Source organism: Pseudomonas sp. NBRC 111131 (assembly GCF_001320525.1).
GTDB lineage: Bacteria > Pseudomonadota > Gammaproteobacteria > Pseudomonadales > Pseudomonadaceae > Aquipseudomonas > Aquipseudomonas ceruminis.
In genome coordinates this window covers 112,167-168,777 of the sequence record NZ_BCBH01000007.1, presented here as the reverse complement: position 1 = coordinate 168,777, position 56,611 = coordinate 112,167, and the positions used below count along the sequence as shown (strand labels likewise).

54 protein-coding genes and 1 pseudogene (2 of these 55 only partly in view) are annotated in these 56,611 nt (G+C 60.3%); 19 read left to right on the top strand and 36 right to left on the bottom strand.

What is annotated here, in order from left to right; all coding sequences use genetic code 11:
* The 3 genes in view from APH34_RS09570 to APH34_RS09560 are tightly spaced (each overlapping or abutting the next) and all read right to left on the bottom strand, a layout consistent with a single transcriptional unit that may run on beyond the window.
* Nucleotides 1–2,346 carry the 5' portion of a type I restriction endonuclease subunit R gene (locus APH34_RS09570; protein WP_054900932.1) on the bottom strand. Its footprint begins 840 nt before the window's first position, so the window shows 2,346 of its 3,186 coding nt (coding positions 1–2,346); the start codon lies at nt 2,344–2,346; the stop codon falls past the left edge of the window.
* Nucleotides 2,347–3,759 carry a restriction endonuclease subunit S gene (locus tag APH34_RS09565; protein ID WP_054900931.1) on the bottom strand — a complete coding sequence of 471 codons (1,413 nt, stop codon included), beginning with the start codon at nt 3,757–3,759 and terminating at the stop codon, nt 2,347–2,349.
* A complete protein-coding gene (locus tag APH34_RS09560) occupies nt 3,756–5,738 on the bottom strand; it encodes a class I SAM-dependent DNA methyltransferase (RefSeq protein ID WP_054900930.1) in 1,983 nt (660 codons plus the stop codon). Before APH34_RS09560 ends, APH34_RS09565 begins: the two co-directional genes overlap by 4 nt.
* Nucleotides 5,739–6,584: 846 nt before the next feature.
* On the opposite strand from APH34_RS09560, the gene APH34_RS09555 reads away from it, so the two are divergent.
* The 4 genes from APH34_RS09555 to APH34_RS09550 all read left to right on the top strand — a co-directional run bounded on the left by APH34_RS09555 (nt 6,585) and on the right by APH34_RS09550 (nt 7,688).
* Entirely contained in the window at nt 6,585–6,836 is a 252-nt protein-coding gene (locus APH34_RS09555) for a hypothetical protein (protein WP_054900929.1), read from the top strand.
* A gap of 30 nt (nt 6,837–6,866) precedes the next feature.
* Nucleotides 6,867–7,037: a hypothetical protein gene (locus APH34_RS29215; RefSeq protein ID WP_156358075.1), complete on the top strand. Its 171-nt coding sequence runs from the start codon at nt 6,867–6,869 to the stop codon at nt 7,035–7,037.
* A gap of 90 nt (nt 7,038–7,127) precedes the next feature.
* Complete coding sequence (locus APH34_RS29525) at nt 7,128–7,283, top strand: hypothetical protein (RefSeq protein ID WP_177337019.1); 156 nt, start codon at nt 7,128–7,130, stop codon at nt 7,281–7,283.
* Nucleotides 7,284–7,343: 60 nt separating this feature from the next.
* Nucleotides 7,344–7,688 carry a hypothetical protein gene (locus APH34_RS09550; protein WP_082422758.1) on the top strand — a complete coding sequence of 115 codons (345 nt, stop codon included), beginning with the start codon at nt 7,344–7,346 and terminating at the stop codon, nt 7,686–7,688.
* A gap of 15 nt (nt 7,689–7,703) precedes the next feature.
* Here the strand turns inward: APH34_RS09550 and APH34_RS09545 are convergent, their stop codons facing one another.
* Together APH34_RS09545 and APH34_RS09540 are read right to left on the bottom strand one after the other, a co-directional pair.
* Complete coding sequence (locus APH34_RS09545; protein ID WP_054900927.1) at nt 7,704–8,333, bottom strand: recombinase family protein; 630 nt, start codon at nt 8,331–8,333, stop codon at nt 7,704–7,706.
* 169 nt (nt 8,334–8,502) lie between these two features.
* Nucleotides 8,503–9,195: a hypothetical protein gene (locus APH34_RS09540; protein WP_177337018.1), complete on the bottom strand. Its 693-nt coding sequence runs from the start codon at nt 9,193–9,195 to the stop codon at nt 8,503–8,505.
* A 285-nt stretch (nt 9,196–9,480) separates the two neighbouring features.
* Between APH34_RS09540 and APH34_RS09535 the strand changes: the two genes are divergently transcribed.
* The 4 genes from APH34_RS09535 to APH34_RS09520 all read left to right on the top strand — a co-directional run bounded on the left by APH34_RS09535 (nt 9,481) and on the right by APH34_RS09520 (nt 14,245).
* Nucleotides 9,481–9,846 (top strand): hypothetical protein, encoded by a 366-nt coding sequence (locus APH34_RS09535; RefSeq protein WP_054900925.1) that lies wholly within the window; start codon nt 9,481–9,483, stop codon nt 9,844–9,846.
* Between the two features lie 441 nt (nt 9,847–10,287).
* A complete protein-coding gene (locus APH34_RS09530; protein ID WP_054900924.1) occupies nt 10,288–11,493 on the top strand; it encodes a site-specific integrase in 1,206 nt (401 codons plus the stop codon).
* 454 nt (nt 11,494–11,947) lie between these two features.
* Nucleotides 11,948–12,937 (top strand): hypothetical protein, encoded by a 990-nt coding sequence (locus tag APH34_RS09525; protein WP_054900923.1) that lies wholly within the window; start codon nt 11,948–11,950, stop codon nt 12,935–12,937.
* A 255-nt stretch (nt 12,938–13,192) separates the two neighbouring features.
* Nucleotides 13,193–14,245, top strand: coding sequence for a DUF1176 domain-containing protein (locus tag APH34_RS09520; protein WP_054900922.1), 1,053 nt, complete (start codon nt 13,193–13,195; stop codon nt 14,243–14,245).
* Nucleotides 14,246–14,320: 75 nt separating this feature from the next.
* On the opposite strand, the gene APH34_RS09515 is transcribed toward APH34_RS09520, so the two are convergent.
* Genes APH34_RS09515 through APH34_RS09505 form a run of 3 tightly spaced genes read right to left on the bottom strand, consistent with a single transcriptional unit; the run spans nt 14,321 to nt 16,629 of the window.
* A complete protein-coding gene (locus APH34_RS09515; protein WP_054900921.1) occupies nt 14,321–14,977 on the bottom strand; it encodes a hypothetical protein in 657 nt (218 codons plus the stop codon).
* 35 nt (nt 14,978–15,012) lie between these two features.
* Complete coding sequence (locus APH34_RS09510) at nt 15,013–16,446, bottom strand: M48 family metallopeptidase (RefSeq protein WP_054900920.1); 1,434 nt, start codon at nt 16,444–16,446, stop codon at nt 15,013–15,015.
* Between the two features lie 3 nt (nt 16,447–16,449).
* Nucleotides 16,450–16,629, bottom strand: coding sequence for a hypothetical protein (locus tag APH34_RS09505; protein ID WP_054900919.1), 180 nt, complete (start codon nt 16,627–16,629; stop codon nt 16,450–16,452).
* A 161-nt stretch (nt 16,630–16,790) separates the two neighbouring features.
* On the opposite strand from APH34_RS09505, the gene APH34_RS09500 reads away from it, so the two are divergent.
* Entirely contained in the window at nt 16,791–17,738 is a 948-nt protein-coding gene (locus tag APH34_RS09500; RefSeq protein ID WP_054900966.1) for a helix-turn-helix transcriptional regulator, read from the top strand.
* Nucleotides 17,739–17,883: 145 nt separating this feature from the next.
* On the opposite strand, the gene APH34_RS09495 is transcribed toward APH34_RS09500, so the two are convergent.
* Complete coding sequence (locus APH34_RS09495; RefSeq protein WP_054900918.1) at nt 17,884–18,735, bottom strand: SDR family NAD(P)-dependent oxidoreductase; 852 nt, start codon at nt 18,733–18,735, stop codon at nt 17,884–17,886.
* 125 nt (nt 18,736–18,860) lie between these two features.
* Here APH34_RS09495 and APH34_RS09490 point away from each other — a divergent pair, with 125 nt between their 5' ends.
* Nucleotides 18,861–19,745 carry a LysR family transcriptional regulator gene (locus tag APH34_RS09490; RefSeq protein ID WP_054900917.1) on the top strand — a complete coding sequence of 295 codons (885 nt, stop codon included), beginning with the start codon at nt 18,861–18,863 and terminating at the stop codon, nt 19,743–19,745.
* A 30-nt stretch (nt 19,746–19,775) separates the two neighbouring features.
* Here the strand turns inward: APH34_RS09490 and APH34_RS09485 are convergent, their stop codons facing one another.
* Entirely contained in the window at nt 19,776–21,314 is a 1,539-nt protein-coding gene (locus APH34_RS09485; protein WP_054900916.1) for an MFS transporter, read from the bottom strand.
* Nucleotides 21,315–21,505: 191 nt separating this feature from the next.
* On the opposite strand from APH34_RS09485, the gene APH34_RS09480 reads away from it, so the two are divergent.
* Nucleotides 21,506–22,369, top strand: coding sequence for a LysR family transcriptional regulator (locus tag APH34_RS09480; protein WP_054900915.1), 864 nt, complete (start codon nt 21,506–21,508; stop codon nt 22,367–22,369).
* Nucleotides 22,370–22,439: 70 nt separating this feature from the next.
* On the opposite strand, the gene APH34_RS09475 is transcribed toward APH34_RS09480, so the two are convergent.
* The 8 genes from APH34_RS09475 to APH34_RS09440 form a co-directional block, all read right to left on the bottom strand.
* The gene (locus tag APH34_RS09475) at nt 22,440–23,831 is read right to left on the bottom strand and encodes an amino acid permease (RefSeq protein WP_054900914.1); all 1,392 of its coding nucleotides are present in this window, start codon (nt 23,829–23,831) and stop codon (nt 22,440–22,442) included.
* 352 nt (nt 23,832–24,183) lie between these two features.
* The gene (locus APH34_RS09470; RefSeq protein WP_054900913.1) at nt 24,184–24,945 is read right to left on the bottom strand and encodes an ABC transporter ATP-binding protein; all 762 of its coding nucleotides are present in this window, start codon (nt 24,943–24,945) and stop codon (nt 24,184–24,186) included.
* Nucleotides 24,942–26,003, bottom strand: coding sequence for an iron ABC transporter permease (locus tag APH34_RS09465; protein ID WP_054900912.1), 1,062 nt, complete (start codon nt 26,001–26,003; stop codon nt 24,942–24,944). Before APH34_RS09465 ends, APH34_RS09470 begins: the two co-directional genes overlap by 4 nt.
* Nucleotides 26,000–27,115, bottom strand: a complete 1,116-nt coding sequence (locus APH34_RS09460; RefSeq protein ID WP_054900911.1) for an ABC transporter substrate-binding protein — start codon at nt 27,113–27,115, stop codon at nt 26,000–26,002. The genes APH34_RS09465 and APH34_RS09460 overlap by 4 nt, the downstream gene beginning before the upstream one ends.
* Nucleotides 27,116–27,238: 123 nt before the next feature.
* Nucleotides 27,239–28,249 carry an NAD(P)-dependent alcohol dehydrogenase gene (locus APH34_RS09455; protein WP_054900910.1) on the bottom strand — a complete coding sequence of 337 codons (1,011 nt, stop codon included), beginning with the start codon at nt 28,247–28,249 and terminating at the stop codon, nt 27,239–27,241.
* 84 nt (nt 28,250–28,333) lie between these two features.
* Complete coding sequence (locus APH34_RS09450; protein WP_054900909.1) at nt 28,334–28,924, bottom strand: HAD family hydrolase; 591 nt, start codon at nt 28,922–28,924, stop codon at nt 28,334–28,336.
* Entirely contained in the window at nt 28,921–29,790 is an 870-nt protein-coding gene (gene tesB, locus APH34_RS09445) for an acyl-CoA thioesterase II (RefSeq protein WP_054900908.1), read from the bottom strand. The genes APH34_RS09450 and tesB overlap by 4 nt, the downstream gene beginning before the upstream one ends.
* Nucleotides 29,791–29,881: 91 nt before the next feature.
* Nucleotides 29,882–30,454, bottom strand: a complete 573-nt coding sequence (locus tag APH34_RS09440) for a GNAT family N-acetyltransferase (RefSeq protein WP_054900907.1) — start codon at nt 30,452–30,454, stop codon at nt 29,882–29,884.
* Between the two features lie 148 nt (nt 30,455–30,602).
* Here APH34_RS09440 and APH34_RS09435 point away from each other — a divergent pair, with 148 nt between their 5' ends.
* From APH34_RS09435 to APH34_RS09425, 3 genes are all read left to right on the top strand, one after another.
* Entirely contained in the window at nt 30,603–31,289 is a 687-nt protein-coding gene (locus tag APH34_RS09435) for a histidine phosphatase family protein (protein WP_054900906.1), read from the top strand.
* Between the two features lie 99 nt (nt 31,290–31,388).
* Nucleotides 31,389–32,303, top strand: a complete 915-nt coding sequence (locus APH34_RS09430) for a histone deacetylase (protein WP_054900905.1) — start codon at nt 31,389–31,391, stop codon at nt 32,301–32,303.
* Between the two features lie 148 nt (nt 32,304–32,451).
* Nucleotides 32,452–33,693: a TIGR03862 family flavoprotein gene (locus tag APH34_RS09425; protein ID WP_054900904.1), complete on the top strand. Its 1,242-nt coding sequence runs from the start codon at nt 32,452–32,454 to the stop codon at nt 33,691–33,693.
* Between the two features lie 39 nt (nt 33,694–33,732).
* Here APH34_RS09425 and APH34_RS09420 read toward each other — a convergent pair whose 3' ends face one another.
* The 4 genes from APH34_RS09420 to APH34_RS09405 form a co-directional block, all read right to left on the bottom strand.
* Nucleotides 33,733–35,055 carry a DEAD/DEAH box helicase gene (locus APH34_RS09420; protein WP_054900903.1) on the bottom strand — a complete coding sequence of 441 codons (1,323 nt, stop codon included), beginning with the start codon at nt 35,053–35,055 and terminating at the stop codon, nt 33,733–33,735.
* 55 nt (nt 35,056–35,110) lie between these two features.
* Nucleotides 35,111–36,025 (bottom strand): drug/metabolite exporter YedA, encoded by a 915-nt coding sequence (yedA, locus tag APH34_RS09415; RefSeq protein ID WP_054900902.1) that lies wholly within the window; start codon nt 36,023–36,025, stop codon nt 35,111–35,113.
* 120 nt (nt 36,026–36,145) lie between these two features.
* On the bottom strand, nt 36,146–36,625 hold the full coding sequence (locus tag APH34_RS09410; protein ID WP_054900901.1) for an NYN domain-containing protein: 480 nt from the start codon (nt 36,623–36,625) through the stop codon (nt 36,146–36,148).
* A gap of 64 nt (nt 36,626–36,689) precedes the next feature.
* Nucleotides 36,690–37,451, bottom strand: coding sequence for a DUF2076 domain-containing protein (locus APH34_RS09405; RefSeq protein ID WP_054900900.1), 762 nt, complete (start codon nt 37,449–37,451; stop codon nt 36,690–36,692).
* 153 nt (nt 37,452–37,604) lie between these two features.
* On the opposite strand from APH34_RS09405, the gene APH34_RS09400 reads away from it, so the two are divergent.
* Both APH34_RS09400 and APH34_RS09395 read left to right on the top strand, forming a co-directional pair.
* On the top strand, nt 37,605–38,261 hold the full coding sequence (locus APH34_RS09400) for a YciC family protein (protein ID WP_054900899.1): 657 nt from the start codon (nt 37,605–37,607) through the stop codon (nt 38,259–38,261).
* An 84-nt stretch (nt 38,262–38,345) separates the two neighbouring features.
* Complete coding sequence (locus tag APH34_RS09395) at nt 38,346–38,840, top strand: hypothetical protein (RefSeq protein ID WP_054900898.1); 495 nt, start codon at nt 38,346–38,348, stop codon at nt 38,838–38,840.
* A gap of 31 nt (nt 38,841–38,871) precedes the next feature.
* Here APH34_RS09395 and APH34_RS09390 read toward each other — a convergent pair whose 3' ends face one another.
* The 8 genes from APH34_RS09390 to APH34_RS09355 form a co-directional block, all read right to left on the bottom strand.
* Nucleotides 38,872–39,798 carry an aliphatic sulfonate ABC transporter substrate-binding protein gene (locus tag APH34_RS09390; RefSeq protein WP_054900897.1) on the bottom strand — a complete coding sequence of 309 codons (927 nt, stop codon included), beginning with the start codon at nt 39,796–39,798 and terminating at the stop codon, nt 38,872–38,874.
* Nucleotides 39,795–40,811 carry an ABC transporter substrate-binding protein gene (locus APH34_RS09385; protein ID WP_054900896.1) on the bottom strand — a complete coding sequence of 339 codons (1,017 nt, stop codon included), beginning with the start codon at nt 40,809–40,811 and terminating at the stop codon, nt 39,795–39,797. Before APH34_RS09385 ends, APH34_RS09390 begins: the two co-directional genes overlap by 4 nt.
* A gap of 10 nt (nt 40,812–40,821) precedes the next feature.
* Nucleotides 40,822–43,473: a TonB-dependent receptor domain-containing protein gene (locus APH34_RS09380; RefSeq protein WP_371263302.1), complete on the bottom strand. Its 2,652-nt coding sequence runs from the start codon at nt 43,471–43,473 to the stop codon at nt 40,822–40,824.
* A gap of 150 nt (nt 43,474–43,623) precedes the next feature.
* Nucleotides 43,624–44,580, bottom strand: a complete 957-nt coding sequence (locus APH34_RS09375; protein WP_054900895.1) for a FecR domain-containing protein — start codon at nt 44,578–44,580, stop codon at nt 43,624–43,626.
* A gap of 1 nt (nt 44,581) precedes the next feature.
* The gene (locus tag APH34_RS09370; RefSeq protein WP_054900894.1) at nt 44,582–45,085 is read right to left on the bottom strand and encodes a sigma-70 family RNA polymerase sigma factor; all 504 of its coding nucleotides are present in this window, start codon (nt 45,083–45,085) and stop codon (nt 44,582–44,584) included.
* A 113-nt stretch (nt 45,086–45,198) separates the two neighbouring features.
* Nucleotides 45,199–45,990, bottom strand: coding sequence for a phosphate/phosphite/phosphonate ABC transporter substrate-binding protein (locus tag APH34_RS09365; protein ID WP_054900893.1), 792 nt, complete (start codon nt 45,988–45,990; stop codon nt 45,199–45,201).
* A gap of 15 nt (nt 45,991–46,005) precedes the next feature.
* Nucleotides 46,006–46,947, bottom strand: a complete 942-nt coding sequence (locus APH34_RS09360) for a fatty acid desaturase (RefSeq protein ID WP_054900892.1) — start codon at nt 46,945–46,947, stop codon at nt 46,006–46,008.
* A gap of 177 nt (nt 46,948–47,124) precedes the next feature.
* Entirely contained in the window at nt 47,125–48,078 is a 954-nt protein-coding gene (locus tag APH34_RS09355; RefSeq protein ID WP_054900891.1) for a LysR substrate-binding domain-containing protein, read from the bottom strand.
* Nucleotides 48,079–48,230: 152 nt separating this feature from the next.
* On the opposite strand from APH34_RS09355, the gene hutH reads away from it, so the two are divergent.
* Both hutH and APH34_RS28590 read left to right on the top strand, forming a co-directional pair.
* Nucleotides 48,231–49,772, top strand: coding sequence for a histidine ammonia-lyase (gene hutH / locus APH34_RS09350; protein ID WP_054900890.1), 1,542 nt, complete (start codon nt 48,231–48,233; stop codon nt 49,770–49,772).
* Between the two features lie 108 nt (nt 49,773–49,880).
* The gene (locus tag APH34_RS28590) at nt 49,881–50,396 is read left to right on the top strand and encodes a prolyl-tRNA synthetase associated domain-containing protein (RefSeq protein WP_082422754.1); all 516 of its coding nucleotides are present in this window, start codon (nt 49,881–49,883) and stop codon (nt 50,394–50,396) included.
* A gap of 224 nt (nt 50,397–50,620) precedes the next feature.
* Here APH34_RS28590 and APH34_RS28585 read toward each other — a convergent pair.
* Nucleotides 50,621–51,474, bottom strand: a protein-coding gene (locus APH34_RS28585; protein WP_156358074.1) for an IS5 family transposase whose coding sequence is annotated in 2 segments (ribosomal slippage) — nt 50,621–51,132 and nt 51,132–51,474 — 855 coding nt in all. Because the reading frame shifts where the segments join, the coding sequence is not laid out codon by codon here.
* A 72-nt stretch (nt 51,475–51,546) separates the two neighbouring features.
* Here APH34_RS28585 and APH34_RS09340 point away from each other — a divergent pair.
* Nucleotides 51,547–52,515 (top strand): transporter substrate-binding domain-containing protein, encoded by a 969-nt coding sequence (locus APH34_RS09340; protein WP_256215568.1) that lies wholly within the window; start codon nt 51,547–51,549, stop codon nt 52,513–52,515.
* Between the two features lie 282 nt (nt 52,516–52,797).
* Here APH34_RS09340 and APH34_RS09335 read toward each other — a convergent pair whose 3' ends face one another.
* The 5 genes and pseudogenes from APH34_RS09335 to hrpB all read right to left on the bottom strand — a co-directional run.
* A complete protein-coding gene (locus APH34_RS09335) occupies nt 52,798–53,589 on the bottom strand; it encodes an ABC transporter ATP-binding protein (RefSeq protein ID WP_054900887.1) in 792 nt (263 codons plus the stop codon).
* A 17-nt stretch (nt 53,590–53,606) separates the two neighbouring features.
* Nucleotides 53,607–54,344: an ABC transporter permease gene (locus tag APH34_RS09330; protein WP_054900886.1), complete on the bottom strand. Its 738-nt coding sequence runs from the start codon at nt 54,342–54,344 to the stop codon at nt 53,607–53,609.
* Between the two features lie 16 nt (nt 54,345–54,360).
* Complete coding sequence (locus APH34_RS09325) at nt 54,361–55,083, bottom strand: ABC transporter permease (protein ID WP_054900885.1); 723 nt, start codon at nt 55,081–55,083, stop codon at nt 54,361–54,363.
* Between the two features lie 90 nt (nt 55,084–55,173).
* A pseudogene (locus tag APH34_RS09320) lies at nt 55,174–55,557 on the bottom strand (hypothetical protein); the annotation flags it as partial.
* Nucleotides 55,558–55,960: 403 nt separating this feature from the next.
* Nucleotides 55,961–56,611: the 3' portion of an ATP-dependent helicase HrpB gene (gene hrpB / locus APH34_RS09315; protein WP_054900883.1), read on the bottom strand. The gene runs 1,872 nt beyond the window's last position; 651 of the gene's 2,523 nt are visible here — the last part of the coding sequence; the start codon falls outside the window, past its right edge — the gene reads right to left on this strand; it ends in the stop codon at nt 55,961–55,963.

The following is a 56,611-nucleotide window of genomic DNA, read 5'->3' as shown; positions in this document are numbered from 1 at the left end:
GGCGATGGCGAACGCCGCCACTTCTTTCCAGTGGTAGATGCCCTCGGCGTCCAGCTTCTTCTGCAAATCATAGATCAGCTGCGGGTCGGTCACGTCGGTCAGCTCGGCCTTGGTGTAGTACGGCAGGAAGGCGTCGAGAATGTCCTGGGCGTCGTTGAAGAAGTCGAGGATGAAGGTCGGCTTGCTGTCGCCAAAGGTGCGATTCAGGCGCGACAGGGTTTGCACGCAGTCCACGCCCTGCAGCTTCTTGTCCACGTACATGGCGCACAGCTTGGGCTGATCGAAGCCGGTCTGGTACTTGTTGGCGGCGATCATCACGTTGAAGTCCTGGGTGTCGAAGGCTTCCGCCAGGTCACGCCCATTCAGGCCGGGGTTGAGCATGCTGCTGCTTTCCGTCACCTCTTCGGGAATCACCCCGTCCGGCATCACGCTGCCCGAGAAGGCCACCAACGGGTGCACGTCGTTGTAGCCCATCCGCTTCACATAGGCCTGTACCGCCAGCTGGTAGCGCACCGCCTCCTGCCGGCTGCTGGTGACCACCATCGCCTTGGCCTGGCCGCCCAGCAGGTAGCGGATATTGGCGCGGAAGTGCTCGACGATCACCTCCACCTTCTGGCTGATGTTGTACGGATGCAGGCGCACCCAGCGCGCCAGCTTCATGCGCGCCTTTTTCGAGTCCACTTCCTCATCGTCGCCGTCCGGGTGGGCGATCTTCCAGGCGGTGCTGTAGGTGGTGTAGTTCTGCAGCACATCGAGGATGAAACCTTCTTCGATGGCCTGGCGCATGGAGTACAGGTGGAACGCCTCGGGCTTGTTGTCGGCGCTCGCCGGCAGCGCCGGGTTGGCCGGGCGACCGAACAGCTCCAGGGTCTTGGCCTTGGGCGTGGCGGTAAAGGCGTAGTAGCTGATGCGCTCGTTGGGCGCGCGGGCGGCCACAGCGGCATCCAGCAGCTCTTCGGCGCTGATCTCTTCTGCATCCGGGGCATCGCTGCCGAGGATCTGCTTGAGCTTGCTGGCCGATGAGCCGGTCTGCGAGGAATGTGCCTCGTCGGCGATCACCGCATAGCGCCCGCGGGCCAGCTTGGGGAACTTGTCCATGGCATCGAACAGCGCCGGGAAGGTCTGGATGGTGACGATGATGATGCGTGTCTGCTCGGCCAGCGCCTCGGCCAGTTGCTCGGACTTGGTCTGGCTGCCGATATCGCGGGTGATGCACTTGACCACGCCCTGGGCGTGCTCGAACTGGTAGATGGTGTCCTGCAGCTGCTTGTCCAGCACGGTGCGGTCGGTAATCACGATCACCGAGTTGAACAGGCGCTGGCCCTCGGCATCGTAGAGCGAGGCCAGTTGATGCGCCGTCCAGGCAATCGAGTTGGACTTGCCCGAGCCGGCGCTGTGCTGGATCAGGTAACGCTTGCCCGGCCCTTCGGCGCGGGTGGTGTCGATCAGCCTGTTGACCACTTCCCACTGGTGGTAGCGCGGGAAGATCAGGGTTTCTTTGGTGGCGCGCTTGCCATCGGCATCTTCCTTCACGCTCTTCTGCAGGAGCAGGAAGCGGCCCAGCACCTTGAGCCAGGCATCGGGCTGGAACAGGCGCTGCCACAGATAGCCGGTGGCGTACTGGCTGTCATCCGGCACAGGCGGGTTGCCGGCGCCACCGTCGAGGCTACCGAGGTTGAACGGCAGGAAGAAGGTTTCCTTGCCGGCCAGCTGGGTGGTCATCGCCACCTCATCTTGGCTCACGGCAAAGTGCACCAGCGCGCCGCGTTTGAAGGTTAGCAGCGGCTCCGGCTTGCGCGTCAGCGGGTCTTTCACCGGGCGGTCGTAGCGGTACTGACGCTTGGCGTTTTCCACGCTCTGCTTGAACTCGCTTTTCAGCTCCAGCGTGGCGACGGGGATGCCGTTAACGAACAGCACCAGATCCAGACGCGGGTTGTACTCTCCTTCACGGTAATGTGGCGAGTAGGACACCTCCGGCACCACGCGCAGGCGGTTGCACTGGTAGCGCTTGAGGGTGTCCGGGTTCATGCCATGGTCGGGCTTGAAGCTGCACGCCTCGACCTTCACCCCAGGCAGCTTGAAGCCATGGCGCAGCACATCCAAAGTGCCGTCCTGCTCCAGCTCACGCACCAGCTTTTGCACCAGCACGCTTTCCGGGTTGTTCGGGTTGGCCTTGGCGAACTTGTCCCAACGCTCGGGCCAGGCGGCCTTGAAGTAACCGAGAAAGTCCTCGGTATAAAGCGCCGTGCGCCGGTCATAGCCGCTGGCCGGGCCGGTGAGCCAGCACTGGGCGACCATGGCGGTGATGATGTCCTGCTGGAACTGGGCTTCCTTGCTGTCCGCCATTTATACGGCCTCTGCTACTTCAAATTTTGGGGCTTGAGTGCTGATCGGGGGCTGCCAGCCGCGCACATCAATCTTGCCGGTGACGGCGGCGGAGATTAGGGCGGAGCGGCGTTCAGTAAGAAAACCCACTAGGGACTCAGACTCGCGCTCTAACGCCTTCACATCTTCAAACACTCTTGAAAGCTCAGAAGTTATTGCCTTTTGCTCGTCCAAACTTGGAAGAGGAATGTAAAAACTAAGCATATCACTGAGGCTCAAACTTGCCTGATTAGCGGTACCGTGTGCATTCAAATCCAAATGATCCCTATAAGCCGTAGTTAGCAATGCAAAAAATAAATACTCGCTTGTAACTTTAGAGTCAGCCGGTTCGAAGATCACAGTGTTTTGGTTAAGCAGCGCACCGTCTAAATGCTCAGGCACGCAGCCAATCTGCCCTACAGCGCTATTCTTCACATCCGGCGTGCTTCCTACGGTACTTAAAACCAAATTGCCTTTCTTAAGAATCGCGTTAGGTGTCTTTTTCAAAAACTCAAACCCGATAAAAGTGCTTGGCTCGTTTATCGAGTGGTTCTTTATATCGCTGGCCTTTACAACAGCAGCTCCTTCATCGGAGAAGTCTGCCGCGGAAAAAGCAAATCCCTTTCTCGTACGAACATTTTGACCTAGACGAATTACATTCCAATGCGCCGGCACCTCGCCCAGCCACTCCACGCAAGAGTCTTTCATCGGGACTGTCGGGTCGAGGCCTTTGGTGACGGCGTGAGAGATCACGGCCTGGCGCTTTTCTTTGAGCAGTTCGACCAGGCGCTGCTGCTCTTCGATCAGCGCGTCAATGCGGGCGGTTTCGTGGTCGAGGAAACGGGCGATTTGGGTTTGTTCTGCCAAGGTAGGAAAGCAGAATCGCTCTTGCAGGTAGGACTCGGAGTCAAGGTTCTGGATGCCGGTGGTCTGCTTAATCGCCGGGAAATTAACTTTCCCCTGATAAAGGCTATCGAACGCGTAGCAAAGAAAACCACTATCAAACGACGGCAACGATCGCATCCGTGCAACAAAATTCGAAGTGATAGCCTGGAATTCATGCTCGAACAGAACAACACATCCGACCAATGTCTTCTCGCCACCACCAGACTTTTCGATCAACAAATCACCAGACTGAAGAAGACGTGAAGCACGCTCCTTCTGCGTAACGCTGCGGTACGTGAGCTTGTCGAGCCCAACGCGGCGGGTGGCGCGATCAAAGTCCGCCACACGAATCACTGCTAGGTCATTTTCCCCATCTGGCTCATCACCCCAAAGGCCGTTGGTACAGCCATCAACCGAGCGCTTCAGGGAAAGGATTGCCCAATGCTCGGGGACCTCGCCCAGCCACTCAACTCCGGAATCATTGTATGCCGGATACGTCGGAAAACTCATGCCGAAAGCCCCTCGATCATCTGCTTGATGCGGTCGGTGCAGGCTTTCAGGTCGCGGTCGATGGCTTCCAGCGGGCGGGGTGGCTGAAACACATAGAAGTGGCGATTGAAGGGTATCTCGAAGCCGACCACACCGACTTCGCCGTCCTGCTCGTCACGCTTGCTTTCGTCGATCCAGGCATCCGGCATATGGGGTTTCACTTCGCGCTCGAAGTAGTCGTATACCGATTCGCCAAGTGGCACGTTCTCGTTGTCGCGCAGGCCTGCATCGGCTTCCGGCTGGCCTTTGACCAGGCAGATGTCCGCCTCGGGGTCGCGTTCGCTCAAGGCATTGAGGATGGCCTTCAGCTCCGGTGCGCTGGGGGATACGTCATGGGCGTTGAGCGCCTTCTTCAGCAGATTGCTGAACTGCTCGCGGTTGCGATGCAGGACGCTGGCATCCAGGGTTTGTAGGGCGCTGATCAGCCGCTGGCGCGCCGGAGCCTTCAGCTTCTCGATGGCTTTCTCTTCCAGCACCTTGGCGTTGCGCTCGGCGCTGGTCTGGAAGTTCAGGCGCAGCGGACGCTCGACGGTTATGCGCCGGTAGCCAAAGGCTTCGATGGGGAAGATTTTGCTCTGCGCGGTTTCCTCGAAGCGGCCGTACAGGCGTACCAGCTCATCAATCTGTTCCTCGGTGAGGTACTGGCGCTTGCTGCCCAGCGACTTGCGCATCTTGGCAAAGTGCTGGCTGCCGTCGATCAACTGCACCTTGCCCTGGCGTGCGGTGGCCTTGTGATTGCTCAGCACCCATACATAGGTGGCGATGCCGGTGTTGTAGAACATGTCAGTGGGCAGGGCGATGATAGCTTCGACTAGATCGGTCTGCAGTAGGTAGCGGCGAATCTCCGACTCGCCCGAACCAGCACCACCGGTAAACAATGGCGAGCCGTTGAGGATGATGCCGATGCGCGAGCCGCCTTCACGCGGATCTCGCATCTTGCTGACTAGGTGCAGCAGGAACAGCAGCGAGCCATCGGAAACGCGCGGAAGGCCTGGGCCGAAGCGACCGTTGAAGCCTTTTTCCTTGTGCTCGTCGGTGATCTGCTTTTGTACCTTCTTCCACTCTACGCCGAACGGCGGGTTGCTAAGCATGAAGTCGAAGCGGTGCTCAGGACCGGCCAGTTGGTCGTTGGACAAGGTATTGCCCAGCTTGATGCTGGTAACGTCTTGCCCCTTGATCAGCATATCCGCCTTGCAGATGGCGTAGGACTCGGGGTTGAGCTCCTGACCATGCAGCGACACGGTGACCTGCTGGCTGATGGACTGGATGTACTCGTCGCCCTCGGAGAGGAAGCCGCCGGTGCCGGCAGTAGGATCGTAGATGGTGACGATGCTGTTGGGCTTGAGCTTGTCGTCCTGCCCAGTGATCACCAGCGAGGTGGTCAGGTGCACGATATCGCGCGGGGTGAAGTGCTCCCCGGCGGTTTCGTTGGAGCTTTCCGCGAACTTGCGGATCAACTCTTCGAAGATGATGCCCATGCCGAAGTTGCTGATGCGCTCGGGGCTCAGGTCGGTGGTGGCAAAGCGCTGCACCACCTGATACAGCAGGTTGGCGGCGGCGAGCTGCTGCACGAAGTCCTCGAAGTGGAAGTGCTCGAAGATCTCGCGGGCGTCCTTGCTGAAGGACTGCACATAGCTCATCAGGTCGGCGGCGGTCTGGGTGTCGGACAGGGTGCCGAGAGTCAGCTTGGAGGCATTGAAGAACTGCTGCCCGGCCGCGCGCAGCAACAGACGCTCGCGTACCAGATCAGGCCGGCCTTCCTGCGCACAGGACTCACTGATCACCGCTTCCTTGGTCGGTTCCAGCACGCACTCCATGCGCCGCAGCAGGGTGAACGGCAGGATGATGCGGCCGTACTGCGACTGCTTGAAGTCACCGCGCAGCAGGTCGGCAATCGACCAGAGAAAGGCGGCCGTCTGGGAATGGTTTTCCGTGTTCACGCTACTGTTCCTTGGCGTACAGGCAAAAACCGCAAGCTTAACCTGTTGAGGGGCTGGATGTACCGAGCCATGAGCGACTTGTGCAGCGCATAGACTGTGGGAATTGGATCTGCCGGCCGTTCCATGTCGCGCTGGAATCGCTTCGTCGTCATCCGTTGCCCATTGACCGCTCTGACTCTGCACTAAGAAAAACGCACCGTCATCTGCCGACTGTTTCTCGTCGCAGCCGGAGCCTTGCACTTACGCCCTTGATGCCAGATCGTCATCTGACGCTGATTTTGCCGCTACCACTGAGTCACCCCGCAAATAGGTCACTCCCTCAGGCGTGGCGTCATACTGGACGTCACCCCTTCACAACGCCAACCACCTGAAAAAAGCCCGTGAAAACGATGAAGCCCATTATTCATGCGGCTTGCAGCCACCCCCCCTTCACGACACCTCTTAACGACACCCCTTCACAACGCCAACCACCTGAAAAAAGCCTTGAGAACGCTGAAACCCAGTATTCATAAGGCCTGCAGCCACAACACCCCTTCACGACACCTCTTAACGACACCCCTTCACAACGCCAACCACCTGAAAAAAAGCCCGTGAAAACGCTGAAGCCCAGTATTCATGAGGCTTGCAGCCACAACACCACTTCACGACACCCCTTCCAGCGAATCGGCAAGCTTCTCTATGGGAGGTTACATGCGAGACTCCCATAAGTAAGGGATGGGAGGTGAGCCGTGTTTTTTACAATGCGTCGCGAAGCGGATGTCAGTCCACCTAAAAGCGCCTGATCAGAGATTTGGGTTTTCCAAGAGCGGGGGGAGACTGAGCCCACCTACCTCAAGGCGCACTACCATGAATTTGCTAGCCACCATTGCCAACATGATGGGCTCAATCGTCCAGCCGACAAAACCGCTGTACACCACAGTGGTATATCCCTCCCAGGGGAAAGCAGTCGTGCTGCATGACGGTCTCAACATCCGCAGTGAGCGCATGTGGTACCAGTATCCCGACTCGCTGACCGCTGAAGAAGAGACGTCGACCTACCCGCTCAATCTTCATATCGACAATAACGCGGCCTGGGTCGAGCCCGTCAGGCAGACTTAGGATGACAATTGCAGCCTGCAGAGCAGCTTCATGGATTTGATGGACAACACTTGGGTCAACCCGGCCAACGGGCTGCCGATGATGGATGGCTGCGTCGAAGCCATGGGCAATGCTTACGGCATGGACTCGATGAGCGACAGTTGTTCGGTCACGGTAGCGCGTTCGCAGACTGAATCAGCGCCCGCCAGTTGCCGGCGCTAGAACGTTGAACCAGCATGCAAAATTGGTATGCGTTTCCGTACAGTGAACGAGTCTCTTAGACTCTGATGCCCATCAGCACGGGAGAAGAACATGGACCGGTTTGAGCTACTGATCTATTCGGTGTTCGGCGTGCTCTGCGCCTTGGGGGTAACAGCCGCGATTGGTTACAGGATCGCCGCTTACTTGGACAAGAAGCACGACAACAGCAAACACAGCGGAACAGGCCCGAGCTCGACTGCCGATTAACTGGATCAGTGAGCGATCAAGTCACGTTAAAGCACGTGCCCAGTCTAGGAGGATGACAAAGTGAGCAAAGTTGAATGCCAGTGCTGTAGGAGGATGATGGTTCCGAAGGTGATCACCACCGCGCCGCTCTATGTGGGTGGAGTTCCCTTAGGCGGTGGTGATCCCGAGTCATCTGTATGCCCCTTCTGCCTATCGCCGAAATGGATGCTCACCGAGCGCCAGGCTCTGGCCGCAGGCAAGGCCAATGCAGAGTTCTACGGCATTATGGTTCTTTCCCTAGTAAACATCGTTGCCTTCGTCCGTCTAGGAGGCCTTGGGGGCGGGATAGTGCTAGCCGTATCCGTCGCAACTTTCCTGCTACGCAGCAAGATTATCAGCGCACTGCGACAACATTTGAGACGTTAACCCCGCCCGCCCCATTCAAATCACATTGCTGCTGATCATCTGGTCGCGAACTTTAAGCACCGTCGTGGTACTGCAGCCTGCATGGCGAGCAGTCGCGCGAATACCCAGGCCAGCGCCCAGCAGTTCACCGATGCGCTGATGCAGGTTCTTGTCAGCCGGCCGTCCCTTGTAAGCACCGGAAGCCTTGGCCCGATGAATTCCCTGGGCCTGACGCTCACGACGCTGCTCGTAATCCTTGCGCGCAATAGCCGCCATCATCTCGATCATCATGCCGTTGATCGCGGCCTGCATTCGGTCAGTGAATTCGTCACCAGCGGTATTTCGCATGCTCTGATGGCTGGTCGGAAGATCTAGGGCGACAATACGCAACCCTTTGGAATCAATCGCAGCTTTGAGTGCCTGCCAATCAGCAACCGGCAATCGGGAAAGCCGGTCGATGCTTTCCAGCAGCAATACGTCTCCCTTGTGGGCGTCTGCGATAAGTCTCAACAGCTCCGCTCGGTCAGTTCTGGCACCACTGGCGTTCTCAACATATTGCGCAGCGATGGCCCTGCCATGGTCGGCAGCGAACTGCTGCAGAGCTTCACGGGCACGACTGGCGTCTTGCTCGGCAGTGGATGCACGAAGATAAGCGCGTACAAACATCAGATTCCCTTTCGCGTATCAGTTTGAGTGGTGTTTTTCGGGCGTATCAGTTAGATCGTTACTTAAAAATTCGAGCGGCGTGGAAAATTTTCTCTCGGACGTATCAGCTAAGGCATACCCAAAAATCACCGCAGGATACGAAAACCCACGGCGATACAACCCAGCAGAACTATTTCCCTACGAAGTAGAGCGCCCTGCCCTGATTGAAGATTGCCGCTGGGATCGAATCTTTTCTCAGCCGCTGACCAGGGTGGTAGATGTAGATCCACTCAGGCAGATATTGCGATACAAGCAGCATGGCTTCCGACGCAGTCATGTCGTTCTTGTAGGCATCAAGCGTGAACTGGTTGTGACGTATGAAGATCGGCCCGTAGCTGAGTGGCGATCTCAGAAAGCTCGGCGATTTAGCAACCTCTTCACTGTATGGAATCGGAAGCTCCGCATAACTATCTGCCAGGGATGCATAGCCGAAGTGATGACCATCAGGATATTTACCGGTCTGCATTGGCAGCTTCGATAAGCCATTGGCAAAAACTCTCTTGCGAGCATCTTCGACCTTATGCAATGCAAGAGCAGACGCCGCCTCCGGCGAGCTTGCCTGGTCAGCAGGAACCCACGCTACAACCTGAGTTGCACGCACCGGATCGCTCGAGCCACCCAACAGCATCAAGCCCAAGCCAATCCCCGCTGCTGCGCCACCACTCAAGCTTGTAGGTGGCGAAGCGAAGCTAACCGCGCTTAATCCAGCATCCCCGAGCACTGTTCCAGAGCCGCTGGCCGGGCTCGCCCTATCAACTACCCCTGCCAGCTCGATTGGAACGTCACGCTGCCCTGAAATCCCCATGGCGGTCAGAACATGCATAGCATCCGACCATTTTTCCCTCGGTACATCTTTCGGCTCAGGAAGCTGCACAGTGCTAGCCCCCCGGGTGCCAGTACACCCAGCCAGAAGAGCTACTGTCGCGGCCAGCAAGCCGATTCGGATCGTTGTTGATTTGTTACCCATGGCGCCACTCCCTGTTTTGATTGTCACAGCTTATGAAGGCCCTCTGGAAACCCAACTGCATCTGTACGCGATTTGTATCGGCTTGGGTTTTCCATGACCTGGCGTAGGGTGCTATGCAACTCAAGGCACCGGAGATCCACCATGGAATTTCGTCACCTCGGTAACGGGCAGACTTTCCCACCCATAGCGCCGAATGGCCGGATTTACGCCGTACCTGTTACACAGGAAAACCAAGTAGAAATTTTCTGCCTGACATCTGATGGAATTGTTGGATGCGGTGTTACCGCTAACTGGGCTGATATCACGGGCGCCTACTACGACGATGAGTCTTGGGAAATCATCCTTCGCAATTACATCGGCAGGGGAATGCGCTTCCGGCGGGGAGTGCCCTGCGGAATCGTCGAAGACGGCTACGAAACTCTCAAAACCAATCTCCAAGGGTTCGCAATTCCAGTTTGCGTAATGAACCGCATCGCATTTGAGCAGAAAAAGCTGCATCCGATCTGACTATGGCCTTTGGCCTTTCAGAGCAGCCAGCAATCTGATTGCGTCATGCGGCTTGTGCATGCCCCTGGTAGGGGGATTTCCAGACTTCTAATTTCCGTCGATTTTGTTGCCTGAAAGCGAAACACAAGCTTGGGAGCCGTCCGTAGGCTGTATCCGAGTAGTCAAAGGGATTCGGATATGAGCAACAGTACCGTTAGACGCTGCTTACGCGAGCAAGCCGAGAACGACAAATCGATACGTGGCCTCTGCGCACTCGCTACCCCTGAATAACCAGGACTGACGACACATGCGCTACGTAACCGTCAGGAAATTTGCTGCCGAGTCTGGCTACAGCGAGGACGCAATCCGCTCCAAGATCCGCGATGGCATATGGCGGCTTGGTGAGATTTGGTTGAAAGCGCCGGACGGCCGGACGCTTATCGATATGGAAGGATATGAGACATGGGTAGAGGCGGGAGTGGGGTCAGGGCAGTCTCAGACTCGAGCATCGAGATCACGTTCATGTACCGGGGTGTTAGGTGCCGCGAGCGCGTCTCACTCAAGCCCACCGCCACTAACCTGAAAAAGGCCCAGCTGCACAAGGCGGCGATCGAGCATGCCATCGCCCAGGGGACGTTCGACTATTCCGTCACGTTCCCGGGCTCCCCCAGGGCTGCCAAGTTCGCCCCGGAAACCAGCCAGGAAACGGTTGGTGGCTACTTAACCAGGTGGCTGGATGCAAAGAAGAAGCACATCTCCAGCAGCACTTTCGAAGGCTATCGAAAAATCGTGGAGTTGCGGCTTTTACCTGCCCTGGGCCACCACCTTGTCCCAGCGCTCAAGCGGAAGACGATCAAAGACTGGCTGGACAAGCTACAGGTCGGCAACAAGACCCTTAGCAATATTCAGAGTTGCCTGCGATCAGCTCTCAACGACGCGGTCGACGAGGAGCTGCTCGACACCAACCCACTGGCCGGCTGGACATACGCCCGGAAGGAAGCGCCGCCGAAGGATGACGACGTGGACCCATTCACACCCGAAGAGCAGCAGGCGATTCTTGCGGCCCTCAGCGGCCAGGCCAAGAACATGGTGCAGTTTGCGCTGTGGACAGGTCTCCGGACAAGCGAGCTTGTCGCCCTAGATTGGGGAGATGTGGACTGGGTGCGGGGGCAAGTGATGATCAGCCGGGCAATGACCCAGGCGGCAGGTGGTGAGGCGGAGGTGACCAAGACGACGGCCGGTAGAAGGTCAGTGAAGCTGCTACGCCCAGCCCTTGAAGCATTGAAAGCGCAGAAAGAGCATACCTTCCTGGCCGATGAGGAGGTCTTTCAGAACCCGCGCACGCTGGAGCGGTGGGCCGGAGATCAGCCGATCAGGAAGACGATGTGGCACCCGGCAATTAAGAGAGCCGGTGTAAGGTACCGTCGCCCGTACCAGACCAGGCACACTTATGCATCCATGATGCTGTCGGCGGGCGAGCACCCAATGTGGGTGGCTAAGCAAATGGGGCACAGCGATTGGACTATGATAGCAAGGGTATATGGCAGATGGATGCCCGCTGCGGATGAGACTGCAGGAAATCGAGCTGAAGCCGTCTTCGAGCAAGTAGGCAATCAAAAATCGCTTACTGATCAAATAGATACCGCAGAACAAAAACTAATGCTTTGACGCCCTCATGCGGCCGATAGAAAATGCGCGCCAAGTCACAATGCCACCATCGGATACCGCTTTATGCCAACAAATGGATTTGATTTTCTCGAGCCCCTGCCTGATAGCTGCCCGCCTGCGAACGTGACGGTGCCAAGCGAACCTACGCTATGGAGACTCCTGAGGGCGCCAAACCACACGGCGAGCGATTTCGACTCACAGCGTAAACGCTTATCTACCCATAAGTACCCGGACGAATGCTCAGCCAGGTCAGTTTCGCTAATGACCTCGCTGGCCGCATGTCGAGCAGCCGTGAAAAGCCCTCGAATGGTTAAGATGAAGTTTACTCATGCTGTGGAGGTTCCGTTTAGTAAGGACTATGGCGTCTGGCACAAAGACCAACCTACGCATGTGAATTGGTGGCCATACAAATCAGTTGACCCGACAGCGATCGCGGGGAAAGTCGAGGCTCTCAATGGCTAAGCTAACAGTTGAAAAAATTCTGCTTAGCTACGATGTCCCCTTGATCGCGCTCGCCAGAGCGAACAACGGAGATAAATATTTAGGCGTTAACTACGACGACGGCGAAACCGCATTCAAATTTTATTTCTCCAGAATAAAAACTGAACACCTAAAGCAGCTGTATGCTGAAAAAATTGATGTGCACTATGTCGTGACCAAGCTACATAAAGGAAAGTATCAGCTTGGAGAAGTTTGGGGTACTGTCGGAGAAGAATTCAAAACAAAAAGCGTGGAAGAGCTACCAGCCGATGCTCTACCAGAGCCGGGAATGTTTATTCCGGGCCATGCTGAAGAAAGCTTAAACAGCGATTTCAAAGTAGTAGATATAGACGGTCGTTGGGAAATCAGCGACTTGAGACGCTTTTCCGACTTGGTACAGGATTGCTATTCCTTCGGCTTTGCTCTTCTCGGCGCAACTGGCCAAGCGGCCACCAAAAAAATAAATGCCCTTTTTCACAAGCATCCGTGGAGAGGTGGCTTTAGCTCTGTAAACTTCTTCAAAGAACTGTATAGAAACATCCCAAACCAAGATAGGGCTGCAATACGTAAAATCGATTACGCGTCACCAGGGGAAATAAGATTTTACATGAACGGGGATGTCGCAGACTCTATCCGCGAACTAGTGAACGAGATCAATGACAAAGATAGCCCGGCTCGCGAGGCTTACAAAAAGGCATATGGTCACCTTCAGAACCTAGGCTGGCTTAGCAAGTCAGATACAGATATCGAGCTATCGGACCAAGATATCATTGATCTTGTTGAATTACTGGACGATACGTGTGAGGCGTTCGGATTAGACGACTGCGCTGCGCATATTCTGGAGCTGGCGAGCATGGACCCACTGTCAGCCATAAAAATTGTTCTGGCATACTACAGACGACTTCAAGGTTTAGCGGACTACGTGGCTACAGGAAAGGCCCAAGATATTTTCCACGATGCATAAAAATGACAGCTTAATGCCAGCTTCCCGGCTGTAGGCAAGCAAAATCAAGGGTCAGACGCGGGTTCAAATCCCCCCGGCTCTACGACCGCACGTGCGCGCTTCCATTTTCATCGAGTCATGCTGTTTATCCAGAATTGGCATCCGCTGCGCCGATTGTCCCAAGCGGTCTTTCTATTGTGTGTAACAGCCATGCAATGGGTTTCAGCGACGAACCCTGCCCTAATACACTTTTTCCAGTCTACAGGCACCTGTTTGATGACCCGACTCCCCCTCATATTCCTGATGACTGCTGTCATTACCAGCGTGAACGCCGCCGAAGATGTCCCTTTGGAGCGGTCTATCAAGGACTGGATTATCGGCTGTGATAACACCCGCGCCTGCACGGCTATCGGGGCCGTTCCGGTCCGCGACGATGTCGGCATCTCGACCTTTAGCCTGCGTGTAACGCGTGAAGCCGGCCCGCAGGGCGACTTGCGGGTGGGCGTGTTCAGCTACAACGCCGCCCGTGGTCAGCCAACACTCGATGGCAAACCGCTGAAAAATCGGTTCGAGCCTGGCGAACTCAAAGAAGGTGATGTGCCTGAGGTTTTTGCTCTGACCGGAACGAAGGCCAACGCCTTGATCGCAGAATTGCGCAACGGGCGGGAGTTGATTTTGCCCATTGAGGGCGGCACCTCCGTTGCCTCGCTAAACGGGATGAGTGCCGCTCTTTTGCTGATCGACTCGGTTCAGGGGCGGGTTGGTAAACAGGACGCACTGATCTCAAAGGGGCAAGAGCCAGGCAATAGCGTGCCGCAAGCACCTGCTGCGCCGTCAGTACCGACTTGGCAGGCACCCGTTGCGCTGACCCCGGACAGGGCAAAAGAGGTTGCGGATGCGGTGGTGGCTGCCACGCGCAAGGAGTGGCAAGAGGACCTGAGTGACGGCGCTGCGCCAGAAGCAAAAGCCTTTGCCTTGAGTGCCGATCAAGCGTTGGTAATCATCGAAACCAGCTGTGGGGCCTACAACTGTTTCTACAATATTTACCAAACGCCCTTGGACCACCCTGAGCAGGCTCGTACAGCGCTGGTGGCCGAAGTGCCAAATCTGCCGGAAAGAGTGCCCCACGGCGTTGTCGATTTTGATCCGGCGACGGGTGAGCTGAGCAGTGAGGCAATAGCGATGGGCATGGGTGGTTGTGGCACTGCGCTGCGCTGGCGCTACGACGGTAACGGTTTCGCGCTGACGCATGCGGCTGAAATGAACACTTGCATGGGGCTGGAGCAGGTTTATTGGCCGGTGCTGTGGCGTACCGAGGCCAGCCGCTAAAACGGTCGAATACACCTATACCTGTGGCGAGCAAGCAAGCCCCCTCGCCACAGACAGGCGTAGGCCCCTACCCATTCAGGAAGCTTTCAACGCCTGCAACTCAACTTCGACACGCGCCGCATTGCAGTAGGTGTCCAGCATCTCCAGCACTTGGTCGCCCGTAAGGACAGTACCGTTCAGTTGCAGGCCGAACAGCGTCAAGCAAATCTGTGGCTCCCGGGAGCGCTTGATCTTGACGTGAGGCATCAATGGGCCCGCGGCGTTTTTGCAGACGGGCAAGGGGGCACCCTCGCGCAATGTCAGCGTGATCCATATCTTGATGCGACCCTCTTTGATATGGATGTCGCTGATATCCACCAGATCGATTTCTGTATCAAGGTTGCGAAACCACAGGCGGGTATGGGTCAGGCGCATCAGGATTTCTTCGCCGGCCCGACGGTGCAGCCACACGCCGCCAAGTAAGACCAGCGCCACGATTGCAAAAATCCCTCCCATAAACGCGTTTTTGCCATCCCAAACACTCCCGCCGGCCATCACGAAAGCGAACAGTGACAAGAGCAACAGGGTGCGACGCACCTTGCATGGGTAGGCAAGTTCGGTAACTGCGGGCACCGCGCTCAGCCATTCCTCGCGTTCCTGAATGGCAGCCTGCAGTTGATCGCCGCTGTGTTGGTTGAACTCCTCGGTGAGGGATTGCGCCAGGCTGGCCAGTGGATCATCAGGATGGTTCATACCGGTACTCCATTCTCGGTGGCATCGACAGCAGACTACGGATTATGAGTGAGTTGACTGAACCACTGGCGGTCGTGCGCGGTGGGCGCCCGTGTTGCCTGCGCCAGCAACTGGTCGTCAAGAACCACGCCCAGTTGCTGCAGGCGCACGGCAGTGGGGGGATGGGTATCGAACGGATGAGCGATGGCGTGACCCATCACCGCCTCGTTCAAGATCAGCGGAGCCTGGCGAAGGTGTTCCGCTAACGCCTGAATCAAGTTGGGGTGGATACGCTGGCCAAGCAGTTTGTTGACTTCGGCGTCAAGGGCGATGACGCGCAGCAACGCTTGGCAAAAGAGCCGCTCACCGGCAATTTGCGCACCTACCCGGTCCGCCACCAGTTCCTGCGCACGGCTCCAGTGATGCACGGCAATTTGGAAGTGGTGCAAAAAGCGCCAGGTCATCCAGATCGCTGGACGTTCGATCCAGGACGGCATTTCATCCACCGCACTGATGTTCAGGAAATGCATGTACATCAGGCTGAACCGTGCCCCGGCTTCACTGCCGCGCTCGGTATCGCGGCTGCTGAAGTGGCCAAGCTCATGGCCGATAATCGAGGCTGTTTCCTCTTGGCTCATGGTCGACAGGAAAGTGAGCGGCAAGTACATCGTACGGCCCGTCAACAGTTGCCCCGAGGGTTGCAGGGCCACCTGGACGCTGGTGACGAAAAACGATTGGTCGACCCCAATCACGAGGTGGTCAGGCACAGGCGCACTGGTGGCGGCGGCTAGCTGCTCGATCCATTCCCATAGGGCCGGAGCACTGGCCCGGCTGATTGAGCGCCCCAGAAAGCCTGATTCCGGTGTCTCCATATCCTGCCATTGCCGACGCAGGCGCCCGATCAACAGCACGCCCAGGTACAGCGTCACCAGCAAGGGTACAACGACCAGCAGTATCATCATGCCGCTGTTATGGCGATTGCTCCAACCCCAGCTGACTTCATACAGCAGGGTCATCGCCAACGCCCCCACGATCAACCCGGTGTAGATCACCAGCCACTGTCCCAGTGCGCGCCAGCTCAGGACCAGGCGATCATAAAGAAAGTCCCGCGAGCGCAGCGCGCGCCAGGCATCCAGGCGCAGTTTCAACCAGGTAGCTGCGCCCGCCAACACGGCCGCGACCGCCAGCCAGTAACCGAGAAACGCCAAAACTTGGCGCGTGTGCACCCAACCCTGGTCGGCATCGGCCCGAGCGACCTCACGTTGCAGGTAACCGCGCAGGCTGTCGTTCGAGATTACCGGCGTTGTGCGCCATTGTTGCGGCAGTTGCTGCCTCAATTCATCGCTCGGGCTGGCTAGCCACTGACGCATCACGTGCGCTTCTTCCAGTGTGCTGTCGGCACGCCAGCTCTGAATGCTGCTCCAGCCCATCAGTACCAGCGGCAGCAGCAACATCGCCAGGCCCCATGACCATTGTCGTAACAGGCTCATGGTTCAGTTCGCCTGGCGATAGTCAGTGAGAAACGCTTGCGCATTGCCCTGACTGGCCAGGGCCTCACCCGAATACGCAGCGACCTTGCCTGCTACGTCCGGGCAATCTTGAGCGAGGGTATTGCCCGTCATGACGGCCAGTACCCTGCCTAGCACGGCAGCCCATTTGCGATAAAGCAGCATACTCAGGGTTCCTTGAATTTCACGGCCAGCCATTGAAATTCACACTCAGCGATATGCCAACCTTGTAGACCGTTACGCACAACTATAAGGCTGCGGTTCACAACGACAGGTGGCCGGGTACAATGCGTCGGACATGCAAGGACGTGATCAACCCCTTCTCGATGAAACGCCAGAATCCTTATCTTGATACGCACTTTTGTTTCGATCACCCAGGCGCTCTAGACCAGGCCGGCGTATTCGACGACAGCGCTCGTCAGATTGTTGGCTCTGCCGTCGGTCACTACCGCGCGCGCACAGTGCGGGCAGACCTGCAGTATTTCGACTGTGACTTGCAGTTCCCCGAGCCGCTGACGATCCACAAGATATTGCCCGACAGTTTGTGCATCGTGCAGGTGCTCGGCGGGCAGTGGCAGCATCGGGTCGACGGTGTGCTCAATGAATACACCACTGGTGCAGCCCATGCGTTAGGCCTGAGTGAAAGCATGGAAACCATTGATCAACTACCCGCTGGGAGCCACGCGCGCATGGCGGGGCTGCGCATCGCAGGCGATTATTTGCGCGAGCTGTCCGAGGAAGATTCATCGCTCCAGCCCTTACTCAGGCTACTTAACGACGGCATTCAGTTTTCGGCGCTTCGCGGCTGTCCTGCGCTGGGGCGTTTGCTGGAGCGCATTTATTACTCTCCGTACCACGGGGCCCTGGAGCGTCTCAATCAGGAAAGCCTGAGTCTGGCAGCACTGGTGGAGTTGGCGACGCATCTTGCTCCCCATTCGGCCAAGCCAGTGCCTGCCGTGCGCGGCTACTCAGACTTGGCCCATGAAGCGCGTTTTCAACTGGATGCAAACCTCATTGACCCTCCCGGTACTCAAGCGCTGGCCCGGAGCCTGGGGGTTGGGGAAACCACGCTGCGCAGGGCTTTCAGTCACATCTACGGCCAGTCGATGCTGGATTATGTGCGCCAGCAACGCATGGAACTTGCTCGCGACCTGCTTCGCCAGCGCAAGTGGCAGGTGGCGCAAATTGCCTACCGTCTGGGCTATGCCAACCCCGCTAACTTCAACCATGCATACAAGGCCTACTTTGGTCACCCGCCAGGTGCCGAACGCTAAAAAGCAAAACGCCCGATGCATTGCATCGGGCGCTCTGAGGCCTAACGGCCTAGCTGAAAAGGTGTAAACCCCTGTCAGGACTAGACGCTGGAATTAGGCCCATGTGGCCCTGCTCCTGATACTGTGATCAGAATGCCTCAGCCCCTCAACTGGGCACAAACCCACTCTTCCCCTCGATAGCAACCGACAACGCCAGCTCCTTCTGCGCCTCCAGCGCCCGCAAGCTCTCTGCATAACTCTTCTGCAACGTTGCAAACACATCCACACCCAACGCGGTACGCAGCGGCGGCTCCGCCTGCTGGGCAAGCGCGAAGATGGCCGCGGCCATTTTCACCGGGTCGCCGGCGGTATTCTCTGCGCCCATTTCCTCGATATACCGCCGCACAGCGCCCACTGCCGAATCGCGATAGACCTCCGACTCCTGGGTCCACTGGATGTTGGCCTGGAAGTTGGTCTTGATCGACCCAGGCTCAATGATGAGGGTCTTGATGCCGAACCCTTCAACCTCTTGAGCAACCGCTTCGGCAAAACCTTCCAGGCCAAACTTTGCGGCGTGATACATGGACCCGCTGGCGAAGCCAACACGCCCGCCCACACTGGTCACGTACAGGATGCGGCCGCTCTTGCGGGCACGTAACGCCGGCAGAAAGGCGCGGGTGACATAGATGGGTGCCACAAGGTTCAGGTTCAGCTGCTGCTGGATCTCGGCGTCACTGAACTCTTCCATCGCGCCAATCACAGCCCCGCCAGCGTTATTGACCACGAAATCGACGTCGGTGTGGCGTGCAGCCACAACCTGGATGGCGGGCACGTCGGTCAGGTCCAATTGCTCAAGAATCAGGTGCTGGCCGTACTGGTCACGCAGTTGCGAAAGGGCCTGCGGGCGGCGCACCGCTGCAACCACCGTGTGGCCAGCCGCCAGGGCGGCCTTGGTCAGCTCCAGCCCTAGACCGCCAGACGCACCGGTGATGAACCATTTTTTGTGAAGACTCGACATGGGCTACCCCTGAGGTCAGTAAGAAAGTGAACAGCAGGTAGCCAGTCTAGAAGCTCCCTCAGGGGTGGAGTAGTCCTCTATAATTTGAAGGCCTTTTGAATTTTTTTCACACCACTGGAAGCGCCATGCCCAATTTCAATGAATTGGCTGCCTTTGCCGCGGTGGTCCGCGAAGGCAGTTTTACGCGTGCAGCAGCGCAGCTAGGGGTCACTCCGTCAGCCTTGAGCCATGGTGTGCGCCATCTTGAAAAGCGCCTGGGCCTTACCCTGCTGCACCGCTCGACCCGAAGCGTGGCCCCCACCGAGGCAGGCCAGCGCCTCTACACGACGGTGGCACCCCGGCTGGACGACATCACCCAGGAACTGTCGGCCTTGATCGAGCAGTCTGACGAGGTTGCCGGCACCGTGCGCATCAACGCGCCGGACTACGCCGTGCAAACGCTTATCTGGGCGCGGCTGTCACCTTTGCTGTCGGCCCACCCACGCCTGCGTCTGGAAGTGTGCAGCGAAGACCGCTTCACAGACATCGTGGCAGCGCGGTACGACCTTGGTGTTCGGCTAGGTGGCGATGTTGCACAAGACATGATCGCCGCACGCATCGGCCCCGATATGGTGATGGCCGTTGCGGGCAGCCCTGCTTATCTGGCGCTGCAGGGGGTGCCCGCCACGCCGCGCGAATTGGCCGCTCATTCTTGCCTAGGGCTTAAACTGCCGACCCATGACAACCTCTTGGCGTGGGAATTTAAAGCCGCGACAGGCAAGACCATGCAGGTGCTTCCGGCCGGCAGGTTAGTGAGCAACGAGCCCAAAACCCTGATTCGGGCGGCCTGCGACGGGCATGGGCTTGTCTGGTTGCCAACCAGCTTGATGGAGGAAGAACTCTCCCACGGTCAGTTGCAGGTTGTTCTGGATGAACATGCGATTTCGTATGAAGGCTATCACCTCTACTATGCGGCACGTCGCGTCTCGCCATCGATGAAAGTGGTGATCGATGCGTTGCGTAACCCGTGACACCCAATGTTCTGGATGCGGGGCACAACGTTATGCGCGCGCGACGTGCCCAGCTGGGGTGCCATGAACCGGAAGCGGCCGCCCCAGCAATACGCCCACCACTGCAGCAAACACCAACGCGACAATCCCTGCCGTCAGCAACACCGCCTCGAAGCCCCCTGCGAATGCTTGCTGCGCCAAGGGTGCAACCGCCTCGCGCAAGCCTGGCTCAAGCAGCGACAAGGCAGCCTGCAAATCACCCGCAGCAACGCGGGTGGCCATCGCACTGACCTTGCCCAACTGCTCAGGGGCCAGTGCGGCCATGGCATCACGCAGTAGCTGCGCGCTGCGCGCTGCAAGTACCCCACCCAGCAGGCCGATGGCGATCACGATCGCGCCAAAGCGCGTAGTGGTACTCAACCCCGACGCCATGCCGGTGCGCTCACGTGGCACGCACGCCATGATGTTCTTCTGGGTATCGCCGTTGAGCAGCCCCGCACCAGCGCCCAGCACCAGGCTCGCCAGGGCGAAGGCCAGGTAACCGCCATAGCCCACCGCCCAGGCGCACAGCAGATTGCCCAACCCGACAAGCACCAGGCCCAGGGCAAATACCTGCGCCGGGCTCCACTGGCTGGCCAGGCGCATGCCCAGGCGCGGCGTCAACAACATCGCCACGGCAAACGGCAACATCCCTGCCCCTGCCGCGAGCGCGGACAACTGCAGGCCGTTCTGCAGGTACAGCGGCAGCAAGGTCATCATCACCTGGGCACAGGCGGCATAGGCAAACATGCCGAGCAAGGCGCCGATGAAGCGCCCACTGCGCATCAACTGCAGGTCGATCATCGGCCGTGGCTGGCTGCGCTCGATCATGATGAACAGGCCGAACAGGAAGGCGCTGACCAGCAGGCGACCAAGGGTATCGACACTGGTCCAGCCGACCTGGTTGGCATCGATCATGGCCCAGATCAGGCAGCCGAGGCTGCCGCCGAAGGTGAGGCTGCCCATGGGGTCGAGCCGGGCTGCATTGCTGTCGCGCGACTCCTCGACACTGCGCATCACCATCAGCGCCAGCACCGCCACCAGCGGCAGGTTGATGTAGAAGATCCAGCGCCAGCCAAGCGTGCTGGCAATCATGCCCCCCGCCAGCGGCGCGAAGGTGATGGTCGCGCCCATGCAGGCCCCCCAGAAGGCCCAGGCACGCATACGCTCCTGGGGTTCGTGGAAACGGTGGCCGATGGCGGCCAAGGCCGAGGTCAGCAGCATGGCGGCCCCCACCCCCTTGGCCGCCCTGGCCAGGTCGAGGAACAGCAAGCTGGGCGCCGCGCCGCAAGCCAGGGAGGCAATGCCGAACACGACCAGGCCCAGCAACAGCATACGCCGCCGGCCAAAGCGGTCGGCCAGGCTGCCAGCGGGTAACAGGCAGGCAGCGAAGGCCAGCAGGTAGGCGCTCACGACCCATTCGATGTCGGCGAAGGCGCCGGACAGGTCGCGGGCGATGCTGGGCAGGCTGACGGCGACAATGTTGGTGTCGAGGATGATCAGGGCGCAGACCAGGGAGGCGGTCAGCAGGGTGAAGCGCGCAGAGGGCATGGCAAGGCTCCGGAAAGCTGGGCTGGTTGCCGGGCAGCGCGGCGATGGCCGGCAGGGCAGCTCCGACAATCACCCAGGCAACCTTTGCCGCCACGGCCCCAGCCTTGTAGTGTTGCCTTTACGATAACGCCGCTGAACACAAGGCTTGTTAGCCCCAGCGGCCTGCGTCATTAGCTTGCAGGTAACACACCATGGAAATCCGCCATTTCCGCTACTTTCTCTGCGTCGCCCGGCACGGCCACTTCACCCGTGCCGCCGAGCAGTTGGGCATCGCCCCGCCGACCCTCAGCCGGCAGATCCAGGACATGGAGCGTGAACTGGGCGTGCGCCTGTTCGAGCGTAATCAGCGGGAGGTCAATCTCACGGCTGCTGGCCAGGCGTTGCTGGTCGAAGCCGAACAAGCGGTGCGCCAGTTCGATGCCGCGCAACTGGGCGCGCAACGTGCCGGCCGTGGCGAAAGCGGCAGCATCGAGCTGGGTTACGTGGCCTCGGCGGCTTACTCGGGCATGCTGCAGCGGCAGGTGATCAGCTTCAGCGACGCCCACCCCGGCGTGCGCCTGAACATCCGCGAACTGCCCATGGTCGAGCTGCCGGGCATGGTCCGCGATGGCCTGCTCGACCTCGCCTACGTACGCTCGCCCATGGATATACCCGAAGAACTCGAAGCCATCGCCCTGCACCAGGAAGGCTTCGTGCTCGCCTTGCCCGCCAGCTCGCGGATCAACGAGTTGCCGCAGATCCCGGCAGCACGCCTGGCCAAGGAAACCTTCATCCTCCCCGAGCAGATCTCGGGCACGCTGGAGGCTGCAGCGCAGGGTGGTTTCGTTCCGCGACTTGGCCCGCAACCCGGTAGCCTTGTGGCAGTGATTACCTTGGTGTCGCTGGGGCAAGGCATTGCAGTGGTGCCAGCGTCGGTGGTGCAGCGCATCAGCCTGCCGCAGGTGAATTACCGGCGGATCAGCGACTGTGACGCCAGCTCCTGGTTGAGCCTGATTTACCGGCGTTTCGAAAAAGCCCCGGCAGTGTCCAGGTACATCGAAATGGTGGGCGATTAGCCTCGGCTCCTGCACAAGCAAAAGGCCCCCATCCAAGGGGGCCTTCGCTTTTGCTACCCGGTGCTGCCAATCACCCCATCGACCGCACCCCAGCCACCTGCGCATGCCCCCGCGAAGTGACGATGCCGAGGAACGAAATCACGATCGCCAGGCCCAGGGTCGAGCTCACTTCCGCCCGATGCTCAGGCGTGTACATCATCACCGCCAGCGCGCCAGCGATGAAGACGATCACCGCCCAGGTCAGCCAAGGGAACAGCCACATGCGGAATTTCAGCTCGGCGTTTTCACGCTCCAGGCGGCGGCGCATGCGCAATTGGGAGATGGCGATGACCATGTACACCAGCAGCGCGATAGCGCCGGAGCTGGCCAGGAGGAACTCGAACACCCCCTTGGGCGCGAAGTAGTTGAGGATGGCGATGGCTGCACCGATCAGGGTACTGCCAAACACCGCAGCCCGTGGCACGCCTACCTTGGAGGTCTTGTTGAGGAAGGCCGGTGCATCGCCGCGCTTGGCCAGCGAGTACATCATCCGCGAAGCGATATAGATCGACGAGTTCATGCAGCTGGTCACCGCCACCAGTACCACCAGGTCGACCATGAACGCAGCGTTGGGGATGTTCATGATTTCCAGTGCACGCTGGTACGACCCCACCACCGCCAGTTGTGGGTCGTTCCACGGCACGATCGAGATGATCACGAAGATCGACAGGATGTAGAAGGTGCTGATGCGCCAGATCACCGAACGTGTGGCCTTGGCGATGTTGCGCGACGGGTCGCTGGACTCCGAAGCCGCGATGGTCACCGCTTCGGTGCCGATGAAGCTGAACATCACGGTGATGAACGCGCCGATCACAGCCGACCAGCCTTTGGGCGCAAAGCCGCCATACTCGGCAATCAGCCCGTTCAGCCCGCTGACTTCACGGTGGGGCAACCAGCCCATCAGGGCCGCAAAGCCCAAGCCAATGAAACCAAGAATTGCCGTGACCTTGAGGATGGCGAACCAGAACTCGAACTCACCGTACTTGGCCACGCTGAACAGGTTGGTGCATGCCAGCAGCAACACCGAGGCCAGGGCGAAGATCCAACTGTCCACCTGCGGGAACCAGGCATTGAGCACATGCCCGGCAGCCAGTGCCTCGATCGGGATCACCAGCACCCAGAACCACCAGTACAGCCAGCCAATGGTATAGCCGGCCCAGCGGCCGATGGCCTGGTCGGCATAGGTGGAGAACGAACCGGTGTCAGGATGCGCCACGGCCATTTCGCCGAGCATGCGCATGACCAGCACCACCAGGGTGCCGGCCACGAAATAAGAAATAATGGTGGCTGGCCCGGCCGCCGCAATGGCGTGCCCGGAGCCTACGAAAAGTCCGGCGCCGATGATGCCCGCGATGGACAGCATCGTTACATGACGTGGCTTGAAACCTTGTGCAAGGTTGCCATCAGATCCCACGGTGTTCATTGATGTTGTTCTCTTTTTGCTGACACAAGGAAAGGACGGGCAGGCGTAGGCGAAAATATCTCCTTCCAAATCAATTAGTCGACACGTTGCTCGCGCTCTGTTGTAGGCCTTTTGCACGCTTTACAGGGCAACGCGCCAGCGAAGTTCGAGGTTCATTTAAGCCTCGTGAGGCTGTGGGAAATTACACGAGAACGCCCCGGAACTGTTCGATCACGACAGGGCATTTCCATAAACGCCAGATGTCGTGAATGGCATATCCAAACACGCCTGCTGGCCATTTGAAGGTTTTGTTTTTCATCTGGATAGGCGTGGCAGCGGCTTGCCCTTTGGCGGGGCAAGCCAACGCCAGACCTCAGGCCAGCGCCCGGTCCACCAACACCTGCAGGCGCCCCTGCGAACACCGCTCGACCCGCGCCTGTACCCCGTACACTTCAGCCAGCAGCTGCGGCCTGAGCACCTGTTCGGGCGCCCCACACGCCACCACCCTGCCCTCACGCAGCACCACCAGCCAATCGGCTTGGCTGGCCGCCAGGTTGATGTCGTGCAACACGGCTACCGCCAGCAGCCGATGCATGACAACGCGCTCGCGCACCGCGTCCATCACCCGCAGTTGGTAGTGCAGGTCAAGCGCACTGGTCGGCTCATCCAGCAACAACACCTGCGGGTTACGCGCCAGCAATTGCGCCAACGCCACCAACTGCCGCTGGCCACCCGAAAGGCTATCGAGCGTGCGCTCGGCCAAGCCTTCGATGCCCAACTGGCGCAGCGCCTGGTAGGCATGGCCGAGCAAGTCATCGCTACCGCTCACCCGCAAGGCCGCAACAATGCTCTCCATTACGCCCAAGGCAAGCCCCGGTGGCAGCTGCTGCGGCATGTACGCCAGGCGCCGCGAACGCTCGGCGAAGCCAAGGCGCGTTACATCCTGGCCATCGAGGCTGACTGTGCCTTTCATCCGCTCAAGCCCCGCCAAGGCGCGCAACAGCGTGGACTTGCCGGCACCATTAGGCCCCACCAACGCCACCAGGCTACCCGCCGGCAGCTCAGGCAAGCTCACCCCATGCAGGATCTGCCGTGGGCCATAGGCGACCGTAATATCGTTGATCGACAGGCTCACAACGCCCTCCCTCGACGGAACACCAACACCACGAACACCGGCACACCGACCAACGCGGTGACGATCCCCACCGGCACGATCACCCCTGGCATGATCAGCTTGCTGGCAATCGAAGACAGCGCCAGCATCAGCGCCCCCACCAAGGCACTGGCCGGCAGTAGAAAGCGCTGGTCCTCGCCCACCAGCAGGCGGGCGATGTGCGGCCCGACCAGGCCAACAAAGCCAATGGTCCCGACAAAAGCCACCGCCGTGGCCGACAGCAGGCTGATGCGCAGCAACGAAGCGAAGCGCAGGCGCCGGGTATCCACGCCAAAACTGCGTGCCCGCTCCTCGCCCATGCGCAGCAAGGTCATCGCCGGCGCGGCACGCAATGAGAACGGCAGCACCAGCAACAGCACTGCGGCCAGCAAGCCGAGCTTCTGCCAATCAGCCCGCGCCAGGCTCCCCATTGTCCAGAACACCAGTTGCTGCAGCACATCTTCGGTCGCCAGCAGCTGCAGCAACGAGACCAACGCGTTGCAACTGAACACTAGGGCGATACCAAACAGCACCAGGCTTTGCACCCCAGCGCCGCGCAAGCGTGACATGGCCTGCAGCAACAGCACCGACAGGCAGGCGAAAACGAACGCCATCAGCGTCACCTGCGCACTCGGCGCCAGCCAGGCGACCCCTAGCGGATAAGCGATCGCCAGCGATGCACCCAGCGCCGCGGACGACGACACGCCCAGGGTAAAAGGGCTGGCCAGAGGGTTGTCGAGAATCGCCTGCATCTCGGCGCCCGCCAGCGCCAACGCTGCGCCCACCAGCACGGCCATCAGCGAGTACGGCAGGCGCACGTTCCAGATGATCACCCGCTCCGTGGCGCTCAGGGTCGTCGGGTCGAAGATGCCTTGCAGCAAGCGCCCCAGGCCCATGCCCGAGGCGCCACTGGCCAGGTCGCCAAGCACTGCAGCAACCAACAACAGCGCCAGCCCAAGCACCAGCGCTGCCCGCCGCCAGAGCAGCCGCCGGTAGTGACGGGCCGCCAGCGCAGCCCCTGCGGGGGCCTGCGCCGTCACTGAGCGTCGATCCAGTAATGGCCGTCCAGGCCTACCTTCAGCATCTGGTTGATCGCCGCCATGGTCGCTTGCGGGTCGACATCCTTGAAGCGCTCAGGGTGAATCCAGCGGGCCATGGCCTCTACCGCCAGGATGTTGAAGGGCGAGTTGTAGAAGTCATGCCACAAGCCATGGGCCTGCCCGGCGCGGATCGGCCGCAGCGGGGCGAACTCGGGGCGGGCGGTGATCCTTGCCAGGCTCTGGCGCGCCGTGTCGGCCGACACCCCGGCACCCAGCAGTACCCCAGGCGCACGGTTGCCGGTGGCGATATACACGTCCGGGTCAGCTTGCAGCACGTACTCGACACTCACATCGCCCAACGCACCCGGCACCACGTCGGCACCGATGTTATGCCCACCCACTGCTTCGACCACGCTGCCCAGGCCACTCTTGCCGGTGGTATGCCCCGGCGCCTGCCACACCCCAGCCAGCAGTTCGAGGAAGACCTTGGGCCGCTCGCCCTGCTTGAGCCCGGCCACGCCGTCAGTGATGTGCTGGAGATGGCGGTCGTACAGGCTCAAGTACTCCTGCGCCTGTGGCTCTCGGCCAAGCAAACGGCCCAGCGCCTCCAGGCTCACGCGCGTATTGCGGATGGGGTGGACGCGAAAGTCGATGAACAACACCGGTACCCCGGCCTTCTCCAACAGGTCGGCCACCGGGCTGTGCTGGGTCGGGCCTTCGCCCGCGATGCTGAACACCGCCAGGTCAGGCTTGAGGGCGAGGATCTGTTCGGCACTGACACTCTGCTCGGACGCCTGGCCGATCAGCGGCAACCTGGCGATCTGCGGGTACTTCTGCGCGTACACCTGGTAGGTGTGCGGGTCGAGCAGGCGCATATCGTTCTGCCAGCCCACGACGCGCTGGAAGGGGTTATCACGGTCGAGCAAGGCCAGGGCAAAAAACAGCCGGCCTTCGCCGAGCACGATACGCTGCGGCGCATGGTCGACCTCGACCTTGCGGCCCAGCACATCGGTCACTTGCACGGCGCTGGCGGTTGGCGTAAAGCCGGCGCAGGAGGCCAGCAGTATCAAGGCAGGCAGCAGGCGCCGCCAGGCAAGAAAGGAAAGGCACATCGGGGGGAATCCTCTTGTAGAGAATCAGTCGCATCTGAAGCGGGGCATTCTAGCCAGCCGCCTCCCCCTGCCGATGTGCGCAAATGTATTGGCTTGTAAGGCCTGGTTACACAGCAGTGCCGCTTACCACGTCAGGCAGATCTTGCCGAAATGCCTGTTGCTCTCCTGGTAGCGGAAGGCTTCGACGATCTGTTCCAGCTCGAAATGCTTGTCTACTACAGGCCGCAGGCCATTGGCATCGATCGCCCGCACCATCGCCTGCTGCTGCGCGCGGCTGCCCACCAGCACGCCCTGCAGACGGATCTGCCGCACCAGTGCCTGAACCAGCGGCAATTGCCCGGCAACACCGGTGAGGATGCCGATCAACGACACGTGCCCGCCGATCCGGGCCGCGATCATCGATTGCTCCAGGGTCGCCGGCCCACCCACTTCGATCACATGATCGACGCCGCGGTTATTCGTGAGCTCACGTACCTGCTCGCCCCAGGCCGGGGTGGTCTTGTAGTTGATCAGGTGGTCGGCACCCAGCGCCTTGAGGCGCTCGAGCTTGGCATCGCTGGATGAGGTGGCGATCACCGAGGCACCTGCCAGCTTGGCAAATTGCAGGGCGAAGATCGACACACCGCCAGTGCCCTGCACCAGCACGGTGTCGCCGGGCTTGAGGTGATCGTCGCTCATCAGCGCGCGCCAGGCGGTGAGCCCTGCCGTGGTCAGCGTGGCCGCCTCGGCATGGCTGTAGCCCTTGGGCGCCAGGGTGAAGGCGGTGGCGCGGGCGGTAACCTGCTCCCGGGCGTAGCCGTCGATGCCGTCACCTGGGACCGCAGCGAAGCCTTCGACCAGCGCCTGGCCGTCAAGCCAGTCCGGGAAGAAGGTGCTGACCACGTGATCGCCAACCTTGAACTCTGTGACCCCGGCGCCGACTGCGGTGACCTCGCCCGCACCATCGGCCATGGGTATGCGCCGCTCGCTCGGGCCCCACATGCCGCTGACCACGGCAAAGTCGTGGTAATTGAGTGAGCTGGCATGCAGGCGCACGGTGATCTCGCCGGCTTGAGGGGCAGCAGCCTTGCTGGTGCCGATTTCGACCTTGTCGTAGCCGCCGCCGGGTTGCACGTAGATGGCTTTATGGGTCATGGCTGGTACTCCATTCGGGGAAAGACTGGGGTTGAGCATAGACAGTACCTGCCCGCGATTGAGCCAGCACTGCCAACGGAACAATCAGCCCAGCAACGCCCGCAACGCCCGGCAATCCGCTGCATGCCAATCCACCAGCTCCGGCCACGGGTTATCCGGCAGGTTCACCAGCACTGTGCGCGCCCCGGCGGCTCGCCCGCAATCGAGATCAAAGCGGTAGTCGCCCACCATCACCAGTTCGCTCGGCGCCACACCCCAGGCATTGGCGATCTTCAAGAGGCCATCGGGGTTGGGCTTGGGCGCTGCCTCGTCACGGCCAAGGATGTGCTCGACCGCAAAGCAGTCCGCCAGGCCGATGGCCTCCAGGGTGACATGCGCCAGCTCACGCGCATTGCGGGTAAGAATCCCCAGCCGGCAACCACGCCCGGCCAGCTCCCGCACCAGCTCTACCGCGCCGGTGGCTGCCGTCGAGGCTACCGCCAGGTCACGTTCATGCTCCAGCAACCAGGCATGCTTGGCGGCTGCTTCCGCCGCCGGCAGCGCTGCCAGGTGGGTGAGGATGTCGTGCTCGGGCGGAATCTCCAGCGCCTCGCGGATGGCGGCAAAATCATGCACCGCCACGGTGAGGGTGCCGTCCATGTCGAACACCCAGTTGCGGATATCGGCCAGGCTCATGCCCAGTCCTTGCGATGGCGGATCAAACCTTCCTGGGTGGACGATGCCACCAGTTGCCCGGCCCGGTTGTAGATGCTGCCCCGGCAAAACCCACGTGCATTGCCGGCCCACGGGCTGTCGGTGGCGTACAGCAGCCAGTCATCGGCGCGCAGGTTGCCATGGAACCACAGCGAGTGGTCGAGGCTGGCGATCTGCATGTCGCGCTGCCACACCGATTTGCCATGGGGCAGCAGCGAGGTGGTCAGCAGGCCGAAGTCCGAGGCGTAGGCCAGCAGGTACTTGTGCAAAGCTGGCACGTCCGGCAGGTTGCCGTCGGCGCGGAACCAGGCGTACTTCACCGGGTCGCCGGGCTTGGGGTTGAACGGGTCACGTTCGGTGACCGGGCGTATCTCGATGGGCTTGGCGCACAGCACCTTGTCGCGAATGCGCTCGGGCATGTTGTCGGCCATGGCGCGGGCCAGTTCGACTTCGGTAGGCAGGTTTTCCGGCCCGACCACATCAGGCATCTGCGCCTGGTGCTCGAACCCTTCCTCGTCATACTGGAACGACGCGCTGCAGGTGAAAATGGTCTTGCCCTTCTGAATGGCCGTCACCCGCCGGGTGCTGAAACTGCCGCCATCGCGCACCCGGTCTACCGAGTACACCACCGGCAGGCTGGCATCGCCCGGGCGCAGGAAGTAGCCATGCAGCGAATGCACATGGCGCGCATCTTCAACCGTCTGGCTGGCCGCCGACAGCGACTGCCCTAACACCTGGCCACCGTACAGCTGGCGGAAGCCCAGGTCCTGGCTGCGTCCACGGAACAGGTTCTCCTCGATCGACTCGAGGCTCAACAGGTCGACCAGGTCGTCCAACACATGACTCATCGGGGGTTCTCCTAGCAAGGCATCACAGCTCTACGGCGCTTTCATGAAGGCAAATGATACAGGGTTTGTCATTGGCGCCGCGCATGGCCGCTCATTCAGCGCGCAAGGTCTGCTCCCAACGCGCCCGGTCGATGCGATACAGCACATGGGGGCGCAGCGGGTCGCCACTGGGCAGCCGCGGGTGTTCAAAGCTGCCGTGCAGGTCCTGGACCATGCCAATGGCCTGCATGACTTTCTGCGACGGCAGATTACCCTCGGTAGTGAACGACACCACCTCCTCCAGGCGCAATTGGGCGAAAGCACAGCGCAGGCAGGTCCAGGCGGCCTCGCTGGCAAAGCCCAGGCCCCAGTGGCGCCGGGCCAGGCGCCAGCCGATCTCCACAGCCGGCGCAAAGGGCGCCTCGAAGTTGACGTTGAGCAGGCCGGTCATGCCGATGAAGGCGCCGCTGTCCTTGCGCTCCAGCGCCCACAGGCCAAAGCCGTATTCACTGAAATGCCCGCGGATTTTGCCAATCAGCGCGGCGCTCTCCAGGCGCGTCAAGGGCGCTGGAAAGTAGCGCATCACCTGTGGGTCGGCGCACAGCGCCGCGAACTCGCGCAGGTCATCGTCCTGCCATTGGCGCAGCACCAGCCGTGCGCTTTCCAGTTCAAGAATGGGTGTCATGGGGCGTACTCCGGTTTTGCCGTCCTGCAGTTTACAGCGTAGGCGAAATGCAATTTTCACACCCCCTTCACCGGGCTCCGACAGGCCGCTTCAGACAATGCCGCCATCCGCCGCGGCACAGAGCGCGGCCCTGCCATCGGAGCGACGCATGCTGCACAGCACCACCCTGGGACACCCCGCCATCCACGCCCGTCGCAAGCGACGGTTATCCCGCAACGCCCTCGGTGCCGCCCTTGGCCTGTGCATGGTGGTGGCGGCGTTGAACACCTGGTTGGCAACCAGGACCCATATCGTGGACCTGGGCAACGAACAACAGTTGAGTGACAGCGGCCTGTTGCAGGACTGGGCCGAAGGCGCCGTCATCGTGATGATCCGCCATGCCGAGCGCTGCGACAGCGCGCCAGGCCCCTGCCTGGACGATGCAACCGGCATCACCGTCGCGGGCAGCGAGGCCGCCACACGGGTAGGCCAGGGCCTGCGTACCCTTGGGCTGGACAATACCGACCTGATCAGCAGCCCCAAACTGCGTACCCGGCAAACCGCGCACTTCATCCTGGGCCAGGCCGTGGCGAGCGAAGACTGGCTGGAGAACTGCGATAACCAGTTCGCCAAAGAGGCCCTGGCGCGCAAGCAGCCCGGGCATAATCTGGTGCTGGTGACCCACAATGGCTGCATCGATCACTTCCAGCGCCAGCAGCAGGTGGCCGCCGGCGAGCGTGAGAGCGGGTATGCCAGCGCGCTGTTCGTGTCTGTCAACGGCGACGGCAAGGCGCGGATTCTGGGGCGGCTGAACGAGCCGGACTGGCAGCGGGTGCTGGCGAGCGCAGGTAAATAACGGCGGCCGTTGCGCACCCTTGCCTGCGAACGGGCCTGGAAGTTGGCCCACCACTCAACAACTGGCAAGATCAGCACTGGCCCCGATTGCGAACCCACCATGCCGTTGCCGCTGATCTACCACGACGACTACAGCCCGGCGTTCCCGCCCGAGCACCGCTTCCCAATGGACAAGTTTCGTCTGCTGCGCGACCACCTGGTCGACAGCGGGCTGACCACCGACCAGGCGCTGCTGCGTCCGGAAATCTGCCCCAACGACATCCTCGCCCTGGCCCACGATCGCGACTACATCGAGCGCTACATGAATGGCGAGCTGTCACGTGAGGACCAGCGCCGCCTAGGCCTGCCCTGGAGCGAGGCCCTGGCCCGGCGCACCGTGCGCGCCGTGGGCGGCTCGCTGCTGACTGCCGAAATGGCGCTCCAGCATGGCTTGGCCTGCCACCTGGCCGGCGGCACGCACCACGCCCACTACGACCACCCGGCCGGTTTCTGCATCTTCAACGACCTGGCAGTGATCAGCCGCTACCTGCTCGAAGCGGGGCGTGTGCACCGGGTGCTGATCTTCGATTGCGACGTGCACCAGGGCGACGGTACCGCGCGCATCCTCCACGACACCCCGGACGCCATCACCGTGTCCTTGCACTGCGAGCAGAATTTCCCGGCGCGCAAGGCCCATAGCGACTGGGACATCCCCCTGCCCCGGGGCATGGGCGACGCGGCTTACCTGAAGGTGGTGGAGGACGCACTCAATTACCTGCTGCCGCTGTATCAGCCCGACCTGGTGCTGTACGACGCAGGCGTGGACGTGCACAAGGATGATGCCCTGGGCTACCTGCAACTGACCGATGCCGGCCTTGCCGCACGTGACGAGCATGTCATGCGCCATTGCCTGGGCCGCGATATCCCGGTGGTCGGCGTAATCGGCGGTGGCTACAGCAAGGACCGCGAAGCCTTGGCACGGCGCCATGGCATCCTTCACCACAGTGCAGCGAAGGTCATGGGTTGTTCACAATGACTGTGGAACCGCTTGTGGATAACCTGCGGGAAACAGTCTGCAGCCCTTTGCCCGCCTGAGCTGCGTGGCATTGATTATTTTTTGATCAGTGCTTATGCAGGCCGCGCTGGGCTAGAATGCGCAGTCTTTTCCACAGCCCGTCGCCCCCATGTCTGATCTACGCCCCGCCTCCCCTCCCCTCGCCGTCGTGATCGGCGGTGGCCCTGCCGGTTTGATGGCTGCTGAAGCGCTGGCCCAGGCGGGCCTTGCCGTGCAGTTGTTCGACGCCATGCCGTCGGTGGGCCGCAAATTCCTGCTGGCAGGGGTCGGCGGCATGAACATTACCCATTCCGAACCTTATCCACAGTTCGTCGCGCGCTACGCCGAGCGCCAGGATGCCATCGACGGGTTGCTCCGCGACTTCGATGCCGACGCCCTGCGCCAGTGGATTCACGGGCTGGGTGTGGAAACCTTCGTTGGCACTTCAGGCAGGGTCTTCCCCACCGACATGAAAGCCGCCCCGCTGCTGCGTGCGTGGCTCAAGCGCCTGCGCGACAGCGGGGTAGTTATCCACAACCGGCATCGATGGGTCGGTTGGAACAGCGACGGTTCGCTGCGGGTGGTTTATCCACAGGGCGAACTGCAGGTAAACGCGGATGCGGTCGTGCTGGCCCTCGGCGGTGGCAGTTGGGCACGGCTGGGCTCCGACGGCGCCTGGCAGCCATGGCTCGCCGAACGCGCTGTGGATATCTCACCGTTGCAAGCCAGCAACTGCGGGTTTGAAGTGGCCGGTTGGAGTGCATTGCTCAAGGACAAATTCGCCGGAGCGCCGCTGAAGAACATCGCCCTTGGCATGCCGGGCACGGCGCCACGCAAGGGTGAATTCATCCTCACTGCCCAAGGTGTCGAAGGCAGCCTGGTGTACGCCTGGTCAGCCCCCCTGCGCGAAGCCATCAACCGCGACGGCCAGGCGACCCTACTGCTCGACCTGTTGCCGGACAAGCCTGTGGACAAGATTGCCCAGGCGCTGGCCAAGCCCCGGGGCTCGCGCTCAATGGCGAAGCATCTGCACAGCCAGTTGGGCATCGACGGGGTAAAGGCGGCGCTGCTGCGTGAACTGACCGATCAGGCGACCTTTGCCGATATGCCCGCGCTGGCGCAGGCGATCAAGGCGCTGCCGATAACGCTGGTCCGTACCCGCCCGCTGGACGAGGCAATCAGCAGTGCCGGCGGCGTGCGCTTCGAAGGGCTGGATGAGGGCTTGATGCTAAAGGCGATACCGGGGGTGTTCTGCGCCGGCGAGATGCTGGACTGGGAAGCCCCGACCGGGGGGTATCTGCTAACGGCGTGCTTTGCCAGCGGCCTTCGCGCCGGCCGGGCTGCCTCAGCCTGGATCAAGGCTCAAGGCTGACCCAGCCCGCTTCTGCAAAGCACGCGCTGGCGTTGCCTACTAGGGCTTGCGTTTGCGCGGCCCGCTGTTGAAGCTGGGTACTTTACGCACAGCCTTCACCGGCGCCTGCTCCTCACCGCTGTCCATCCAGCGACCAAGACCGCGCTTGGCGCTGTTCTCTTTTGGCTTCTTGGGCTTTTTCGGCTTCTTGATCACCTGGCCGCTGGCATCGGTCATCGGCACTCGGTGATCCGGGATGAAGTCCGGCTCTTCATGGCGTGGCAGCGTCTGGCGGGTCAGTGTTTCGATGCTCGCCAGCAACTGCACTTCATCGGCACACACCAGCGAGATCGCCTCGCCCTTGTTACCGGCACGGCCGGTGCGGCCGATGCGGTGCACGTAATCCTCGGCAACGATGGGCAAGTCGAGGTTGACCACCAGCGGCAGGTCGTCGATGTCCAGGCCGCGGGCTGCGACGTCGGTGGCCACCAGCACTTGAATTTCACGCGCCTTGAAACTGTCCAGCGCACGCTGACGCGTCGCCTGCGGGCGATCACCGTGAATGCCGTCAGCGTTAACGCCCTCAGCCAGCAACCGCTCGACCAACTGATCCACCCCGTTACGGGTCTTGGCGAACACCAGCACCTGCTTCCAGCGCTGCTTGCGCAGCAGGTGGCAGAACAGGTCGACCTTGCGCTTTTTGTCCACCGGCACCAGCCACTGCTTGACCGTGGTGGCGGCGGCGTTGCGCGGGCTCACTTCAATGCTCAGCGGGTCGTTCAGGGCCAACCCTGCGAGCATGCGGATCTGGTCGGAGAAGGTTGCGGAGAACAACAGCGTCTGGCGTTTGCGTGGCAGCGCCGCATACACCGCCTGCAGCTCCTCGGCGAAGCCCAGGTCGAGCATGCGGTCCGCTTCGTCGAGCACCAGGGTCTGGACCTGGTTGAACTTCACCGCATTCTGGCGGAACAGGTCGAGCAAGCGGCCCGGCGTGGCCACCAGCAGGTCGACGCCACGGCGCAGGCGCATCATCTGCGGGTTGATGCTGACCCCACCGTAAACGGCATAGGTGCTCAACGGCAGGTTTTCAGCGTACTCACGAACGTTGTTGTGCACCTGCTCGGCCAGCTCACGGGTTGGCACCAGCACCAGCGCGCGGATCGAATTGCTGGCGACCTTTTCACCTTCCAGCGCCAGGCGCTGCAGCACAGGCAAGGCAAAGCCGGCGGTTTTGCCGGTGCCGGTCTGGGCCGCAGCCATCAGGTCGCGGCCGGCCAGCACCGCAGGAATGGCCTGGGCCTGCACCGGGGTCGGGGTGGTGTAGTCCAGTTGCTGCAATGTGCGCAGCAAAGGTTCGATCAGGCCGAGTTTGGCGAAATTCATGGCAATACCGTCAGGGGGTTCAGCGAAGGCGGCAAGTTTACCGCAACACCCCACCCTACTTGCAGATTTCGCCCTTCAACGCAGGCTCAGGCGCTTTGCGCCACTGGGGCAGGCCGATCAGCACCACCGCGCCGATGATCACGGCCATTGCCAGGCATTCCTCCACACCGATCTGCTCGTCAGCAAAGACGATGCCCAGCAACACCGCCACCGCCGGGTTGACGTAGGCATAGCTGGTGGCAGCGGCTGGCCGCACATTCTTGAGCAGGTACATGTAGGCGCTGAACGCCAGGATCGAGCCGAACAGCACCAGGTAGGCCAACGCGCCCCAGCCTGCCGCAGTCGGCATCTGGGTCATGCGCTCTCCCGACACGGCGCTGCCCAGCAGCAGCACCGCGCCCCCCACCAGCATCTCGGCGGCACTGGCCATCGGGCCTTGTGGCAGCGGCAGGTTCTTGCTCCATACCGAGCCGAACGCCCAGGCGGCGGCGGCGAACACAATCAGTGCTGCACCGATGGGGCTTGCCTGCAGGTTCGAGCCCAGGTTGAGCAGGCCGATACCCACTAGCCCCAGCAGGATGCCAGCCCACTCCAGGCGCGAATTGCGGTGGCCGAACAGCAAGCCGAACAGCAGGGTGAACAACGGCACCGTGGCCACCGCCAGCGCTGCCACACCCGATGCCACGCCCGCATGCTCAGCCACCGTCACACCACCATTCCCACAGCTGAGCAGCAAGAAACCGATGGCGCCCGCCGCCCGCCACTGCGGCCAGGTCGGTGCCGGCACACCGCGCCAGCGCAGAAACCCATACAGCAGTCCACCCGCGGTGACGAAGCGCACACCCGCCATCAACATCGGCGGCCAGGACTCCACGCCAATGCGAATGAACAGGTAGGTGGAGCCCCAGACCAGGTACAACGCCAGGAAGGCACCGATGAGCAGCCATGGGAAACGACGGGAGGCAGGCATGGGAAGGCACTCGAAATCCGTTTACGGGTGCTTAGTCTAGGGAGGCTCGCAAGCAAACATCAGTTACAAAACAGCATTAAATGAGCGGAACAATTGCCGGGGCAATCCGCCACCGCCGACTCAATGCTTCAACAACAAGCGCCCCTCGATCGGCACATACCGGCTGGCAGCCCGGATCAGCGACAGCGCTGTAAGCCCAGGTACGCCGTACACCACGGCCTCGGCGCCATGCCGCTGGATTACCCGCTCCAGCAACAGGTCGAAATCGCCGTCGCCCGAAGCCAGCACCACCTGGTCCACCCGGCTGGCCGCATCGATCACGTCCAGGGTGATCCCCACATCCCAGTCCCCTTTGGCCGAGCCATCGCTACGCTGGATGAACGGCTTGAGCCGCACATCGAACCCCAGGTTGCGCAAGATCTGCTGGAACTGCTGCTGCTTGCTGTCACCCCGGTCGATGGCATACGCCACAGCCTCGACGATCTCGCCTTCGCGGCTGACATCAGCCCACAGCGCGGCATAGTTGAAGTGGCAGCCATGGGCCTGGCGCACGGTGTAGTAGAGGTTCTGCACATCGGCGAACAGCGCGATCTTCTTCACTACATACCCTCGGCAGAACGGGGCGCCAAGCGCCCCTGGAAATGCCCGCAGTATGCCAGACCGCTCAGACGAAGGTGTCGTCGTCGGAGAAGAACCCGCCGTCATCGCTGTCGTAGTCAGTATCGGCAAAGCCGCCCTGACCACTGCCCCAGCCACCATTGTCGGCCACCTGCTGGTGCCCGCCCTGGTCATTCCAGCCGCCAGTGTCACTGGCCGGTGCCGGTTCTTCCTTGATCACCTCGACGATCTCTTCAGGTTGCGAGTGGTGGCTGAACAGGCTGCTGATACCTTGCGCCAGCAACACACCACCGGCCACCCCGGCCGCCGTCTGCATGGCGCCACCGAGGAAACTGCTGGCGCCGCTACGGGCGGGCGCCGCACCAACACCTGGCTGCGCGGCCGCAGGCTGCGAGTAGCCCGGTGCACTCGGCTCACGCCAGCCACCTTGCGGGGCCACCGGTGCCGACGGTGCGGGCGGCGAGAACTGCCGCTGTGGCTGCGGTGCCGGCTCTGGATTACGCGACCCGCCACCGAAGATGCTGGACAGGAAGCCACCGCCGCTGTTGCTGCTCGAGCGGCTGGCCTCGGCCTGGCTACGGGCCTGTTGAAGCTCGGCCTCCAACTGCTTGTTCTGCTCGTCCAGGCGCTTGATCGCCGCTTCCTGAACCAGGATCGCCTGGGCCATGTAATAAGGCGCCGCCGGCTGCTGGCGCAGGTGCTCCTCGATCCGCGCCTGTGCCTGTGCATCACGTGGCTGGCTTGGGTCCTCGGCTTGCTTGAGACGGCCGAACAGGCCATCGATCAGGGTTTGTTCTTCAGTGTTCATGGGGCTACCTCATGGGAAGCGGGACATCGGACGTGTCAAAGATGGGGCGCATGGGCAGCGGATTCAATCACTTGCGGGGTGAAACTTTTTTCAGCAAATGACCGCTCTGGGCTAAAGTTATGCCCTGCTTTTACTGCCATGCGATGTTGACTGATGAATCCGCTGAGCGTTCTGCGCGACTCCCTGTACTTCTTCCGCCGCCACCTGGCGAACATCATCCCGCTGTGCCTGCCACTGGTGGTGCTGGAATCCCTGTTGACCCAGCTGCTGTACCGGCAGATGGGCGAACAGGCCTCGCCGGCCTACGGCATGCTGATCACCCTGCTGATCTACCCGCTCTACAGTGCCGCCTTGATCCTCTACCTCGACACCCGCAGCAATGGCCAGGACGTGCCCAAGCGCGACCTGTTCGCCCGCGCCGTGCAGGTGTGGCCACCACTGGCCCTGCTGATCCTGATCAGCTCGCTGCTGATCATGGCCGGGCTGGCGCTGCTGGTCTTCCCCGGGATATGGATCATGATCAACCTGGTGTTCGCCGAGTACCTGCTGGTGCTGCGTGGCCTGCCAGTGGTGCAGTCGATGCGGGAAAGCGCGCGCATGACCACCGGGCATTTCATGCGCATCATGATCTGTGTGCTCGGTGTACTGGCGCCGATCTGGCTGATCGACGGGCTGTTGCTGATGGCCTTCCCCGACCCTTCACCCGGCGTGCAACTGGCCCTGGACAGCCTGAGCGGCTTCCTGCAGCTGTTCAGCACCGTGGTGCTGTATCGCCTGTTCATGCTGCTCGAAAGCGACAGCACTGCCTGAGGGGATGCCGGGAAAAGGTTCTGTCTCCAGCGCCACGTCCATGGGCCATAAGGTGCAAGGCCCATTGACCTCGGAGACACTCCCATGGACCAAGCCCTTCAGAGCGCTTACGCCCGATCGTTCCACGGCTCGCTGTACGCGATTGCAGCCGACCGCTATGTGCCCCTGCGGCTGAGCTGCAGCCGCGATAAATGGCACTGGGGCATCACGCCACAGGACGACTGGCTGATGGCAGGCGGCAACGCCGCCTCCCTGGCCTTGCACTTTGCCTTCGAGTCCCATACGCAAGACCGACTGCACTACCACATCACCCTGCCCGACCACTCGCACCCGCCGAAAAAGCTTGGGCTGAGCCGCAACAGCTACCTGGGCTTCTACCAGAGAAGTGAAGTGATCGATGACTGGAAGATCGAACCGCTGGAGCAAACCGAGCAGGGCCTGATCTGCCACCTGCGCGACCACGAGGGCTATCGGGTTGGCGCCCTCCTGGATACGCCGCACCACAGCCGGCAGCCCATGTACCTGCTGAATACGAAGGAAGGCGAGACCCTCACCTTCCTCCTCCAACAGGCCGATTGAAACCCCTGCCCTGGTGCACGTGCGGGATCGACTACGGCCGGTAGACGATATCCCCTACCTGCACCGCGCGCGGGATCAGGCGGTTGGCAAAGAACAGGTCGGCGATACGCTGTTGGGTATCGATGGCGGCATCATCCAACGGGCGGATCGGGGCGTTGTAGCGGTGCTCGAAAAAGCGCTCGACCACTTCGCGCTTGAGCCCCAGCACCCGGGTCATGCTGTCGATGCTGGCCTCGGGCTGTTCGACCGAGATCCGTTGCGCCTGGCGCAAGGCTTCGAGCACAGCGGCGATGGCATCGCCATGCTGCGCGGTGAACGCGTGGCTGGCGATGTAATAGGTACCACTGGGGTGCACGTCCTGGCCATCGCTGAGCAACCGCGCGCTACCATCGATCAGCGCAGCAGCGTAGTACGGGTCCCAGATTACCCAGGCATCGAGTTTGCCCTGCTCGAACGCTGGGCGTGCGTCGGCCGCTGGCAGAAACACCAGTTGCACGTCGCTCAGTTGCATCCCGGCCTTGAGCAGGCTCTTAAGGAACAGGCTGTGCGCGCTGGAGCCCCGCTGCAGGGCCACGCGCTTGCCTTTGAGGTCGCTCAGCTGCTGCACCGGGCTGCCCTTGGGCACAATGATCGCTTCGCCGCGACCATCGCTGGGCTCAACGCCGATGTAGCGCAGGTCGATACCCGCCGCCTGGGCGAAAATCGGCGGGATGTCGCCGATGTTGCCCACGTCCAGGCTGCCGCCGTTGAGCGCTTCGATCAGCTGCGGGCCACCTGCGAATTCGACCCACTGCACCTGGGTGTTAGGCAGCGCCGTTTCCAACAGTTTGTGCTCGCGGGCAAGCACCATGTTCACTGAGCTTTTCTGGTAGCCGATACGCAGTACCTGCGGGTCGGTGGCCTGGGCCAGGGCACTGGTCAATGCCAGGCCCAGGGCAATCACGATACGTCCAATCATTTCAAACTCCGGTTCACGTTGCTGGCCACCTCGGCCGGTACCCAGGCGGTCCACACCTGCGGCTGTTCACGTAGAAACGCCTGCGCGACGGTGCGCGGCTCCAGGCGCTTTTCAGCCATGTGGGCGAGGGTCTGGTTAAGCAGGTCGATGGGCAGGTCGACCTTCTCGAAGAACGCCACCAACTCGGGGTAGCGCGCATGGAACGGCGCCGAAACGCCGATCGCCAGGCGCGCCGGCAGCGAGCGTGAACCCTTGGGGTTGGCATTGTTCGGGTCGGACAAGGTCTTCCAGGCCTCGGCGTCGAACGGCGGCTCCTCCAGGTGCACCAGCTTGTAGCGGCCCAGCAGTGGGGTGGGCGACCAGTAGTAGAACAGCACCGGCTTGCCCCGGCGGATCGCCGCGGCCACTTCGGCATCCAGCGCCGCAGCGGAGCCGGTACGGAAGTTCACGTAGCTGTCGCTCAGGCCATACGCCTTGAGCTTCTGGCTGTTGACGATCTCCGAGGTCCAACCGGTCGGGCTGTTGAGGAAGCGGCCCTGGTTAGGCGATTCCGGGTCGCGGAATACATCCTTGTAGCGCGCCAGGTCTGCCACCGACTTGAGTTCCGGCGCCAGGGGCGCCAGGCCGCGCTCAGGGTCGCCCTTGATCACGTACTCCGGCACCCACCAGCCCTCGGTGGCCCCTTTGACGGTGTCGCCCAGGCCGAACACCTTGCCTTCGGCCTCGGCCTTGACCCAGAACGGGCTACGCCCTGCCCACTCCTCGCCGATCACCTGAATGTCATTCTTGGCCAAGGCCACTTCCAGGCTCACCGTGCTGCCCGGCAGGGTGTCGGTCGGGTAGCCGTAGCCCTGCTCGACGATCGTGCGCAGGATCTCGGTGATAAGGCTGCCGCTTTCCCAGGTGATGTCACCGAAGTGGATAGGCTCAGCCTTCTCGGCCGCCGTCACCGGCTGGCCGAGCAGGCCGAGGGCAAGCAGCGCACCGCCCAGCAGTGTCTTCATTACAGTCATGCGATACCTCTTAGAAGTCGTAGCTCAGCCGGGTGTAGTAGAACGCCCCTTCCGGCGCGGACGGCGCCAGGTAGCTGTATTGCTGGCCAGGGGTCTGGCGCAGACGCGTGTTGAAGTCGTCCGGTTTGCTGTCGAACAGGTTGTTGGCACCGATCGAGACACGCAGTTGCTTGGTGAACGCGTAGTTCACATCCAGGTCGGTGATCCATTGCGCCGAGAAGGTCTGGTCGTACTGCGCATTGGCCGCCGAGGCTGCGTACTTGCGGTACTCGCCGTAACGGGTCTGGGTCAGGCTGATGGTCCATGGGCCGTAGTAGTGGGTGGCGCCGAGGATCAGCTTGTCTTCCGGGTAGCCGTGCTCGAGGAAGCCCTGGGCTTCGCGGGTCAGCACGTCGAAGCCGTAGGGGTTGCCGTGGATCTTCTCGATGGTGGTGCGTGCCTTGGTGTAGCCGGCAGTCAGCGCCAGGTCGCCGTAGCGCTCAAGGCCCAGGTTGTACTTGCCGACGATGTCCACGCCGCGGGTGCGGGTGTTGGCCGCGTTGGTCATGAACTGCGCCCAGCTGTACTGGCCGAAGCCTGCCGCGGTGAGGATGCGCTCGGCGTCGGGGCCGGAAATGCCGCCGCTGTAGAGCAGCCGGTCACGGATGTCGATCTGGTAGGCGTCGATGGTCAGCGAAGCTTGTTCGGTGGGGCGCAGCACCAGGCCCAGCGAGTAGTTGGTGGACTTCTCCGGCTTGAGCGACTGGGCGCCCAGGGCCTGGGCAGCCGGGTGGTCGACCGGCAGGATGCGGGTCAGCACCGGGTTGCCGTTGACATCGACGTTGGTGGTGGTGGTCCAAGAGGTACCGATCTGGCCCAGGGTCGGTGCGCGGTAAGCGCTGTTGATGGTACCCCGCAGGCCGACCTGCGGCGTGAACTCATAACGCGCCGAGAGCTTGCCGGTGGTGGCCGAACCAAAGTCGGAATAATGCTCGCTGCGCCCGGCAACCCCAACCTGGAACTTGTCGGTGACCTGGTTTTCCAGGCCGAAGTACACACCGCCGACCTCGCGCTTGTAGGTCCCGGCGTCGTCGGGCGTGAGGCCCGAGGCCTGCACCCCGCCCACCTGTACACCGTCGATGCCGCCGAAGGAGTAGGAGGCAAAATCGCCAGGCTGCAGTTCATATTGCTCGCGACGGTAGGCCACACCCGCCGAGACGGTGAGCGGGTGGGTGGACCAGGCCACGCCGACATCGCGGGCGTAATCGACTGCCAGGTTGGTCTGGGAGTTGATCAGGGTGGCGATGTCGAATTTGGTTGGGCTGTTCACCCCATAGCTTGGGTTGAGCGTGTCGAAGGCCACTTCGTCGTGTTTGTCGCGGCCATACGTGGCGCTGATGTCCAGGCGGCCGATCTGCTCGTCCTCAAACCGCGAGCCGACGGTGACCGAGGCGTCCTCATAGCGGAAGCGGTACTTCGGGATCGTGCCCTCGGGGTACAGCGCCTGCACGTTGTTGGGGTTGTCACGCAGCAGCGGCGGCGTGTTGTTGATCGATTTGTCTTGCCCATAGGTGGCGAAGCTGTACAGCCGCCACTGGTCGTTCAGGCCCACCTCGGCGTTGGCTGCCAGGTTGAACTTGTCGCGGCTGGCACCGCCCCAGCGGTGTTCCTGCAACTGGCCATCGGCGATGTACTTGTCGCCGATGTCGGTGGGCTTGCTGTTGACTCCGTTGAAACTCAAGGTCAGGAAACCGTCGCCCGGCAGGCCAAGGCCGTACCAGCCATCGACGTTCTTGCGAAAGCCGTCACCCTGGCCGTACTTGCCCAGCTGCGTGTTGAACTGGCCGCCGCTGTCGCGCTCCTTGAGCACGATGTTGATGACCCCCGCCACCGCGTCCGAGCCGTACTGCGCCGAAGCGCCGTCACGCAACACCTCGACGTGATCGATGGCGCTGATCGGGATCATGTCCAGGTCCACCGGCTGAGCGCCAATGAACGGCACGCCACCGGAGATATTCACCACTGCCGAGGCGTGGCGGCGCTTGCCGTTCACCAGCACCAGCGTCTGGTCCGGCGCCAGGCCGCGCAGCGAGGCCCCCTTGGGGTTCTGGCCACGGGTGGCGCTCTGGTTCTGCGGGAAGTTGAACGACGGCAGCAACTGGAACAGCGCCTGGTTCAGCGTGGTAGCGCCGGTCTTGACCAGTTCCTGGCTGTCGATCACATCCACCGGCGCTGCGCTGGTCAGGGCCGTGGCATCGCTGCGCCGGGTGCCGATGGCGATGACCCGGTCCAGGGTTGGCGCACTGGGCGCCGACGTTTGCACGACCGGTGCGGCGGCGGTAGTGGGCGCAGCAGCGCCTTCCTTGATAATGAAGGCGCCGCCCGGGCTGACTTGCAGTTGCAGGCCGGTGCCGCGCAGGGCGGCATCCACGGCTTGCTCGGCGGTAAGGTTGCCGTCGATGGCGCCCGATGAGTAACGCTCGACTTCCGGCGAGAAGGAAATCACCTGGCCGCTTTGCCGGCTGATGTTCAGCAACACTTCGTCAAGCGGGCCGGCCTGGATGTGGAACGCCTGCTGATCGGCAGCCTGAGCGGCGCCGATCAGCAGGCCAAGCAGCGGCCCGAAGGCCAGAGCGTTGCGTTTGAAACGAATGCTGGAACGGTTTTTATCGGTATGGCGCACAACGATTCCCCCCAAGGAACCCAATGACACTGCCCCCCTCGGCAGCGTTTACAACTGAGGTGTGGCATGGGGGTGGGAAATCTTGCAGATCAATTGGTTATGTCGTTAGAACCGGGCGATTTCCAGCGCCTGTGCCACGTGTTATTGGTGTCAGGCTGCCGAGATAGTCACCCAATACTGGCTGTGCCGGCTGACCTTGATCGGCAGGGTACGCGTCAGCGCTTCGAGTACCAGGTCACTCTGGTCCAGCCGGTACAAGCCGCTGACACGCAACCCGGCCACCGCCGGCTCCAGCCGCAGTACCCCCTGGCGATAGGGCCGCAGCGCGTCGATCACCTCTGCCAGCGGGGTATCGCGTACCTCCAGCAGCCCATCGACCCAGGCCCCTTCGCCACCGCGCAATGGCAGCACCGCGGCAAAGCTCAAACGGTCGAAACTTACCCCCTGCCCCTTGCGCAACTGCAGCCGGTCACCGCCCAGGTTGCTGACCTCCAGCACCCCGGCCAGCGCACAGACCCGGCACAGCCCATCACGCTCGCGCAACAGCAGCCGGGCGGACTGCGCACTGATGCTGCCGACTTCGGTGTGCACCACGAAGGGGCGGGCGTCGTCGACCACTTCCAGCCGGCCCTCTCCCCCTCGCCACCTGAGCAGCCGCTGCTGGGCATCGAACCGTACATCGGCCTGGCTCTGGGCATTGAGCAGCAGTTGGCTGCCATCGGGTAGGTGAATGTTCTGGCGCTCGCCAGTGCGGGTGCTCAGGTCGGCGCCCAGCCCCAGGCCAGGCAAGGGCGAGTGCTTGAGGCTAAGGCCCACACCCACTGCTACCCCCGCGCCGACCAGCGCCCGCTGGAGGAACCGCCGACGCCCGGAAGGCGCCTGCAGCACGCGCTGGACCCGCTGGCCGTCGATGCCCAAGGCCAGCGGCACCTGGAATACGCCCAAGGTGATCTCCAGCCGCTGGCACAGTTGCTCACGCCGCGGGTCCTCACCACGCCAAGCCTGGAACGCCAGGTAGTCCTCGGCACTGGCCTGCCCTGAGCGCAGCAGGACCAGCCATTGGGTGGCCTGCTCGATCAAGCGTTGCTGTTCGTCGACGTTGTGCATGTCAGTCCAGTGAGAGCTTGAGGCAACGGTTGAAGGCCTTGGCCATGTAGTCGCTCACCGAGCGCTGAGAAATACCCAGCTCCTGGGCGATCTGTGGATAAGTCAGGCCGTTGAGTTGCGACAGCAGGAACGTCGCCTTGACCTTGGCGGGTAGCCCATCGAGCAAGGCATCGATCGCTTGCAGCGCTTCGATCATCTGGGCCAGCGACTCCGGTGACGGCGCCAGGCATTCTTCGTCGTCCAGCAAGGTGTCAAGGTAAGCCCGCTCCAGGTCCCGCCGCCGCCAGAGCTGGTACATCAGGCGCTGGGCAATGGTGGTCAGCAGCGCGCGCGGCTGTTGGATCGGCACCACGTCGGGGGCGCTGAGCAGTTGCACGAAGGTATCGGCGGCAACGTCCTCGGCGCCAGGGCCCAAGTGCCGGCGCAAGCGTGCGCACAGCCACGGATAATGGCTGCGGAACAGGCTGCCGACGTACTCGCCGTGCGGGTTTTCGCGACCGGACATGGGCGCTCCATAAAAAATGCAGATGGGGTATGTCCGGTGGTCCGGTGAGCCGATCCTAGACGGATCGCTTATTCTTTAAAAATATTTAAAAGTGCTTTTTATATTCTATTTAGCTATTCAAGAACGGGCAGACCCCGTTGCGCTGCTTCGCGCTCGTACTCCAGCAGGACCTGGTATTCGGTTTCGCTGGCCGGCAGCACTTCGCTGATGGCCAAGACGTTGGCCACCTCCGGCAGTTCGCGCAGGGCGCGATTCATCGCCAAGCGCACGCCCTCGGCCTGTTCATCGCTCAACCCCAAGGGGCCAATGAAAGGCAGGTTCGGGCCGCTGGCGGTGCGAGCGACTATGCGCAGGCCGTCAACCTCCGAACTATGGTCGCGGGCCAGGTAGTCGTAGGTCACGCTGTCGATCGCCGCCAGGTCGCCTCTTCCCTCGCGCAAGGCGCGCAGGCTGTTGCGGTGGCCGCCGGTGAAGGTGACGCCGGCGAAGAACCGGCCCTCGCGTTGCAAGGGTGCCAACAGGTGGCGGAACAGGTTCATGCCAGAATTGGAGTCCGGGCTGTTGACCAGGCCGTGGCTGCCAAAGAAGGCCGCCAGCGTCTGGCGCGGGTCATCGGCGCGGGCCAACACCAGGCTGCAATGGTTGCCTGCCTGGGCGTGGGGCAGTTCGTAGCGCGGCTTGCCGATCAGCCGCACCTGGCCGCGCAACAGGGTCATCAACGGGTAACCGCAGGTTTGCGCCAGCAACAGGCGTGGCGAACGCCACACCTGCAGCGGCTCCAGGTCGGCGGCAGGTTCGCGACGGGCATCGAGCAACTGCACGATGCGCGTCAGCCAGGCCTCGCTGGCCTCACACACCCGCGGCGGGGCGACGTACATGGACAGCTCGGCGAATCCTTCAGTCATGGGCAGGGTTCCAGATCAGGCAAAAGGGTGTCGGGGGCTGTCGATGGGTGCCAGGCTGTGCCGGCGCACCAGCTCACCGTACCCACGCACCAGAAAACCGCCGCTGCGCGCCAGCCATTGCTCGCGGTGCTGGCGGTAAACGTGGGGGATAAAGTACCAGGGCAGCCCCGGGATATCGTGATGCACCAGGTGCAGGTTGTTGTGCAGGAACAGCCACGACCAGGGCCGGCCCGCCTCGTTGATGACCGTGCGCTGCTCCGGGCGCAGGCTGGGCCGGTGCTCGTAGAACGAACGAAGCATCGCCACCCCCAGCGCCGGCACGCTGACCAGGAACAGGTAATGCGCCACCGAGAGCGCACTGAAGCGGGCAACCAGGGCGAGCATCAGCACGCAGCACACGCCATGGGTCGCCCACATGGCCCAGGCCTGGCGATCGCCGCGGGCCATCCGCGCCAACTCCTCGCGCGCCAGGCCGAACAAGGCCAGTGGCGCGCCGATCAACAGCCGCCCCGGCACCGTCTTGCCAAACCACGAAAGCCCCCGCACCACAGCACCGCTGCGTTGCCAGTGGTGGGCGCTCAGGTAACGGCTCTCCGGGTCGAGGCCGGGCACGGTCAAGTCCTCATCGCGGTGGTGGCGCAGGTGGCTGTCGCGATACAGGGTGTAGGGGTACCAGACGGCAAAGGGCATGTAGCCCAGGGCTTTGTTCAGCCAGTTCAGGCGCGTGGGGTGGCCATGCAGCAGTTCATGCTGCAACGACAGCCACAACACCAGCAGCGGGATCAGCACAGCCGTGGTGAGCCAGACGCCCAGCAGGTGGCTCAATGGCAACATGGCAAACCAGCCGCCGTAGACCAGCGCCAGCAGCAGCCAGGTTGGCCATTCGGTGCGTCCGGTGAAGCTGCGTTGCAAGCGCAGCAAGTCTTCGCGCTGGGCATCGTCGAGGTAAAAAGGCATTGGCGGTGGCCTGCAGGTTTTCCGGTTTCCTGATGCCTGTGGCGCGAGGCGCGGAAAACTTGCAGATCGTTTTGTTATAAATAAATTAAAACTGATTCTAAAAGCAGTGCGAGAGTACTTGATCACCCTCACGAACCTGCCATCACGCGTGCTGCGGGAGCGACTGAGGCGAGGGATCTACGAGTGATCCATGACCGCAGAAGGCCAAGAATCAACAAGCATTGCAGCCGTAATTTTATCCTGCTTTTGCCCCTGCCCGATTATCCACCGCTGGAACGCTCGGCATTGGTGCTTGTGAAGCGTATTTGGATGCCAACTTAAATAGTAGGGCGCAGGGAGAGGTACAGCGAACGGCCAGGGGATTACCAATCGGCCGGCACCCACATCACGTGCAATCATTGAGAATTGGGCTAATACAATGCCTTGCTGATCGATGGCCGCCTGAATAGCAGCACTGGAGGAGGAGTAGTTTCGGCGTATGGCGATGGGCACTCCCGTCTCACCCTCCAATGCCTCGAACCATTGTGTCCAAGAGGGCGGTGAATCAAATTTCGGGCGAGAGTCAATCCCTATCAGCCGGTGCTCAAGCAGTTCACGCGCACACCCTACCCTTTCCAGCAGAAGCGGTGAACAGGTAGGTACAACGCAGTCTCTGAAGAGGAGCACACTGTGCGCTGCGTGCTGAGGGTGTTCCCCATAACCTATCCTGAAATCGGCGATTTCCTCCTCCGAGGTATCCTCTAGCGTACTGTCGAGATAAATATCCAGATCACTCTCGCCACTCCCCCACTCGTCGACGAGCGGTGCGAGCCATTTGACCATCAATGAAGGCAAACAACTGACATACAGGTTGTTTGGATTTTTTGCCCTTTCAGCTTCGGAAACCGCCACCCTCAGCTCTTCAAACGCTGTCGAGCAACGCGCATGGAATCGCTCGCCGACCGTGTTCAGCCGAATACGCTGCCCATCCTTTAGCGTCAACTTCATGCCCAAAGCGTCTTCGAGCAATTTCATTTGCTGGCTTACCGCGCCAACCGAAATACCTAAACGCCTGGCCGCCTGAGATATCCCTCCGCAGTGGCCAACGGTTTCAAACACCTGCAGCGCTCGCAAGGGAGGTAGACGGCTCATGGTGGCCTCCAAAATAGTTTAGAAATTCTACAAAAACTCACAGGAAATGCCATATTTTCTTCAACGAAGGCAACCCTTAAGCTCAATTCAGGCTCAGGGTGGGGCGATGCGCTGCCAACCAGCCCGTCAACTTTTCATTTTTGGAGTCTTCGATGAACGTCATGCCCCAGCAGATCACTCACGTTGTTCTAGGCGACCGAGAGCCGACAATTGAAGAATTCGTGGCAGTCGCCCGGTACGCAGCCAAAGTCTCATTTGCGGACAGCTACGTCACCCGGGTGAAAAAATCACGGGGGTTGATTGAGCGCTTCCTTGATGAGAATCGCTTGGTGTATGGCTTAACGACGGGGTTCGGCGATAACGTCAAGCATGTGATATCGCCCGAAAATGCAAAAGAGTTACAAGTCAATATTGTACGGTCCCACGCGGTCGCTGTGGGGGAGCCCCTCGCCCGTGAACAGGTACGCGCGATCCAGTTGATGATCCTGATCAGTTTGGGCAAAGGTTACTCAGGGGTCCGCTTTGAACTGCTCGAATTGATCGCTGGCCTATTGAACAATGATGTCGTGCCCTATGCCCCAGGCGAAGGATCGGTAGGCTATCTGGCGGTAGAAGGCCATCTGGCGCTGGTTCTGCTCGGTGAAGGCCGTGCCAGCGTTAAAGGTGGTGAACTCATTGACGGCGCCACCGCCTTAAAACAAGTTGGACTGGAACCAACAGATTTGCAGTGCAAAGAAGGCCTCGCGATGTTGAACGGCACCACCTCGGTGACCGGCATTACCATCCTGGCGCTTTACAATGCCATGCAAGCCGCTGAGGTCGCAGACGTTGCGGCCGCTCTGTCACTTGAAGCACTCAAAGGCACCATCCGAGCCTTCGACCCCCGCTATCACTCGATCAAAGCCCACACAGAACAGGCAGCCACAGCAGCCACCATAAAGACCATTCTCAAGGACAGCAAGTTAGTCGATGAAAACATCGATTACCGCCTACAAGATGTGTATAGCCTTCGAGCGATCCCTCAAGTGCACGGCGCCTCCAAGCAGTTCATCAACTACACCCGGGACAGCATTGAGCGCGAAATAAGATCGTCTGGCGATAACCCTGTTATTTACCCCTTGGGGGATGACGACGGGATTGCCATTTCGGGTGCAAACTTTGATGGCACCTACGTAGGTATTTCGGCGGACACCCTGTGTGTCGCCCTTACCAACCTCGCAAAAATATCCGAAAGGCGGACTGACCGCATGGTCAACTCGCACTTCAGCGAGATGCCAGCATTTTTGGTTCGCAACCCTGGCCTAAATAGCGGGTACATGATCGTGCAGTACACGGCAGCCGGTTTGTACGCAGAAATGAAAACGCTGTCTTACCCCTCCTCTGTTGATAGTGTCTCTACCTGTGGCAACCAGGAGGACCCGGTAAGTCTGGCCTACAATGCAGCGATCAAAGCCTACAAAGTGTCCCAGAAATTGGAATCCGTCCTCGCCATTGAACTACTGGTCGGCTGCCAGGCGCTTGACTTCCATGACGTGACCAAGGCATCGAGTACCACCAAAGCAGTCTATGACCTGGTCAGAACCGAAGTCCCCGTAGCGGATAATGATCGCGTTTTCTACAACGACATGGTCAGTGTCATTGATCACGTTCGGAGCGGCAAGATCAACGCGCTTCTTTCAAAACACCTGAACTAGCAGCGTGGAAATTGCCCGGCCTGCCACTTTCTGAGTGGCAGGCTTTTTGGCATACAACAAAAAACCATCGGTAAAAGTTCAACCCCGTAGTGCGAGCGAGCCCTCACCATGCGCCATTCAACTAGCGCCACTCAGTTACTGGACGCCCTTTCAATTCCCTATGAGTACGTAGAGCACGAAGCGGTTCACACGTGTGAGGACGCAGCGCGCTTGAACATCGCCATCCAGGGCGAATCGCTTAAAAATATTTTCTTGTGTGACAAAAAAGGAAATCATCACACCTTGGTAGTTATCAAGAGCCATCAGCGGCTTGACCTGCATGCGCTCTCACAAACACTGGGCATCAAAGGCCTAAGGTTCGCCTCTTCTGGTCGCCTGATGGAAACCCTCGGCGTTGAACGCGGAGCCGTTTCTTTGCTGGCCCTGTGTAATGATTCAGCACGCCTCACACAAGTGGTGATAGACCCATCGATTTGGTTGTCGGAACGGCTACTGTGTCATCCACTTATCAATACAGCAACCCTATCACTCTCAGTAGCAGGGATGTCGAGGTTTCTCGAACACTTGGGTTTCAAACCCATTTTTGTAGACAATTTCATCACATTGAAAACGGGCAGCGGGTAACCTCTGGTTGGACCCACCTATAGGCGCATGCGACGGTGACCAAATGAGCCTAATGTGCTCACAGCGCTACTTATTGACCCATAAAGAGGCAACATAAAACCCCCTATCCACACGGGCCTCGAAAAATCAGGCGGTTAGGGCCAATTTAGAACTGGCAACATTCTTGCTTATATCTACCGCACCTCAAACATCACTTCGTGCACGCTCAGCGTACATACTGGATTTTAGGTTCTGTACGAAAAGTACTGTCGTAAGCATCGCAGCGCGCAAGCCAGCGTGACCATCGCGCCAAAACTTCTGGCGAGCTTGTCGTAGCGGGTGCCGATCCTCCGGCTCTCTTTCAGCCAGCCAAACATACGCTCGATGATGTTCCGTTGCCGGTATTTCGGGCGATCAAAAAGCCTGGGTAGCCCCGGCTTGGGTTTGCGTTTCATGGTGCGCTGCGGAATTACCGGTTGCATGCGGTAACGGTCGCAGTACTGGCGCAGATGTTCGGCATCGTAACCTTTGTCAGCCAGTAACCAACGGCAGCGCTTACGAGGCCGTCCCGGCTTTCCGGGGATACGCACCTGGTCCAAGAGCGGCTGAGCATGTGCAATATCGCTGGCCTGTCCTGGCGACAGCACAAAGCGAAGAGGTATCCCATTGGCATCGCAGATTAAGTGAATCTTGGTGGTCAAGCCGCCTCGGCTACGTCCCAACGCATGGTCTACCGGTTCTTCTGGCCCCCCTTTTTCCCGGCACCTGACGAGGCTCGGGTTGCATGTACTGCAGTGGAGTCGATCATCCAGGTGTCCAGATCGATCAGGCCTTCCTGATTCAACCGGACGTGCAACCGCTCAAGTACTCGGTCAAACGTGCCATCGTCTCGCCAATCACGGAACCGTTGATATACCGTTGACCACGGGCCGAAACGCTCCGGCAGGTCGCGCCAGGCGGCACCGGAACAGAGAATCCAGAAGATTCCGTTGAGCAACAGACGATCATCACTGCGCGGCCGGCCCATCTTCTGTTCCGGGGAAACGAGATCCTTGATCAACTCCCAGGCTGCATCGGGGAGTTCGTAGCGCTTTGCCATGCGGGCCTCCAGCCAATCATGGCGGCAATTCTACCCGCACCGACTTTTCGTACAGAACCTAGTAAAAGAGGAGTGAGCAACCACAAGACCCAGCCTTCGACACATAACGGTAGCGCCTACGCCCAAGCTCAACCGGGCCGCAACCACAAGCTTATCAATATAAGGTATTGGAAAAACAAAATGGTATATAAAAAATCGCGTTGGTTAGGTTCTATGGCTATAGCTGCAATGGCGTTGGCAGGGAGCTCTGTGTTGCAGGCAAAAGAGTGGACATCCATTAATATCGCAACCGAAGGTGCTTACGAGCCTTGGAATCTGACATTACCAGGTGGAAAAATCAGTGGCTTTGAGCCCGAGCTCATGGATCATCTCTGCGAAAAGATGAAGCTGCGATGCAACATCGTCGTCCAGAACTGGGATGGCATGATCGCGAGCCTCAACGCGGGTAAATTCGACGTGTTGATGGATGCGATTGTCATCACCGAAGACCGGAAAAAGGTCATGGCCTTTTCAATCCCCTATGCTCAAACACCCGCCAGTTTTGTCGCCCTGGATGCCGCACTTCTTCCTGGCAAACCTGGGGCGAGCAACGCTGTTACGCTAGGGACAGATCCGAAAGAAATCCGAGAAGGTGTAGAGGCGTTACGGACGGCTTTGAAAGGCAAAACCATCGGCATTGCTTCAGGCATTGTTTACACGAAATTCATCGATGAGAACTTCAAAGATGTCGCTACCATTCGTGAATATAACACCTCAGCAGATGCCATCCTCGATCTCCAATCCGGTCGCATTGATGCTATTTTTGACGACGTAACCTTTTTGGATTCCATCATGTCCAAGCCCGAAAACAAGGGCCTGGCCTATACCGGCCCCGAAATCAAAGGCCCGATATGGGGTGAAGGTGAAGGGTTGGGGTTCCGTAAAGGTGACGCTGATCTGAAAGCAAAATTTGATGAGGCTCTCAAACAAGCTATCAGTGATGGTACCGTGAAGAATCTCAGCGAAAAATGGTTCAAGGTTGACCTCACGCCTAAATCTTGAACACGTGTGCCCAGCACTCTCTTGTTGCTGGGCCACTCACGCCCACTGCCACCATCCGTTCTCCTTCCTCTTCCCTGTTCAGCCTGCCTCACGTCCATTTTTGGTGATGCTCTGTACACTGCTAAGCGGTTTTAGCCCCCCGCCCATCTCAACAATGGCCATAGCCGACGTCGAAATGGTTGCCGCGCATCATCCGAGGCGGCGGGAGGCTTGATCATCCATGGTTTGAGTCAACATGCGGAGCCGACCCTCATGTGGCATTCGCGGCACAACGAACAGCGTTCACTCTGTATTTCTTTGGCTATGGCTACTGACAAACTGGCGGAAACGCTCAGTCGGTAGCCCTTCGAACAAATCAGCAGGGCTACCTTGGGTGTCGATCAGACCGTTAGCCATGAACACCACACGGTTTGAGACATGACGGGCAAAGCCCATCTCGTGCGTGACCACCAACATTGTCCGGCCTTCCTCCGCTAACGAACGCATCACACGCAACACCTCACCCACCAACTCCGGGTCCAGCGCCGAAGTCGGTTCATCGAAGAGCATTACCTGAGGGTTCATCGCCAGGGCACGGGCAATCGCCACACGCTGCTGCTGCCCACCGGACAAGTGTGCCGGGTAATAGTTGCGTCGGTCATAGAGCCCTACTTTCTGCAACAACTGCTCCGCCTCTTCCACACACTCCGCCTTCGAGCGCTTGAGGACGCGCATCGGGCCCTCAATAACATTTTGCAATACGGTCATATGCGACCACAGGTTGAACCCTTGAAACACCATACCTAACCGGCTGCGCATACTTTCAACCTGGCGAGCATTCCCAGGAAGCAAGCGACCGTTGGGGTGGCGTTTCATTTCTATGGCTTCGCCATCAAGGACAATGCGCCCCTCATCGGGTGTCTCCAACAGATTGATGCAACGCAGAAAGGTGCTTTTGCCTGAACCACTGGCACCCAAGATAGAAATCACGTCACCCTTATGAGCGTCCAACGAAATACCTTTGAGGACTTGTGTCGAACCAAAGGCTTTATGAATGTTGGAAACCGATAGGGCGCTCTGATTTTGAGTACTCATGATAAGCTCCGTTGCAATCAGGAATGGGAAGTTGCTTCAGGCGTCCGCTTTGCGGGAGCGTCTTGTGGCCGTTCGTGCAGGTGCGGGGACAACCTGTGCTCAATCCACGCCACGATGCGCACAACGAGAAAGTTGAGAATCAAGTAAATCAGCGCAGCACAAATAAATACTTCCATGGTGCGATAGGTACGCTGAATAATTTGTTGAGCCACGCCGGTTACATCCCATACGGTGACCAGACTGGCGAGGGCAGTGGATTTGACCAACAGAATGGCCTCGGTGGAGTAGGCCGGAAGCGCTTGGCGTAGGGTTATAGGGCAAATAATCCGCCACAGGAGTGTCCAGGAATTCATACCAACCGCCTGGCCCGCTTCAATCTGGCCCGGCGGTATGCTTTGCAGGCCGCCTCGAATAATCTCAGCGGTATAACCCGCCGTGCAAAGTGCCAGCGACACGACTGCGCAGCCATACGGTGACTTGAGCACCACCCACAGGAAACTGTCGCGAATAGCCGGAAATTGGCCCAGGCCGTAGTAGATCAAGAACATCTGTATCAGCAGCGGCGTACCACGAAACAGCATGATATAGAACCGCGCGGGGTAACTCAGGAATGGCCAGCGACTAACGCGCATGGAGACGACGCCCACAGAAAGCACCAACCCCAGCAACAGGGATGAGAAAAACAACGCCAGTGTGATGGGCAAGGCGCCCAGCAACTTTTGCATCGTGTCGGCAAGAAAGGCAATGTCGATCATTGGAAGCGTCCCCTTCTCAGGATTGTGCAGAATGGCGCCGCTGCGTACGCTGCACACGCGACTCGGCAATGTTCAATAGGCGGCCCGAAAGCCCGGTCAGGATCAAGTAGCAGATCCCGCCAACGATGTAGAAGGTGAAGTACTGGCGAGTAGAGCCTGCCGCCACTTGGCTGGCCCGCATAAGCTCCACCAACCCGATCACCGAGATGAGCGCCGAGTCCTTTAGGCTCATTTGCCAGACGTTTCCGAGCCCCGGCAATGCATAACGCCAAATCAGTGGCATCAATACCCTTCGAATTCGCATCCTCCGAGGCATGCCAATAGCCAGCGCCGCTTCAAGTTCACCCTTGTTAACGGCGGTGAAGGCACCTCGATAGACTTCAGCCTGATAAGACGCCGAAATCAGCCCTACCGCGATGACCCCCACCAGAAAAGGGGGTACGTCGATATATCCCTCGCCTCCGAACCAATGATTGATCGCCGAAATCACACTGGCCCCGCCAAAATAAAACAGGTAAATCACCAACAGCTCCGGAATCCCTCTGAACAGGATTGAATAAGCGTCTCCCGCGCCGCGCAACAGACGACGTTTCGAGAGTTTGGCCATAGCTACGACGCTGCCGACCAGCGCTCCAACGACCATTGCTGCAATCGTCAACAGCAATGTCATGAGCGCAGCTTTAAGCAACGCCATCCCCCAACCGTTATCGCCGAAACTGAGCATCTGTAAGAGATTCATGAAGTGCTTCCCACGATATTTGAAGACACCCGGCGCCCAAGGCGCCGGCAGCCAGCATCAGAACCTTTAGGGCTCCTGCCCAAATCGGCCCACGACAGCAGCGGGCTCGGACTTGGCGCGAGCGCGGTATTCGTCCCACGTCCAGCCGGCCAGAAGGTAACCGTTGAGAGGGTCATGAGCGCTGGTCTGGTCGGTGACCATGTCTGGACGCACACCGCGCTTTACCAGCTCCAGGAAAATCTCGGCCGCGTTACCCAACAGCGCGATGGAGATGGCCTTGCCTTCCTTGGTATATTTTTCGAGGTGGGCCAATGCGTCATTCAGGCTGGTGGCTTGTTCATCTGGGTCAAGGTTGTTCATTAACATTCGCAGCGGCGCTTCGGTCACCCAGCTCTTGGCTGTGAGCGTGTTACCGCAGGCAGCGCGGATACTGGTAGCACGGTACTTCGTAGGTTTCTGGCTATTGTCAGTCACAACAAGACTCCTCAGCGATCAATCCAACTCAGTCCAGTAGCGGCTATAAGGCCTACAGGGCGATGCGATCTTGAGCGCAAAGAGGGTCAGTAGAACCAACTCCCCTTCACACATGCTTACTTGTACATACAAGCATATGCAATGTTGTTGCCAACCCTAATCCAGGCTCTGCCGGTTACCGCCGAGAGGTGCTGGAAACAGGTGAGCCAAGGGCTGGGAAGGAATTTTTGCGAGATGCAACTGAACGGGGACAGGGAGAATTCGCTGAAAGAAGAGAGACTGTGCACAGTATTGAGGCACAAAGTAACAAGTTGTTAAAAACTGGTGCATGGCAGTAACAGGTGTTCACGAGCCTTACCGGGGCTGCCCCCACCAGGCTCTTGGCTGGAAGGCGGCCCCCTCATCAGACTTTTCTAGGCTTGGCTCGGGCCGTCGCCTCAGCCACCAAGGGATCGTCAGGCCAATAGTGCTTGGGGTATCTGCCTTTAAGATCCTTCTTCACTTCCCCATAGGTACTACGCCAGAAATTGGCGAGATCCTGGGTGATTTGGACAGGCCTGCGAGCCGGTGATAACAGGTGCAGCATCAGTGGCTGCCTTCCTTGGGCGATTCGAGGTGTTTCAGAAAGCCCAAACAGCTCCTGCAACCGTACAGCTAGGACTGGCGGGTGCTGCGAGTAGTCGATGCGGATACTCGAGCCAGACGGCACGTGAATCGCCTGAGGTGCCTGGGCCTCCAGCGCTTGTGGAAGCGGCCAGGGCAGTAGATTCCTGACTATCGAAGACATATCCAACTGGCTGAAATGGCTGAGCCGGGTGACCTTTCCCAAGTATGGCGTGAGCCACTGCTCGAGCGTATCCAGCAGATGGTTGTCGCTCAGATCAGGCCATTTGCTGTCGGCCTGGCCATTCTGGCTATCCAGCTGACGCAGCAGTTCCACCCGCGCTTGCCATTGCCGCAACTCTGGGTTCCAGGGCAGCAGTTCGATGCCCTTGCGCCTTACGAGGCTGACTAGCGCGAGCGAACGGGCGTGTTCATCCAGGCTTGGCAGCGC

Bases quoted from the DNA above. Each gene is read 5' to 3' on its own strand.
- APH34_RS09495 (WP_054900918.1), bottom strand. From the start codon at position 18,735: ATGTCGAGTCTTCACAAAAAATGGTTCATCACCGGTGCGTCTGGCGGT.
- APH34_RS09325 (WP_054900885.1), bottom strand. From the start codon at position 55,083: ATGAATCTCTTACAGATGCTCAGTTTCGGCGATAACGGTTGGGGGATG.
- APH34_RS09330 (WP_054900886.1), bottom strand. From the start codon at position 54,344: ATGATCGACATTGCCTTTCTTGCCGACACGATGCAAAAGTTGCTGGGC.
- hutH (WP_054900890.1), top strand. From the start codon at position 48,231: ATGAACGTCATGCCCCAGCAGATCACTCACGTTGTTCTAGGCGACCGA.
- APH34_RS09480 (WP_054900915.1), top strand. From the start codon at position 21,506: ATGGAAATCCGCCATTTCCGCTACTTTCTCTGCGTCGCCCGGCACGGC.
- APH34_RS29215 (WP_156358075.1), top strand. From the start codon at position 6,867: ATGGATTTGATGGACAACACTTGGGTCAACCCGGCCAACGGGCTGCCG.
- APH34_RS09555 (WP_054900929.1), top strand. From the start codon at position 6,585: ATGAATTTGCTAGCCACCATTGCCAACATGATGGGCTCAATCGTCCAG.
- APH34_RS09400 (WP_054900899.1), top strand. From the start codon at position 37,605: ATGAATCCGCTGAGCGTTCTGCGCGACTCCCTGTACTTCTTCCGCCGC.
- APH34_RS09530 (WP_054900924.1), top strand. From the start codon at position 10,288: ATGGGTAGAGGCGGGAGTGGGGTCAGGGCAGTCTCAGACTCGAGCATC.
- APH34_RS09475 (WP_054900914.1), bottom strand. From the start codon at position 23,831: ATGAACACCGTGGGATCTGATGGCAACCTTGCACAAGGTTTCAAGCCA.
- APH34_RS09450 (WP_054900909.1), bottom strand. From the start codon at position 28,924: ATGAGCCTGGCCGATATCCGCAACTGGGTGTTCGACATGGACGGCACC.
- APH34_RS09360 (WP_054900892.1), bottom strand. From the start codon at position 46,947: ATGCCTTTTTACCTCGACGATGCCCAGCGCGAAGACTTGCTGCGCTTG.
- APH34_RS09335 (WP_054900887.1), bottom strand. From the start codon at position 53,589: ATGAGTACTCAAAATCAGAGCGCCCTATCGGTTTCCAACATTCATAAA.
- APH34_RS29525 (WP_177337019.1), top strand. From the start codon at position 7,128: ATGGACCGGTTTGAGCTACTGATCTATTCGGTGTTCGGCGTGCTCTGC.
- APH34_RS09370 (WP_054900894.1), bottom strand. From the start codon at position 45,085: ATGTCCGGTCGCGAAAACCCGCACGGCGAGTACGTCGGCAGCCTGTTC.
- APH34_RS09440 (WP_054900907.1), bottom strand. From the start codon at position 30,454: ATGACACCCATTCTTGAACTGGAAAGCGCACGGCTGGTGCTGCGCCAA.
- APH34_RS09385 (WP_054900896.1), bottom strand. From the start codon at position 40,811: ATGACTGTAATGAAGACACTGCTGGGCGGTGCGCTGCTTGCCCTCGGC.
- APH34_RS09525 (WP_054900923.1), top strand. From the start codon at position 11,948: ATGGCTAAGCTAACAGTTGAAAAAATTCTGCTTAGCTACGATGTCCCC.
- APH34_RS09395 (WP_054900898.1), top strand. From the start codon at position 38,346: ATGGACCAAGCCCTTCAGAGCGCTTACGCCCGATCGTTCCACGGCTCG.
- APH34_RS28590 (WP_082422754.1), top strand. From the start codon at position 49,881: ATGCGCCATTCAACTAGCGCCACTCAGTTACTGGACGCCCTTTCAATT.
- APH34_RS09460 (WP_054900911.1), bottom strand. From the start codon at position 27,115: ATGTGCCTTTCCTTTCTTGCCTGGCGGCGCCTGCTGCCTGCCTTGATA.
- APH34_RS09540 (WP_177337018.1), bottom strand. From the start codon at position 9,195: ATGCATGTTCTGACCGCCATGGGGATTTCAGGGCAGCGTGACGTTCCA.
- APH34_RS09500 (WP_054900966.1), top strand. From the start codon at position 16,791: ATGAAACGCCAGAATCCTTATCTTGATACGCACTTTTGTTTCGATCAC.
- APH34_RS09435 (WP_054900906.1), top strand. From the start codon at position 30,603: ATGCTGCACAGCACCACCCTGGGACACCCCGCCATCCACGCCCGTCGC.
- APH34_RS09515 (WP_054900921.1), bottom strand. From the start codon at position 14,977: ATGAACCATCCTGATGATCCACTGGCCAGCCTGGCGCAATCCCTCACC.
- APH34_RS09535 (WP_054900925.1), top strand. From the start codon at position 9,481: ATGGAATTTCGTCACCTCGGTAACGGGCAGACTTTCCCACCCATAGCG.
- APH34_RS09355 (WP_054900891.1), bottom strand. From the start codon at position 48,078: ATGAGCCGTCTACCTCCCTTGCGAGCGCTGCAGGTGTTTGAAACCGTT.
- APH34_RS09430 (WP_054900905.1), top strand. From the start codon at position 31,389: ATGCCGTTGCCGCTGATCTACCACGACGACTACAGCCCGGCGTTCCCG.
- APH34_RS09485 (WP_054900916.1), bottom strand. From the start codon at position 21,314: ATGCCCTCTGCGCGCTTCACCCTGCTGACCGCCTCCCTGGTCTGCGCC.
- APH34_RS09365 (WP_054900893.1), bottom strand. From the start codon at position 45,990: ATGACTGAAGGATTCGCCGAGCTGTCCATGTACGTCGCCCCGCCGCGG.
- tesB (WP_054900908.1), bottom strand. From the start codon at position 29,790: ATGAGTCATGTGTTGGACGACCTGGTCGACCTGTTGAGCCTCGAGTCG.
- APH34_RS09425 (WP_054900904.1), top strand. From the start codon at position 32,452: ATGTCTGATCTACGCCCCGCCTCCCCTCCCCTCGCCGTCGTGATCGGC.
- APH34_RS09490 (WP_054900917.1), top strand. From the start codon at position 18,861: ATGCCCAATTTCAATGAATTGGCTGCCTTTGCCGCGGTGGTCCGCGAA.
- APH34_RS09565 (WP_054900931.1), bottom strand. From the start codon at position 3,759: ATGAGTTTTCCGACGTATCCGGCATACAATGATTCCGGAGTTGAGTGG.
- APH34_RS09375 (WP_054900895.1), bottom strand. From the start codon at position 44,580: ATGCACAACGTCGACGAACAGCAACGCTTGATCGAGCAGGCCACCCAA.
- APH34_RS09520 (WP_054900922.1), top strand. From the start codon at position 13,193: ATGACCCGACTCCCCCTCATATTCCTGATGACTGCTGTCATTACCAGC.
- APH34_RS09405 (WP_054900900.1), bottom strand. From the start codon at position 37,451: ATGAACACTGAAGAACAAACCCTGATCGATGGCCTGTTCGGCCGTCTC.
- yedA (WP_054900902.1), bottom strand. From the start codon at position 36,025: ATGCCTGCCTCCCGTCGTTTCCCATGGCTGCTCATCGGTGCCTTCCTG.
- APH34_RS09505 (WP_054900919.1), bottom strand. From the start codon at position 16,629: ATGCTGCTTTATCGCAAATGGGCTGCCGTGCTAGGCAGGGTACTGGCC.
- APH34_RS09390 (WP_054900897.1), bottom strand. From the start codon at position 39,798: ATGATTGGACGTATCGTGATTGCCCTGGGCCTGGCATTGACCAGTGCC.
- APH34_RS09420 (WP_054900903.1), bottom strand. From the start codon at position 35,055: ATGAATTTCGCCAAACTCGGCCTGATCGAACCTTTGCTGCGCACATTG.
- APH34_RS09455 (WP_054900910.1), bottom strand. From the start codon at position 28,249: ATGACCCATAAAGCCATCTACGTGCAACCCGGCGGCGGCTACGACAAG.
- APH34_RS09510 (WP_054900920.1), bottom strand. From the start codon at position 16,446: ATGAGCCTGTTACGACAATGGTCATGGGGCCTGGCGATGTTGCTGCTG.
- APH34_RS09545 (WP_054900927.1), bottom strand. From the start codon at position 8,333: ATGTTTGTACGCGCTTATCTTCGTGCATCCACTGCCGAGCAAGACGCC.